General features: G+C 66.8%; 59 protein-coding genes (2 of these 59 only partly in view). 39 read left to right on the top strand and 20 right to left on the bottom strand.

Annotated elements, in window-relative coordinates; translation table 11 throughout:
- Positions 1–177, bottom strand: partial view of a DUF1579 family protein gene (locus ACXJJ9_RS15540; RefSeq protein ID WP_457098028.1) — the start only. Its footprint begins 306 nt before the window's first position; only the first 177 of its 483 coding nucleotides appear in the window; the start codon lies at positions 175–177; the stop codon falls past the left edge of the window.
- Between the two features lie 138 nt (positions 178–315).
- Here ACXJJ9_RS15540 and ACXJJ9_RS15535 point away from each other — a divergent pair, with 138 nt between their 5' ends.
- Positions 316–690, top strand: a complete 375-nt coding sequence (locus ACXJJ9_RS15535; protein WP_457098027.1) for a PadR family transcriptional regulator — start codon at positions 316–318, stop codon at positions 688–690.
- Positions 687–1,610, top strand: a complete 924-nt coding sequence (locus ACXJJ9_RS15530; RefSeq protein WP_457098026.1) for a sensor domain-containing protein — start codon at positions 687–689, stop codon at positions 1,608–1,610. Before ACXJJ9_RS15535 ends, ACXJJ9_RS15530 begins: the two co-directional genes overlap by 4 nt.
- A 70-nt stretch (positions 1,611–1,680) precedes the next feature.
- Here ACXJJ9_RS15530 and ACXJJ9_RS15525 read toward each other — a convergent pair whose 3' ends face one another.
- The 3 genes from ACXJJ9_RS15525 to ACXJJ9_RS15515 all read right to left on the bottom strand — a co-directional run bounded on the left by ACXJJ9_RS15525 (position 1,681) and on the right by ACXJJ9_RS15515 (position 5,896).
- On the bottom strand, positions 1,681–3,747 hold the full coding sequence (locus ACXJJ9_RS15525; RefSeq protein ID WP_457098025.1) for a prolyl oligopeptidase family serine peptidase: 2,067 nt from the start codon (positions 3,745–3,747) through the stop codon (positions 1,681–1,683).
- Positions 3,748–3,927: 180 nt separating this feature from the next.
- The gene (locus ACXJJ9_RS15520) at positions 3,928–5,175 is read right to left on the bottom strand and encodes a polyhydroxyalkanoate depolymerase (RefSeq protein WP_457098093.1); all 1,248 of its coding nucleotides are present in this window, start codon (positions 5,173–5,175) and stop codon (positions 3,928–3,930) included.
- 130 nt (positions 5,176–5,305) lie between these two features.
- Entirely contained in the window at positions 5,306–5,896 is a 591-nt protein-coding gene (locus ACXJJ9_RS15515; RefSeq protein ID WP_457098024.1) for a class I SAM-dependent DNA methyltransferase, read from the bottom strand.
- 108 nt (positions 5,897–6,004) lie between these two features.
- Here ACXJJ9_RS15515 and ACXJJ9_RS15510 point away from each other — a divergent pair, with 108 nt between their 5' ends.
- Positions 6,005–6,457, top strand: coding sequence for a CopD family protein (locus ACXJJ9_RS15510; protein ID WP_457098023.1), 453 nt, complete (start codon positions 6,005–6,007; stop codon positions 6,455–6,457).
- 30 nt (positions 6,458–6,487) lie between these two features.
- On the opposite strand, the gene ACXJJ9_RS15505 is transcribed toward ACXJJ9_RS15510, so the two are convergent.
- The gene (locus tag ACXJJ9_RS15505; protein ID WP_457098022.1) at positions 6,488–8,182 is read right to left on the bottom strand and encodes an alkaline phosphatase; all 1,695 of its coding nucleotides are present in this window, start codon (positions 8,180–8,182) and stop codon (positions 6,488–6,490) included.
- 248 nt (positions 8,183–8,430) lie between these two features.
- Between ACXJJ9_RS15505 and ACXJJ9_RS15500 the strand changes: the two genes are divergently transcribed.
- Both ACXJJ9_RS15500 and ACXJJ9_RS15495 read left to right on the top strand, forming a co-directional pair.
- Positions 8,431–9,783: a dicarboxylate/amino acid:cation symporter gene (locus ACXJJ9_RS15500; protein WP_457098021.1), complete on the top strand. Its 1,353-nt coding sequence runs from the start codon at positions 8,431–8,433 to the stop codon at positions 9,781–9,783.
- Between the two features lie 88 nt (positions 9,784–9,871).
- Positions 9,872–10,303, top strand: coding sequence for a GNAT family N-acetyltransferase (locus tag ACXJJ9_RS15495; RefSeq protein WP_457098020.1), 432 nt, complete (start codon positions 9,872–9,874; stop codon positions 10,301–10,303).
- Positions 10,304–10,316: 13 nt separating this feature from the next.
- On the opposite strand, the gene ACXJJ9_RS15490 is transcribed toward ACXJJ9_RS15495, so the two are convergent.
- From ACXJJ9_RS15490 to ACXJJ9_RS15480, 3 genes are all read right to left on the bottom strand, one after another.
- Positions 10,317–10,805, bottom strand: a complete 489-nt coding sequence (locus tag ACXJJ9_RS15490) for an NUDIX hydrolase (RefSeq protein WP_457098019.1) — start codon at positions 10,803–10,805, stop codon at positions 10,317–10,319.
- Positions 10,805–11,671, bottom strand: coding sequence for a subclass B3 metallo-beta-lactamase (gene bla / locus ACXJJ9_RS15485; RefSeq protein WP_457098018.1), 867 nt, complete (start codon positions 11,669–11,671; stop codon positions 10,805–10,807). The genes ACXJJ9_RS15490 and bla overlap by 1 nt, the downstream gene beginning before the upstream one ends.
- An 82-nt stretch (positions 11,672–11,753) precedes the next feature.
- Positions 11,754–12,158: a hypothetical protein gene (locus tag ACXJJ9_RS15480; RefSeq protein ID WP_457098017.1), complete on the bottom strand. Its 405-nt coding sequence runs from the start codon at positions 12,156–12,158 to the stop codon at positions 11,754–11,756.
- 93 nt (positions 12,159–12,251) lie between these two features.
- On the opposite strand from ACXJJ9_RS15480, the gene ACXJJ9_RS15475 reads away from it, so the two are divergent.
- Complete coding sequence (locus ACXJJ9_RS15475) at positions 12,252–12,734, top strand: acyl-CoA thioesterase (protein ID WP_310053672.1); 483 nt, start codon at positions 12,252–12,254, stop codon at positions 12,732–12,734.
- 69 nt (positions 12,735–12,803) lie between these two features.
- On the opposite strand, the gene ACXJJ9_RS15470 is transcribed toward ACXJJ9_RS15475, so the two are convergent.
- Positions 12,804–13,364: a C40 family peptidase gene (locus ACXJJ9_RS15470; protein WP_430537973.1), complete on the bottom strand. Its 561-nt coding sequence runs from the start codon at positions 13,362–13,364 to the stop codon at positions 12,804–12,806.
- Positions 13,365–13,602: 238 nt separating this feature from the next.
- Entirely contained in the window at positions 13,603–14,112 is a 510-nt protein-coding gene (locus tag ACXJJ9_RS15465) for a C40 family peptidase (RefSeq protein WP_457098092.1), read from the bottom strand.
- Between the two features lie 147 nt (positions 14,113–14,259).
- Here ACXJJ9_RS15465 and ACXJJ9_RS15460 point away from each other — a divergent pair, with 147 nt between their 5' ends.
- Together ACXJJ9_RS15460 and ACXJJ9_RS15455 are read left to right on the top strand one after the other, a co-directional pair.
- On the top strand, positions 14,260–14,739 hold the full coding sequence (locus ACXJJ9_RS15460; RefSeq protein WP_457098016.1) for an FKBP-type peptidyl-prolyl cis-trans isomerase: 480 nt from the start codon (positions 14,260–14,262) through the stop codon (positions 14,737–14,739).
- Between the two features lie 138 nt (positions 14,740–14,877).
- Entirely contained in the window at positions 14,878–16,629 is a 1,752-nt protein-coding gene (locus ACXJJ9_RS15455; protein WP_457098015.1) for an N-acyl-D-amino-acid deacylase family protein, read from the top strand.
- Positions 16,630–16,710: 81 nt separating this feature from the next.
- Here ACXJJ9_RS15455 and ACXJJ9_RS15450 read toward each other — a convergent pair whose 3' ends face one another.
- A complete protein-coding gene (locus tag ACXJJ9_RS15450; protein ID WP_457098014.1) occupies positions 16,711–17,811 on the bottom strand; it encodes a M35 family metallo-endopeptidase in 1,101 nt (366 codons plus the stop codon).
- 77 nt (positions 17,812–17,888) lie between these two features.
- Positions 17,889–19,475 (bottom strand): M4 family metallopeptidase, encoded by a 1,587-nt coding sequence (locus ACXJJ9_RS15445; protein ID WP_457098013.1) that lies wholly within the window; start codon positions 19,473–19,475, stop codon positions 17,889–17,891.
- Positions 19,476–19,725: 250 nt separating this feature from the next.
- On the opposite strand from ACXJJ9_RS15445, the gene ACXJJ9_RS15440 reads away from it, so the two are divergent.
- The gene (locus ACXJJ9_RS15440; protein ID WP_457098012.1) at positions 19,726–20,985 is read left to right on the top strand and encodes an NAD(P)/FAD-dependent oxidoreductase; all 1,260 of its coding nucleotides are present in this window, start codon (positions 19,726–19,728) and stop codon (positions 20,983–20,985) included.
- A gap of 31 nt (positions 20,986–21,016) precedes the next feature.
- Positions 21,017–21,796 (top strand): N-formylglutamate deformylase, encoded by a 780-nt coding sequence (gene hutG, locus ACXJJ9_RS15435; protein ID WP_457098011.1) that lies wholly within the window; start codon positions 21,017–21,019, stop codon positions 21,794–21,796.
- A 91-nt stretch (positions 21,797–21,887) separates the two neighbouring features.
- On the opposite strand, the gene parE is transcribed toward hutG, so the two are convergent.
- On the bottom strand, positions 21,888–23,777 hold the full coding sequence (parE, locus tag ACXJJ9_RS15430) for a DNA topoisomerase IV subunit B (RefSeq protein WP_457098010.1): 1,890 nt from the start codon (positions 23,775–23,777) through the stop codon (positions 21,888–21,890).
- A gap of 132 nt (positions 23,778–23,909) precedes the next feature.
- Here parE and ACXJJ9_RS15425 point away from each other — a divergent pair, with 132 nt between their 5' ends.
- The 10 genes from ACXJJ9_RS15425 (at position 23,910) to ACXJJ9_RS15380 (ending at position 32,137) form a co-directional block, all read left to right on the top strand.
- Positions 23,910–24,683 (top strand): hypothetical protein, encoded by a 774-nt coding sequence (locus ACXJJ9_RS15425; protein ID WP_457098009.1) that lies wholly within the window; start codon positions 23,910–23,912, stop codon positions 24,681–24,683.
- Positions 24,684–24,825: 142 nt separating this feature from the next.
- Positions 24,826–25,104 carry a hypothetical protein gene (locus ACXJJ9_RS15420; protein ID WP_457098008.1) on the top strand — a complete coding sequence of 93 codons (279 nt, stop codon included), beginning with the start codon at positions 24,826–24,828 and terminating at the stop codon, positions 25,102–25,104.
- Between the two features lie 173 nt (positions 25,105–25,277).
- On the top strand, positions 25,278–26,945 hold the full coding sequence (locus ACXJJ9_RS15415) for a CTP synthase (RefSeq protein ID WP_457098091.1): 1,668 nt from the start codon (positions 25,278–25,280) through the stop codon (positions 26,943–26,945).
- Complete coding sequence (kdsA, locus tag ACXJJ9_RS15410) at positions 26,942–27,775, top strand: 3-deoxy-8-phosphooctulonate synthase (protein ID WP_457098007.1); 834 nt, start codon at positions 26,942–26,944, stop codon at positions 27,773–27,775. The genes ACXJJ9_RS15415 and kdsA overlap by 4 nt, the downstream gene beginning before the upstream one ends.
- Before the next feature lie 34 nt (positions 27,776–27,809).
- Positions 27,810–29,096 carry a phosphopyruvate hydratase gene (gene eno, locus ACXJJ9_RS15405; protein ID WP_457098006.1) on the top strand — a complete coding sequence of 429 codons (1,287 nt, stop codon included), beginning with the start codon at positions 27,810–27,812 and terminating at the stop codon, positions 29,094–29,096.
- 16 nt (positions 29,097–29,112) lie between these two features.
- Entirely contained in the window at positions 29,113–29,460 is a 348-nt protein-coding gene (gene ftsB / locus ACXJJ9_RS15400; RefSeq protein WP_457098005.1) for a cell division protein FtsB, read from the top strand.
- A complete protein-coding gene (gene ispD, locus ACXJJ9_RS15395) occupies positions 29,457–30,182 on the top strand; it encodes a 2-C-methyl-D-erythritol 4-phosphate cytidylyltransferase (protein ID WP_457098004.1) in 726 nt (241 codons plus the stop codon). Before ftsB ends, ispD begins: the two co-directional genes overlap by 4 nt.
- A 31-nt stretch (positions 30,183–30,213) precedes the next feature.
- The gene (ispF, locus tag ACXJJ9_RS15390; RefSeq protein ID WP_457098003.1) at positions 30,214–30,705 is read left to right on the top strand and encodes a 2-C-methyl-D-erythritol 2,4-cyclodiphosphate synthase; all 492 of its coding nucleotides are present in this window, start codon (positions 30,214–30,216) and stop codon (positions 30,703–30,705) included.
- Positions 30,706–30,737: 32 nt separating this feature from the next.
- Positions 30,738–31,778 carry a tRNA pseudouridine(13) synthase TruD gene (gene truD / locus ACXJJ9_RS15385; RefSeq protein ID WP_457098002.1) on the top strand — a complete coding sequence of 347 codons (1,041 nt, stop codon included), beginning with the start codon at positions 30,738–30,740 and terminating at the stop codon, positions 31,776–31,778.
- A 128-nt stretch (positions 31,779–31,906) separates the two neighbouring features.
- A complete protein-coding gene (locus ACXJJ9_RS15380) occupies positions 31,907–32,137 on the top strand; it encodes a hypothetical protein (RefSeq protein WP_457098001.1) in 231 nt (76 codons plus the stop codon).
- A gap of 45 nt (positions 32,138–32,182) precedes the next feature.
- Here the strand turns inward: ACXJJ9_RS15380 and ACXJJ9_RS15375 are convergent, their stop codons facing one another.
- Positions 32,183–32,752, bottom strand: coding sequence for a Smr/MutS family protein (locus tag ACXJJ9_RS15375; RefSeq protein ID WP_457098000.1), 570 nt, complete (start codon positions 32,750–32,752; stop codon positions 32,183–32,185).
- Between the two features lie 184 nt (positions 32,753–32,936).
- Between ACXJJ9_RS15375 and surE the strand changes: the two genes are divergently transcribed.
- Genes surE through ACXJJ9_RS15355 form a run of 4 tightly spaced genes read left to right on the top strand, consistent with a single transcriptional unit; the run spans position 32,937 to position 35,813 of the window.
- Complete coding sequence (surE, locus tag ACXJJ9_RS15370) at positions 32,937–33,716, top strand: 5'/3'-nucleotidase SurE (protein WP_457097999.1); 780 nt, start codon at positions 32,937–32,939, stop codon at positions 33,714–33,716.
- Positions 33,713–34,390, top strand: coding sequence for a protein-L-isoaspartate(D-aspartate) O-methyltransferase (locus ACXJJ9_RS15365; RefSeq protein ID WP_457097998.1), 678 nt, complete (start codon positions 33,713–33,715; stop codon positions 34,388–34,390). Before surE ends, ACXJJ9_RS15365 begins: the two co-directional genes overlap by 4 nt.
- Positions 34,387–35,004 (top strand): YqaA family protein, encoded by a 618-nt coding sequence (locus ACXJJ9_RS15360; RefSeq protein WP_457097997.1) that lies wholly within the window; start codon positions 34,387–34,389, stop codon positions 35,002–35,004. Before ACXJJ9_RS15365 ends, ACXJJ9_RS15360 begins: the two co-directional genes overlap by 4 nt.
- On the top strand, positions 35,001–35,813 hold the full coding sequence (locus tag ACXJJ9_RS15355; RefSeq protein WP_457097996.1) for a peptidoglycan DD-metalloendopeptidase family protein: 813 nt from the start codon (positions 35,001–35,003) through the stop codon (positions 35,811–35,813). Before ACXJJ9_RS15360 ends, ACXJJ9_RS15355 begins: the two co-directional genes overlap by 4 nt.
- Before the next feature lie 39 nt (positions 35,814–35,852).
- Here the strand turns inward: ACXJJ9_RS15355 and ACXJJ9_RS15350 are convergent, their stop codons facing one another.
- The 3 genes from ACXJJ9_RS15350 to yhbY form a co-directional block, all read right to left on the bottom strand.
- Positions 35,853–36,419, bottom strand: a complete 567-nt coding sequence (locus ACXJJ9_RS15350) for a hypothetical protein (protein ID WP_457097995.1) — start codon at positions 36,417–36,419, stop codon at positions 35,853–35,855.
- Between the two features lie 111 nt (positions 36,420–36,530).
- Complete coding sequence (locus ACXJJ9_RS15345) at positions 36,531–36,911, bottom strand: Mth938-like domain-containing protein (RefSeq protein ID WP_457097994.1); 381 nt, start codon at positions 36,909–36,911, stop codon at positions 36,531–36,533.
- 25 nt (positions 36,912–36,936) lie between these two features.
- Positions 36,937–37,242: a ribosome assembly RNA-binding protein YhbY gene (yhbY, locus tag ACXJJ9_RS15340; RefSeq protein WP_457097993.1), complete on the bottom strand. Its 306-nt coding sequence runs from the start codon at positions 37,240–37,242 to the stop codon at positions 36,937–36,939.
- Positions 37,243–37,316: 74 nt separating this feature from the next.
- Between yhbY and rlmE the strand changes: the two genes are divergently transcribed.
- The 3 genes from rlmE (at position 37,317) to folP (ending at position 40,948) form a co-directional block, all read left to right on the top strand.
- Positions 37,317–37,949, top strand: coding sequence for a 23S rRNA (uridine(2552)-2'-O)-methyltransferase RlmE (gene rlmE / locus ACXJJ9_RS15335; RefSeq protein ID WP_457098090.1), 633 nt, complete (start codon positions 37,317–37,319; stop codon positions 37,947–37,949).
- Between the two features lie 52 nt (positions 37,950–38,001).
- A complete protein-coding gene (ftsH, locus tag ACXJJ9_RS15330) occupies positions 38,002–39,921 on the top strand; it encodes an ATP-dependent zinc metalloprotease FtsH (RefSeq protein WP_457097992.1) in 1,920 nt (639 codons plus the stop codon).
- A gap of 127 nt (positions 39,922–40,048) precedes the next feature.
- Positions 40,049–40,948, top strand: a complete 900-nt coding sequence (gene folP, locus ACXJJ9_RS15325; protein WP_457097991.1) for a dihydropteroate synthase — start codon at positions 40,049–40,051, stop codon at positions 40,946–40,948.
- Between the two features lie 303 nt (positions 40,949–41,251).
- Here folP and ACXJJ9_RS15320 read toward each other — a convergent pair whose 3' ends face one another.
- Positions 41,252–41,698: a GFA family protein gene (locus ACXJJ9_RS15320; protein ID WP_457097990.1), complete on the bottom strand. Its 447-nt coding sequence runs from the start codon at positions 41,696–41,698 to the stop codon at positions 41,252–41,254.
- The gene (locus ACXJJ9_RS15315) at positions 41,688–41,939 is read right to left on the bottom strand and encodes a hypothetical protein (RefSeq protein ID WP_457097989.1); all 252 of its coding nucleotides are present in this window, start codon (positions 41,937–41,939) and stop codon (positions 41,688–41,690) included. The genes ACXJJ9_RS15320 and ACXJJ9_RS15315 overlap by 11 nt, the downstream gene beginning before the upstream one ends.
- A 186-nt stretch (positions 41,940–42,125) precedes the next feature.
- Here ACXJJ9_RS15315 and ACXJJ9_RS15310 point away from each other — a divergent pair, with 186 nt between their 5' ends.
- The 8 genes from ACXJJ9_RS15310 (at position 42,126) to ACXJJ9_RS15275 (ending at position 50,359) form a co-directional block, all read left to right on the top strand.
- Positions 42,126–43,547, top strand: a complete 1,422-nt coding sequence (locus tag ACXJJ9_RS15310; RefSeq protein WP_457097988.1) for an amino acid permease — start codon at positions 42,126–42,128, stop codon at positions 43,545–43,547.
- Positions 43,548–43,635: 88 nt separating this feature from the next.
- The gene (gene miaA, locus ACXJJ9_RS15305; RefSeq protein ID WP_457097987.1) at positions 43,636–44,595 is read left to right on the top strand and encodes a tRNA (adenosine(37)-N6)-dimethylallyltransferase MiaA; all 960 of its coding nucleotides are present in this window, start codon (positions 43,636–43,638) and stop codon (positions 44,593–44,595) included.
- Positions 44,596–44,831: 236 nt separating this feature from the next.
- Positions 44,832–45,104 carry an RNA chaperone Hfq gene (hfq, locus tag ACXJJ9_RS15300; protein WP_457097986.1) on the top strand — a complete coding sequence of 91 codons (273 nt, stop codon included), beginning with the start codon at positions 44,832–44,834 and terminating at the stop codon, positions 45,102–45,104.
- Positions 45,105–45,214: 110 nt separating this feature from the next.
- Positions 45,215–46,546 (top strand): ribosome rescue GTPase HflX, encoded by a 1,332-nt coding sequence (gene hflX, locus ACXJJ9_RS15295; protein ID WP_457097985.1) that lies wholly within the window; start codon positions 45,215–45,217, stop codon positions 46,544–46,546.
- A gap of 98 nt (positions 46,547–46,644) precedes the next feature.
- A complete protein-coding gene (gene hflK / locus ACXJJ9_RS15290; protein ID WP_457097984.1) occupies positions 46,645–47,760 on the top strand; it encodes an FtsH protease activity modulator HflK in 1,116 nt (371 codons plus the stop codon).
- Positions 47,757–48,620 carry a protease modulator HflC gene (hflC, locus tag ACXJJ9_RS15285; RefSeq protein ID WP_457097983.1) on the top strand — a complete coding sequence of 288 codons (864 nt, stop codon included), beginning with the start codon at positions 47,757–47,759 and terminating at the stop codon, positions 48,618–48,620. Before hflK ends, hflC begins: the two co-directional genes overlap by 4 nt.
- 14 nt (positions 48,621–48,634) lie before the next feature.
- Positions 48,635–48,841, top strand: coding sequence for a DUF2065 domain-containing protein (locus ACXJJ9_RS15280; RefSeq protein WP_457097982.1), 207 nt, complete (start codon positions 48,635–48,637; stop codon positions 48,839–48,841).
- Between the two features lie 225 nt (positions 48,842–49,066).
- Positions 49,067–50,359 carry an adenylosuccinate synthase gene (locus ACXJJ9_RS15275; protein WP_310053637.1) on the top strand — a complete coding sequence of 431 codons (1,293 nt, stop codon included), beginning with the start codon at positions 49,067–49,069 and terminating at the stop codon, positions 50,357–50,359.
- Between the two features lie 84 nt (positions 50,360–50,443).
- On the opposite strand, the gene ACXJJ9_RS15270 is transcribed toward ACXJJ9_RS15275, so the two are convergent.
- Entirely contained in the window at positions 50,444–50,839 is a 396-nt protein-coding gene (locus ACXJJ9_RS15270) for a hypothetical protein (RefSeq protein ID WP_457097981.1), read from the bottom strand.
- Positions 50,840–51,091: 252 nt separating this feature from the next.
- Between ACXJJ9_RS15270 and ACXJJ9_RS15265 the strand changes: the two genes are divergently transcribed.
- From ACXJJ9_RS15265 to ACXJJ9_RS15250, 4 genes are all read left to right on the top strand, one after another.
- Complete coding sequence (locus ACXJJ9_RS15265) at positions 51,092–52,201, top strand: S-(hydroxymethyl)glutathione dehydrogenase/class III alcohol dehydrogenase (protein ID WP_457097980.1); 1,110 nt, start codon at positions 51,092–51,094, stop codon at positions 52,199–52,201.
- A gap of 106 nt (positions 52,202–52,307) precedes the next feature.
- A complete protein-coding gene (gene gfa / locus ACXJJ9_RS15260; RefSeq protein WP_457097979.1) occupies positions 52,308–52,886 on the top strand; it encodes an S-(hydroxymethyl)glutathione synthase in 579 nt (192 codons plus the stop codon).
- A gap of 35 nt (positions 52,887–52,921) precedes the next feature.
- Positions 52,922–53,764, top strand: a complete 843-nt coding sequence (fghA, locus tag ACXJJ9_RS15255) for an S-formylglutathione hydrolase (RefSeq protein WP_457097978.1) — start codon at positions 52,922–52,924, stop codon at positions 53,762–53,764.
- A 278-nt stretch (positions 53,765–54,042) separates the two neighbouring features.
- Positions 54,043–54,888: the 5' portion of a vanadium-dependent haloperoxidase gene (locus ACXJJ9_RS15250; protein ID WP_457097977.1), read on the top strand. 462 nt of this gene lie beyond the right edge of the window; 846 of the gene's 1,308 nt are visible here — the first part of the coding sequence; the start codon lies at positions 54,043–54,045; the stop codon falls past the right edge of the window.

Raw genomic sequence — 54,888 nt, 5'->3', positions numbered from 1 at the left:
GACCAGCGTCATGCCATCGAGGGCGACGCGGCAATGCGTGCGGCCGATCGCGGCGCCGCCTTCGCCCCAGGGCGAGGGTGCCAGTTGTTCGGGCCCTGACCAGCGGCCTTGCAGGCGGGAGAACAGGCGCTCGTGTTCGGCGCCAGGGCGCGGCATGTCCATCGTGGTGTTCTCCATCGTGGCGTTCTGGTGGGGACGGAGCGGCGAGGATACGGCGCCAGTCCCGCACATGACCAACGGCACCCCGTGACTAATGGCAGAGACGGTATAGCGAAGTTAGCAGTAGTGTTTGCTTCAAGTTACCGGACACACGCCATGACCCCGGATTCCCCCACGTTCGACAGCCACCTGCGCAAGTTCCAGAAGGAGCTCAGCGCCGGCACCGTGTCGCTGGCCCTGCTCGCCGTACTGGGCACGGCCGACGAACCCATGTACGGCTACCAGATCGCCAAGCGCCTGGAGCAGGAGGGCGAGGGCGTCCTCAGCGGCAAGCAGAGCGCGCTGTACCCCGTACTGCGCAACCTGGAGGGAAGCGGGCTGCTCGACAGCTTCGTCGAACCTTCCGTCTCCGGCCCGCCGCGCCGCTACTACCGCATTACCGAAGCCGGGCGCGAAGCCCTGCGCGGCTGGTCCGCCGCCTGGCGCGCCACCCGTGATTCCGTCGACGCAGTCCTTGGGGAAGCCAAATGAACGCCACCGCCTTGCCGACCACCATTCCCGACTACCTCGAGCAGCTGCGCCGCTCGCTGGCCGGCGCCGACCCGGCGCTGGTGCAGGACGCGCTGTACGACGCCGAGGAATACCTGCGTTCTGAGCTGACCGAGAACCCCGGCAAGTCCGAGGCCGAGGTGATCGCCGCCGTGGCCAGCAGCTATGGCGCGCCGGACGAAGTCGCCGACATCTATCGCGACACCGAAGTGAAGGTGCAGAGCGCGCTGCGCACGCCGACCACGCGGCCGGCCGTCGCCAACCGCTCGTGGATCAGCCGCTTCTTCGGCGTGATCGCCGAGCCGCGCACATATGCGGCGCTGTTCTACATGCTGCTGGCGCTGGCCACGGGCATCTTCTATTTCACCTGGGTCGTTACCGGCATCTCGCTGTCGGGCGGCCTCGCGGTGCTGATCATCGGCATTCCGTTCGTGATCCTGTACTTCGGTTCGATCCGCGTGTTGTCGCTGGTGGAAGGACGCATCGTCGAGGTGATGCTCGGCGAACGCATGCCGCGCCGGCCGCTGTACTCCACCCGCGGCAGGCCGTGGCTGGAACGCATCAAGGACCTGTTCACCGATCCGCGCACCTGGGCCACGCAGCTGTACTTCCTGCTGATGCTGCCGCTGGGCATCGCCTACTTCACGGTGGCGGTCACCGGGCTGGCGACGTCGCTGGGCCTGATCGCGGCACCAGTCGCCGCGCTGTTCGGCGGATTCAACGGCGGTCTGTGGATGGACGACGTCAACGTGATCGGCGTCGACGGCTGGTGGGCGCTGCCGCTGTGCTTCATCGTCGGTGTGGTGCTGCTGTTCGCCACGCTGCACCTGGCCCGCGCGATCGGCCACCTGCACGGGCAGCTGGCCAAGCACATGCTGGTGAAGACCTCGCAGTACGACTGAGCCGCGCCATCGCGGTAAACAAAAAGAGCCGGCAGCGATGCCGGCTCTTTTGCCTTGCGGAAGCGTGGGATCATTTCGCCGCGGTGCTCGTTCCGTCCTTGCCGCGATAACGTTCGAACCAGGCCAGGATCGCCGATGCCTTCGCCGCCGACTGCGACGGCCGCGCCGCGATGCCACCATGGCTCGCGCCCGGTACCTTGACCAGCGCAGTGGGAACGCCGCGCAGCTGCAACGCAGTGTAGTACTGCTCGGCTTCGCTCACCGGCGTGCGGTAATCCTCGGAGCCCACGACCACCAGCGTCGGCGTCTTCACGTTGCCGACCAGCGACAGTGGCGAACGCGCCCAGTAACCCTGCGGGTCTTCCCAGGGCAGCTTGTCGAACCAGTAGCTGTGGTAGTAGATCGCGCCGTCCGAAGTAAGCGCGAAGCTGGTCCAGTCGATCACCGGCTTCTGTGTCGCCGCCGCGCGGAAGCGGTCGTTCTTGCCGACGATCCAGGCGGTCAGCACGCCGCCGCCGGAACCACCGGTGACGAACAGGTTGTCGCTGTCCACGAAACCCTTGGCGATCGCCGCATCGACCGCGCTCATCAGATCGTCGTAGTCGTGGCCCGGATACGCCTTGTCGATCTGGTTGGCGAAATCCTCGCCGTATGACGTCGAGCCGCGCGGGTTCACGTACACCACGACATAGCCGGCCGCGGCGTAGAGCTGGTCGTCGGTCGAGAACGCCGGGCCGTAGGCCGCGAACGGACCGCCATGGATCTCCAGGACCAGCGGATACCTGCGCGACGCATCGAAGTTGGGCGGCGTCACCATCCACGCATCGACTTCGCGACCGTCGAAGGCCTTCACCGGCAACGGCTGCACGTCGCCGAGCGTCTTCGCCGCCAGCAGGCTCTCGTTGAGGTGGGTGAGGCGCCGCGCCTTGCCGCCGCGCACCACCGCCACGTCGGAGGGGCGCAGCGGGGTGCCGCTGGTGATGGCCAGCGTGCCGTCGCGCGCCACGCTGTATTCGCCACCGCTGTAGGGCCGGTCGAGTCCGCTGCCGGTCAATCCTTCCGCGACCGTGCGCACCGAACCGTCCAGGCCGACGCGTGCCACGCGCACGCTGCCATGGTCGTCGTAGTCGACGAAGACCGAACGCCCGTCGCCGGACCACACCGGATCGCCGACGCTGCGGTCAAGGTTGCCGGTCAGCACGCGCGCGTTGCGGCCATCGCTGTCCATCACGTACAGGCGCGTGTTCTGGTAACCCAGGCGGCGGTCGTCGAAGCCGAGGTAGGCGATGCGCTTGCCATCGGGCGACACCACCGGCGATCCATCCGGCCCGTTGCGGTCGGTGAGCGTGCGGATGCTGTTGTCGGCGAGCGTCACGACGTGCACGTCGGTGTCGACCGCCTGCCGCTCCCAATCCTTCGAAAGGTTGCCGCTGAACACGATCGCCTTGCCATCGGGTGTCCACGACAGCGGACCCGCGGCGTTGTGCTGGCCGAAGGTGACCTGCGTCGGTGCGCCACCCTCCGCCGGTACCCAGAAGATGTGCTCGAAGCCGGGCTTGGCGTAACCGTCGCCGTCGTTGCGATACGTGACGGCGTCGATCACCTGCAGCGGTTCGGCCCATTGCGCGCCCTCGGGCTTCGCCGGCGCCTTGCCCAGCGAGGCGCCTTCGGCGGGAACGAACATCGAATAGGCGATGCGGTTGCCATCGGGCGACCACTCGATGCCCGACGGCGTCTCCGGCAGGCCGGTGACGCGCGCCGCTGCGCCCGTCTTCATCCAGCGCACGTAGAGCTGCGCGCCGCCGCCATCGGAGGTGGACACGTAGGCCAGCCGCGAGCCGTCGCGCGACCAGCGCGGCTGCATGTGCGATCCCGTGCCCGCGATCAGGGGCGCCTGCGTGCCGCTGGCCACGTCGATCAGCCAGATCGCCGAACGCGCGCGGTCGGTCATGACGTCGTTGGAACGGCGCACATAGGCGATGGTGCGTCCGTCGGGACTGATCTGTGGATCGGTGGCGACTTCCAGCGAGAACAGGTCCTGGCCGGTCAGCAGGCGCGATGGCCCCTCGGCGGTGGCGGCGAAAGCGGGTGCATGGGCGAAAAGGGCGAGGGTCAGCAGCGCGGCTGATGGCTTCATGATGGGCTCCGGGACAAGGAGCCCATGGTTCAACCTTTACGCGGCGCGGACAACATGACCGTTGGGCTCTCCCCCGCAAGCGGGGGAGGGAGTAGCCAGCAGGGCGCGAACGAAACAACCTATTGAAACTGCTAGGCCCGGTGGGCCAGCCCCGCTTACGTGGCGTGGATGCCTGTTGCTTCAGCTCGCCGCGTACTGCGCGATGAAGTCGCGCACCTGCGGATACACTTGCGTGCGCCAGCGGCGGCCGCTGAAGATGCCGTAGTGGCCGGCGCCTTCGACGGTCAGGTGGCGATGGTCTTCCGGCGCGATGCCCGTGCACAGCGCATGCGCGGCGCGGGTCTGGCCCTGGCCGGAGATGTCGTCGAGCTCGCCCTCGATCGTCATGATCGCCGTGCCATGGATCGCACCGGGATCCACGCGCTCGCCACGCACCACCCATTCGCCCTTCGGCAGCAGGTGGCGCTGGAACACGACGTCGACGGTCTCCAGGTAGTACTCGGCCGGCATGTCGAGCACGGCGTTGTACTCGTCGTAGAAGCGGCGGTGCGAATCGGCGTCCTCGAGGTCGCCCTTCACCAGGTCCTGGTAGAAATCCCAGTGCGACTGGAAATGGCGTTCCGGATTCATCGCCATGAAGCCGCCGTGCTGCAGGAAGCCGGGATATACGCGGCGGTTGTGGCCGGGGTAGTTCGGCGGCACGGCGTGGACGAGGTTGGCCTCGAACCACCACAGCGGCTTGTGCGTGGCGAGGTCGTTGACCTTGGTCGGATTCTCGCGCGTGTCGATAGGCCCGCCGAACATCACCAGCGAACGTGGCGTCTTCTCGCCACGCGAAGCCATCAGCGACACCGCCGCCATCGTCGGCACGGTCGGCTGGCACACGCTGATCACGTGCAGGTTGTCGGCGCCGATCGTGCGGATGAATTCCTCGATGTAGGCGACGTAGTCGTCGAGGTGGAAGGCGCCTTCCTCGAGCGGCACCATGCGCGCGTCGACCCAGTCGGTGATGTAGACCTTGTGGTCGCGCAGCAGCGTCTTGACCGTGTCGCGCAGCAGCGTGGCGTGGTGGCCCGACAGCGGCGCGACGACCAGCACGGACGGATCGTCCTTGAAGTCGGCGATGTTGCCGGCGTCGTCGGCGAAGCGCTTGAAGCGGAGCAGGCGGCAGAACGGCTTCTTCAGCACCTCGCGCTCGACCACCGGATGGTTCTTGCCGTCCTTCTCGATCGAATGGATGCCGAACTCGGGCTTCTCGTAGTCCTTGCCGATGCGATACATCAGCTCGTAGCCGGCGGACAGGCGCGAAGCGCCCGGCAACGACGACAACCAGCTGCCCGACGCGCCGAACATGCGCGAATTGGCCTCGGCCCAGTAGTTCCACGGCTGCATCCAGGCGCGGCCGAGTTCGTGCAGGTGGTAAAGCAGCATTCGCGGAAGGGCCCCTGACCCTGGGAACGGCGCGTTCGAAACGCCATGACGCGCCGCAGCATAGCCGATGGTGGCGACTGGTTTGTGAAGCGTGTCGCGGTTTCCGGGTTGCGCCGCCGGTGGTGGCTTATTGGGTTTCCAGCGCGGTCGCATGGTCGCGCAGCGCGGGCGACAGCCACAGGTGCGAGCCGACCTGGGTGAAGCCGAGTTTGCCGAAGCGCTGGCGATAGAACTTCGCCGGACGGTTGCGGAAGTCGTGCTCGTCGCCCTCGGCGCCGTCTTCGCGCGCGAAGGTTTCGAGGAAGGCGACGCCGCCGCACAACTCGGCCAGGCCCGGCAGGCCGCGGTCGAGTTCGCGCGTGTCGAGGTAGTGCATGACGTCGCTGCACACCAGCAGGTCCACCGGCGGGCACGGGCGCAGCAGGGCGAAGTCGCCGAAGCCCGCCAGGTGCAGGTTGCGGCGCGCGCCGAAGCGGCGGATCGCGTACTCGCTGCTGTCGAAGCCGAGATACCGGGCCTTCGGTCGCAGCTTGAGCAAGGGCGCGCGCCACACGCCTTCGCCACAACCGATGTCGAGCACGGTGCGCAGCGGGCGCTCGAGGAAGTATTCGGCGCTCGTCACCGCCATCGCCACCTTGCGGGCGAGCCGCGCGCTGTCGCCGATGCCGCGCTGCCGGTACCAGTTATCGAAGTAGCGTTGGTCGTAGACCTTGGACATGGGCGGGGTCGAGTGATGGATTCGAGTGATGGGAAGTGGTGAGGGGATCACAGGGCGGTTTGCGCGCGCCGCATGTCATCCTATCGCCATCGTCAGCGGAGCCTGCCAATGCAAGCCTATCTCTGGATCAAGACCGCCCACGTCGTGTTCGTCATGGCGTGGATGGGGGGAGTGTTCTATCTGCCGCGCATCCTGGTGAACCTCGCCGAGGCCGGGAACGAGCCGGGGGTGCGCGCGCGCCTGCTGCTGATGGGGCGGCGACTGTACCGCTTCGGCCACATCATGTTCGGGCTGGCGCTCCTCTTCGGCCTGCTGATGTGGCAGGGATACCGCGTGTTCGGCGATGCCTTGCCGCAGATGTTCGCGACCGGCGGCTGGCTGCACGCGAAGCTGACGCTGGTGGCGGCAATGCTGGCGTACTACATCGTTGCCGGCCGCTGGTTGAAGGGTGTCGAGGCCGGCCGGCCCTTGCCGTCGTCGCGCGCGCTGCGCTGGTTCAATGAACTGCCCGTGCTGCTGCTCGTGGCGATCGTCTATCTCGTGATCGCCAAGCCGTTCTGATTTCCCGAGTGCTCCCCGCGGGCGCGGGGATCAACGGGACTTGAACGCCTCCGGCTTCGGCAACACCACCGGCACGCCGTTGCCGTCGCAATCACCGGCCGTGCACAGCCTCGCGCGCAAGGCCGGCATCGCCTGCAGCATGAAGTGGAAGATCGTGTTCTGCTCCACGCTGCCGCGCACGGCATCGCTGCCCGGGCCGCGTGCCCAGATGCCGACATCCTCGCCGCCGTGCGATTCCTGGGTGAACGGCGCGATCGCTTCCTGCAGGTAATCGGGGTCGGTGGTGTCGACGTTGGTCAGGTCGGGACGGCCGATCGCCGGCTTGATCCTGCGCGGCTCGTGCGGATTGCGCTTTGCGCCCGCGGGCTGCACGTCGCTTTCGCCGGTGTAGCCGGGGCCATTGGCGTAGTTGAGCGTGGTGTAGGGGAGGCCAAGCAGATCGCGTGCATACGCGTCCTTGCCTTCCTCCTCGCCAGTGCTGCCACGGACCTTGCCGAGGATCGGGTTGCCGCGTTCGGGATAGCCGGAAAAGCTCAGCGTGTGGGCGTGGTCGGCGGTGACCAGGATCAGCGTGTCATTGGCAGACGTCAGTTCCGTGGCGGTGCGCACCGCATCGCTCAGCGCGATCGTCTCGTCGAGCGCGCGGTAGGCGTTGCCGTTGTGGTGGGCATGGTCGATGCGCCCGCCTTCGACCAGCAGCACGAAACCCTTGTCGTTGCGTTGCAGGCGGGTGATCGCGGCGCGCGTCATCTCGGCCAGCGAAGGCTCGCCGCCACGGTCCTGCGGCCGATCGTGTTCGTAACGCATGTGGCTGGGCTCGAACAGGCCAAGCACCGGCTGGTCGCCCGGCGCCGCCGCGAGCTGCTGTGCGTTCCACACGTAGGCGCCCTGCGGATGGCGCTGGCGCCAGAGCGCGATGAGGTCGCGCCCGTCCTTGCGCAGGCCGCGCGTATCGGGATATTCGGGATCGGCCTGCGTGTCCGGCATGAAGTTGGCGCGGCCGCCGCCCATCAGCACGTCCGGACCGCTGCCGTATGGCGATTCGATCAGCTGTCGCGCGATGTCCGTGCAGCCACCCGTGGGATCGCCATAGCGCGTCATCGCCGCGTCGCTCTCCCAGTTGCGGTGCGCGGAATGGGTGAAGGTCGCGCCCGGCGTCGCATGGGTGACTCGCGTGGTGGTGACCACACCCGTCGCCAGGCCGCTGCTGGCGGCGAGTTCCCACAGCGTCAGCACCGGTGTCTTCAATGCCGCCGCACAGTCGCCGAGTTTGGCTTCCTGGCCGATGCTGAGCACGCCGGCACGTGTCTTCACGCCGGTGGCCATCGCCGACATGGTGCCGGCCGAATCCGGCGTCTGCGAGTCGGTGTTGTAGGTCCGGCTCAGGGCCGTGGCGGGGAAGTTCTCCCAGCTCAGGCGGTTCTCCTCGCCCGGTGCGCCTTTGCGCTGGCCTTCGAGGATGCGCGCCGCCGCCACGGTGGTGAGGCTCATGCCGTCGCCGACGAACAGGATCACGTTCTTCGCGTGCCCGCCCATCGCGCCGCGTTGGGCCGCCTGCGCGGCGCCGTCGCGGAACCACCAGGCCGGGGTTTCGCCATCGGGACGCTTGATCGCCGGCACCTCCACCGTGAACGGCCCGCTGGCAGACGCGCGTGGCGCGGTGCTGGCGCAGGCCCCGAGCAGGGTGGAAGCCAGGGCAATGCCGAGGACGCGCGAGGAAAGCATGAAAACCTGCCGTGACCGGGTGAATGGGGAATCGCGGATTATGCCAAGCCGATCGCGCGGGATTTCGTGGCCGGCTTTGCGCAAACGGGTGGGCGGAGAGGGCGCCCACGCACATTCCGGTTTGGAACAACGGTTTGCATTCATGGCTCGCCAGCCCGCGCCGGCCTCGGCTATGTTGCGGGCTTGAGTTGCGGCCTTGGGTCGTGGGCCAACCCGGTCCGGCCGGCGCAATGGAGATTTTCCGGATGATGAAGGTGGTTTCCGGCTGGCTGCGGATTCCGTTCTGGCAGCGCGTGGTGCTCGGCTTCGTCCTGGGCGCGCTGGCGGGCTGGCTGTTGGGCCAGGATGCGGCGACGTGGTTTGGTCCGCTGGGCGACGTCTACGTCAACCTGATCAAGATGATCGCAGTGCCGCTGGTGTTCTTTGCGGTCATCAACGCGGTCAGCGCGCTGCATGGGCAGAAGTCGATCGCCGCACTCGGCGGACGTACCTTCCTGTGGTTTGCGATCACCGCCGTGCTGGCGGTCGGCGTTGGCCTGCTCGCGGGCTGGGTGGTGAAGCCGGGTGTCGGCGTCAATGTCGGCACCCTGAAGATGGCGTCCGACTACGTCCCCAAGAACCCGCCCGGCGTGCTCGACGTGCTGTTCAACATCGTGCCGTCCAATCCCATCGCGGCGATGGCGGGTGCCGATACCGCCAAGACCGCCGACGGCATGAAGGTGCTGGTGCCGCGCAACGGCACGGTGCTGCAGGTGATCTTCTTCGCCGGCCTGATCGGCTTCGCCTTCGTCAAGCTGGGCGAGCGGACCGCACACCTGCGCCGGCTGTGCGGCGAGGCCAGCGAGACGATGATCCAGGTCACCCGCTTCGTGCTGGAATTCACGCCGCTGGGTACGTTCGGGCTGATCGCCGCGCTGGTGGGCGGCTATGGTTTCGAGCAGCTCAAGCCGCTGGCGAGTTTCGTCGTCGCCCTGTACGCGGCCTGCGCGTTCCACATCGTGGTGGTGTACAGCGGCCTGCTGCTGGCGCACGGCTTGAATCCGATCCGCTTCTTCCGTGGCGCCGCGCCCGCGATGCAGGTGGGGTTCGTCGCTTCATCGAGCTTCGCCGCGATGCCGGTGTCGCTGCGCAGCGTGGTCCACAACCACGGCGTCGACAGCGACTACGCCGCTTTCGCCGTCCCGCTCGGCGCCAGCATCAAGATGGACGGTTGCGGCGCGATCTATCCGGCGCTGGCGGCGGTGTTCATCGCGCAATACGCGGGCATCGACCTCACGTTCGACAAGTACCTGATCATCGCGCTGGCATCGGTGCTGGGCAGTTTCGGTACCGCCGGCGTACCCGGCACCGCGGTGATCATGGCGACGGTGGTGCTCAGCGCCGCCGGCCTCCCGCTGGAAGCGATCGGCTACCTGTACGCCATCGACCGCGTCCTCGACATGATGCGCACGATGACCAACGTGACCGGCCAGATGCTGGTGCCAGTGCTGGTGGCGAAGGAAACCGGATTGCTCGACCGCGAACTGTACGCAGCCGCTTCGAGCAACGTCGGCGTGGCCGAGGGCGAAATGGCGGAGATCCGCAGCGACGCCACTGGCTAACCACTCCGCATCGCGAACCTCACACATTCTTTTCATGCCCGCGCAGCAAGATATGCGGGCATGACACCCGGATGGCGGAGCGGTGGCGATGGCCGAAGAAAACATCCAGCTGGTCGAACAGTTTCCCGGCGCCGACGATTACTGCCGGTTGCGCAGCGCCGCCGGCATGTCGCCCAAGACGATCGAGGCCGCGCGCAAGGGGCTTCCCAACACGCTGTATGGCGTGAGCCTGCGCCACGACGATGAGGTGATCGGGATGGGGCGCATCATCGGCGATGGCGGCTGCTTCTACACCGTCGTCGATATCGCGGTGGCACCGCCATTCCAGGGGCGTGGGCTGGGCAAGCGGATCATGACCGCGCTCGACGAGTGGCTGCGCGCGAACGCGGAGCCTTCGGCCTACGTCACCCTCGTCGCCGATGGCGAAGCCCGCCACCTGTATGCCAGGTACGGTTTCGTCGAGACGGCGCCGGCATCGGTCAACATGGAATATCTCGTAGCCTCGAACCCGGCTGACTAGGCCTTCGGCGCGATCACGCGCGCGAGAACCTCCACGACAGCATGCGTCCGTCGCGATACGGCATCACGCCGTGGAACGGGCGCGGATCGTCGTCGAACACCAGCGGCAGGAACTGGCGGTCGCCTTCCCACATCGGCAGGTCGTGCAGGCGCTCGCGTGGCACCCACTCCAGCGTGCCTTCGGCATTGCTTTCGAAAGGGGTGCCGGTGAAGCGGGTGATGAGAAACACGAAGCCGAGCCAGTCCTCGCCCTGCTTGCCGAAACCGGGCCAGCTGATCGTGCCGCGCAGCGACAGGTCGACGCAGTCGATGCCGGCTTCTTCGTGGATCTCGCGACGCATGCCGGCGAGCACGTCCTCGTCCGGTTCGATCTTGCCGCCCAGGCCGTTGTACTTGCCGAGCTGGTGGTCGTCGGGGCGTGCGTTGCGATGGACCATCAGCACTTCGCGTCCATCCGCGGACAGCACGTAGCCGAGCGTGGCGACGATCGGGGTGTAGGGCATTACGGTCGTTCCTTGCGTTGCGTCGCCAGCTGCGCGTCGAACCGCGCTTCGGCCTTGTCGGCATAGTCGCGGCAGGTGACGGGCGCGGGATGCGGCGTGGTGGTATTGGCGGGCGTCCAGCCGCTCGCATCCGGGTGCGGCGTGATCAGCACGTCACAAGGCAGCGCGCGCACCGTCGCGAAGCCGCGGCGGTAGTCGTCGACGATGCGGGGATAGCGCGGATTGTCGACCAGCTGGTAGCCCGGCGCGCTCAGGCTGTCGGCATAGGCGATGTCCAGCGGCTTGCCGTTGCGCGTGTCGCGCCAGGTCCAGCTCAGGCTGCCGGGCGTGTGGCCCGGCGTGTAATGCGCAACGAAGCGCAGGCCGCCCAGCTCGACGGATTCGCCATCCATCACCAGGCGGTCCGCCTGCACCGGCGGATACAGGATGCCGTCGCCGAAATGCAGGTCATTGCTGCCGCCGCGCGCCAGCAGCACGGCGGATTCGGCATTGCTGACCACGCGCGCGCCAGTGGCCCGCTTGATCGCGGCGATCGGCCCGGCGTGGTCGCCGTGCGCGTGGCTGTGCAGGATCAGCTTGAGTTCCTGCGGTTGCACGCGCAGGTCGCGCATCCGTTGCAGCAGCATGTCCGCCGCCTGCGGCAGGCCGCCATCGATCAGCACCGCGCCTTCCGGCGTGCGGATCAGCAGGGCGCTCAGGCCCTGCGTGCCGATGTACCAGGTGTGGTCGGCGAGTTGGAACGGTGCGATCGGCTGGCGCCAGGCATCGTCGGTTTCGTAACGGCTCCATTGCGGCAGCACCGGGTCGGCGGCGTGGGCGATCGATGTGATGGCAAGCAGGGAAGCGACGAGCGCGAATCGATGCATCGTGGGGGCGTGCGAAACCGGGGCGCGACAGTGTCGGCGATCGCGCACGGCCGGGCCAGTGCGCGATCCGGCGCAGGCGGCGTCAGGGCGATGTGCGCGGTGTCGCCAGGCGCGCGGCCAGCCAGACCAGCGACAGTGGCAGCAGGACGCCGGCGACCGTCATCCACAGCGGATAGGCAATCAGCATGCGCTTGGCGAACACGATGACGACGACCAGCGTGCCGATGACCAGCGCGGCCGCCCGGCGATGCCGCGCGATGCGTGCCGCGATCCAGCCGCCGAGGAAGGCGGCCAGCGACCACCCTGCCAGCACGATCAGCATCACCGGCGTCGGAGCGGCGGCGACATGGGCCGCCAGCGCCTGTGGGTCGCGCAGGTCGATGCCCGGCGGCGGGTGGTGCAAGAACATGCTGGCGAATTCGCACAGCGTGATCGTGAGCCACGCGACAACCAGTCCCGCCAGAACGCCGAGGATCGTACGCCCCATGCCTGCTTCCTCCCCAATGTTGGCGGAAGCATCGCCCACGCCCACGGGACGTCGCAAGGTGCACACTTGCACGTCTCATTCCTGGAGTCGGCCATGAGCGGAACCCAGCGCGAACTCACCATGCGTTTCCTGGCCGAGCCCCTCGACGTCAACTACGGTGGCAAGGTCCACGGCGGCGTGGTGATGAAATGGATCGACCAGGCCGGCTATGCCGCGGCGGTGGGCTGGAGCGGCCACTACAGCGTGACGGTCGCCGTCGGCGGGATCCGGTTCGTCGCGCCGATCCTGATCAGCGATCTGGTGGCGGTGCGCGCCAAGCTCATCCATACCGGCACCACCAGCATGCACTTCTCCATCGACGTCAGCGCCCGCGACCCCATGGGCGGAGAGACGCGCCTGTGCACGCATTGCGTGATCGTGTTCGTGGCGATGGACGCCAACGGCAAGGCCACGCCCGTGCCGCCCCTGCAGATGGCCAGCGATGAAGACAAGCGCCTGGCCGAGTACGCACTCAAGGTGATGGAGCTGAGCAAGGGCATCGAAGCCACGATCGAGCACTTCCGCGATCCCGGCTGACGCGGATAAGAAGCCGTGGAAATGAAAAAACCGCCCCGAAGGCGGCCTTGATCTCTTGCGTCGGGCGGATCAGCCGCCGCTGGTATTCACGCGCCGTGCCTGCACGAAACGCCCGCTCCAGTAACCCTCTTCGAGGCTCGAGACCGTGACGTCCTTGCCGGTACGCGGGGCATGGACGAAGCGGCCGTCGCCGAGGTAGATGCCGACGTGGTTCACGCGGCCCTTGCGACCGAAGAAGACCAGGTCGCCGGCGACCAGCTTGGCGCGGTCGGTGACGAGTTCGCCGTTCTTGGCCATGTCGCGGGACACGCGCGGCAGTTCGATGCCCAGCGCATTGCGGAAGACGTAGCCGACCAGGCCGCTGCAGTCGAAACCTTTGTTTGGATCGGTGCCGCCCCAGCGGTACGGCGTGCCGAGCAGGGCGAGCGCCTTCTGCAGCACGCTCTTGACCTTGCTGTCGTCGCCGATGGGCGTGCCGATGGCTTCGGCGGGCAGTTCCAGCGCAGCCGCCGGGTTCAACAGGCGATTGGCGCCTGCCACCAGGTCGAGCGCGCGGCCGGACAGCGAGGAAGCGGTGTCGGTCGCGACCGACGTCTGGTGCTTGACGGGGAACGGCGCAGCATCGTCCACCGGTGCCGCGAAGGCCGACAACGCCGGGGCGGAGAGCGCCAGCGCAAGCGACAAACGCAACAAAACCCGGGCAAGCCGGGAAGGGGTGGTACCAGCAGGGCGGCCGAACTCTGGCGTCACGCAGTCATCGCGATTCACAAACTGGTGGCGATCATGCCTACCCGACCGGGTGATGTTGTTCAGAAGATGTTATAGATTCGTTAAATCTGCCGTCAAAGTTGGCAAAAACGGCCGCTGGTCAGTTGAGGACCCGCTTGGCCCCGCTGTAGTGGTCGCGCCAGTACGGCCCGTCCAGATAGTCCAGCCGCACGGTGCCGCCCGTGCTGGGGGCATGGACGAAACGGCCTTCCCCCACGTAGATGCCGACATGGCTGACGCTGCCGCCGGAGCCAAAAAACACCAGGTCCGCCGCCGCGAGCCGCTCCGGGGCGATCCGTGGCCCCTGCCATGCGGCGAGGTCCCCCGAGGTGCGCGGCAGACGCAGGTCGAGCATGTCCCGGTAGACGTAATTGACGAGCCCGCTGCAGTCGAAGCCGGTGTCGGGGGTATTGCCGCCATAGCGATAGGGCGTGCCCACCAGGCTGATCGCCCGCATCAGCACCGCATTGGCGCGGACCGGATCGGCCGGGGCCACCAATGGCCAGGAACGATGTGCCGGCAGTGGCTGGCGCACCAGCTTGTCGCCGCCACAGCCCGCAAGCATCAACCCCAGCCACATTAATAAGAGAAGCGGTCCATGCGCTGGCATGGCGCCGGGGTTGCCGGGATAATGCGCGACTCCCTTGGCAGGGCTCGGAATATTCGTCTTCACGAACCGAAGCTTGGCCGTTCCCGCCGCAGCCGACAAGGCGCGGCAGCTCTCGGCCACAGCCGTGGCCCACCACCGAGTCAAGCAATGAAGATCGAGAAAGACCGCGTCGTCAGCTTCCACTACACCGTCAGCGAGCAGGGCCAGGAGTCGCTGGAAAGCTCCGAAGGCCGCGATCCGCTGGTGATCCTGGTCGGCCACGGCAACATCATTCCGGGCCTGGAAACCGCGATGGATGGCCGCGAAGCGGGCGACAAGTTCGAGGTCGACGTGGCCGCCGCCGATGCCTATGGCGAGAAGCGCGATGGCCTGAGCCAGCGCATCCCGAAGAAGCACTTCGGCAATCAGCGCCTTGAGCCGGGCATGCAGGTCATCCTGCAGACCAACTTCGGCCCGCGCGCCGTGACCATCCAGAAGGTCGGCATGAGCGTGGTCGACGTCGACCTCAACCACCCGATGGCGGGCAAGAACCTGCATTTCGCCATCGAGATCGTCGACGTGCGCGAAGCCTCGGCCGAGGAAGTCGAGCACGGCCACGTGCATGGCGAAGGCGGTCACCACCACTGAGTGCCGGCGCAATCCGGTTTTCCACGATGGTGTTCTCCACGACGGCCCGCGCATGCGGGCCGTTGTCGTTTCTGCCGCCGCGACACCGCTCAGTCGCGTCCATGGTGTAATCGCCCGCACTTCAATGCGGGGACCCCGATGAGCCGGATTGTCCAGATCGTGTCTTCCATCGGCGTGTTCTCCGTTGGCGTGCTAACCGCTGGCGCGCTGACCCTTGCAGGTTGCGGCACATCGCCGCCGCAGCCCGCGGCGCTGGCGCACTACGACCTGCTGATTCGCAACGGGCTGGTCTACGACGGCAGCGGGACCCCGCCGCGACGCGTCGACATCGGGGTGCGCGGCGATCGGGTCGCGGCGCTGCTGCCTGCGGGAAGTCCTGCCGAGGCGGCGCAGGTGCTCGATGCCAAGGGCCAGGCGGTCGCGCCGGGTTTCATCAACGTGCTGAGCTGGGCGAACGAATCGCTTATCGCCGACGGGCGCGGCGTGAGCGATACCAAACAAGGCGTGACGCTGGAGATCTTCGGCGAGGGCTGGTCGATGGGGCCGCTCAATCCGGAGATGAAAGCCGAGATGCTGCGCCAACAGGGCGACATCCGGTATCCGATCGAGTGGACCACGCTGGGCAATTACCTGGATTACCTGCAGCGGCGCGGCATCACGCCCAACATCGCCTCGTTCGTCGGTGCGACCACGGTGCGGATACATGAACTGGGCGAAGGCGACATACAGCCCACGCCCGTGCAGCTGGCTCGCATGCAGGACCAGGTGCGCGCCGCGATGCATGAAGGCGCGCTCGGGATCGGCGCCTCGATCATCTATGCACCGGCTTCCTACGCGAAGACCACGGAGCTCACCGCGCTGGCCAACGCTGCCGCCGAGTCCGGCGGTGGTTACGTCGCCCACATGCGCAGCGAAGCCAACGGCTTGCAGGACGCGCTCGACGAGACCATTGGCATCGCCCGCGCGACGAAGCAGCACACCGAGGTCTACCACCTCAAGGCCGCAGGCGAGCGGAACTGGCCGAAGATGGCGCAGGCCATTGCCAGCATCGACGGCGCGCGTGCGCAGGGGCTCGATGTCGCGGCCGACATGTATGCCTACACCGCGGGTGCGACCGGACTGGATGCGAGCATTCCGCCGTGGGTGCAGGCCGGTGGCCGCGAGGCGATGAACCAGCGGCTGCGCGATCCGAAGACGCGCGCCCGTGTCATCGCCGACATGAAGGACCCCAACGCCGGGTGGGAAAACCTGCGCCTGCAGGCCGGCTCACCCGAGCGCGTGCTGTTCATCGGCTTCAAGTCGGAAAAGCTCAAGCCGTTGATCGGCCGCACGCTGGCCCAGGTCGCGGCGCAGCGTGGCACCCCGGTCGAGGACACCGTGCTGGACCTGATGCTCGAGGACGACTCGCGCGTCGACACCGCCTATTTCCTGATGAGCGAGGACAACGTCGAACTCGGCCTGCGCCAGCCCTGGGTCAGCCTGGGGTCGGATGCGGAGTCGTCGGCTCCGGAGGGCGTCTTCCTCAAGTCCAGCACGCATCCGCGTGCCTACGGCAACTTCGCCCGCTTCCTCGGCCATTACGTGCGCGAGCGCAGGTTGATGCCGGTGGAGGAAGCCATCCGCCGCCTCACCCGCCTACCTGCCAGCAACTGGAAGTTGCGCGATCGTGGCTGCCTGGATCCGGGTTGCCACGCCGACCTGGTGGTGTTCGATCCGGCCACGATCAGCGACCACTCGACGTTCGAAAAGCCAATGGTATTTGCGACCGGAGTGAGCGATGTCTTCGTCAACGGCGTGCAGGTCTTGCGCGCTGGCGAACACACCGGCGCCACGCCCGGGCAGGTCGTGCGCGGGCCGGGATGGACGGGCTGGGCCGGCGCGACGAAGTAGCCCTGGCTGCCCAAAGCTCTGGACACCCCAAAAGAAAACGGCCCGCATGCGCGGGCCGTTTTGTGTTGCGCGATGCTTCGCTCAGTTCTGGAACGGGTTGTTCTCGGCGAAGTATTCGTGGTTGTCGGCGTTGTCCAGCGCGTTGGTCGGGTTGGTGATGGCGAGGTTCTTGGCCCCGGCCTGCCCATAGACCCAGTCGTTGGTGCCAGCCACGACGGTGAAGTGGCTCATTTCGTGGATCAGCGTACCGGCCTTGGAGTCGGTGCCCACCGCCGGTGCCGGCCAGAAGGCGCGGCAGACGAAGATCTCGTACGCCGAGTTCGGGAACACATGGGCGTACTCGCTGCCGTTGCAACCGCAGTTGATCTTGATCTGGCCGCCGCTCTGGTCCATCGCGCCATCGATCGAGACGTAGTGCTGGTTCGCGGTGGAGTAGCGCGCCGACGTGTAGGCGCCGAACCAGGTGGTGTAGCGCGCGCCGACCGTGCCGCCGTTCAGATAGCCCTTGGCGTTTTCGGTATAGGTGCGGGCGTCGACCACGGCCTGGCCGGCCTGGCTGATCTGCGTGGTCGAGCAACCGACGAAGGTGACGCCGTTGACGACCGTGCCACCGCCAGACGGCGGCTTCTTCATGATCTGGCTGCCGCCCTTGGCGAGCATGTCGGTACCGTCGACCCACAGGCGCAGCGGCGCTGACTGGATGGTCATCGGCAGGCCGTTGTCGTGCTTGAGCATTTCGCCGTTCGACAGCGAGGCGTGCTGCAGGGGCGACAGCAGGGTGACGACGTAGTCGCCGCTCTTGGACATGTCATAGCTGCCCGAGAGGTCGATGGTGGTGCGCAGGGTTTCGCCTGCACGCAGGATCGCGAAGTCCTCGGCCTTGGGCAGGCCGCGCTTGGCCATCGAGCCTTCGTACTGCACCGGCTCGCCGTTACGGCTGACCTGGAACAGCTTGGCTTCCATCGCATCGGATGGCAGTTCCCACTTCGGCACGCGCACGGTGTGGTTGCTGGTATTGGTAACAGTGACTTCGACCGCGCCCAGGAAGCCGCCACTGGACGCCTGCGCGGCGACGAGGCTGACGCGCAGCGGATTGGCCTTCGCCGATGGCTGGGCGGATGCCGCAGCGGCAATGGTGCCCACGAGTACGGCGGAGCAGGAAACGACGCTGATCAGTTTCATTCCGGTTTTCCTCTGGTTACGGGGGCTGCAGTTGCTCGGAAATGGCCCGCAACCGCGGGCCATCCGTGACGCCTGGATCAGTTGACCGCCGTCGCACTCCATGCGCGGGCCACGGTCTGGTATTCGACGGACGTCGCGCCATACAGGTCGGCCGCCGCCTGCAGGGTCGCGGCACGCGCCTGCGGGTAGGTCGTGCCCGAGGTGAAGTACAGGTCCATCGCGCGGTACCAGATCGCCGCGGTCTTGGCGCGGCCGATGCCGGCGATGGTGGTGTCGCCATTGCATACCAGCGACGACGCGGTCAGGTTGTAGCTCGTGCCCGAACCGAAGCCCGCCGGCACCACCGCACCTTCCGACAGCAGGTAGGCGAAGCGGTTCGCCACGCCCGAGGTGTAGTGCGGGTCGTTGCGGCGGCTGAAGCCCTTGGACGGATAGCAGACGAATGAACCGCCATCGAGGTCCTGCTTGAACATCTGGCGCAGCGCCTTGGTGCCGTTCGGGTTGTTGATGTAGATCTTTTCGCCGATCAGCCAGTCGCCCGGGTCGTTGGCGTTGTTGACCGAGAACTCGACCATCGTGCCCATGATGTCGGACGAAGCCTCGTTGAGGCCGCCCGCGTCGGCGGAGTAGGCCAGGCCGTTCACCGCCGAGGTCACGCCGTGGGTCATTTCATGGCCGGCCACGTCGAGCGCGACGAGCGGACGATAGGTCGTGCCGTCGCCATCGCCGTAGCGCATGCAGAAGCAGCCATCGCTCCACGACGCGTTGACCCAGTTGCTGCCGACATGGACGAGGCTCAGGGCGCCCTTGCCATCGTTCTTGATGCCGTTGCGGCCGAAGGTGTTCTTGTAGAAATCCCAGGTCGCGGCGACGCCGAACTGGGCGTCGGCGGCGGCGGAGGCGCGATCGGTGTTGCTGCCGTTACCCCACACATTGTCGGCGTCCGTGAAGGTGGTGCCGGTGGTCGAGGACGTCGAACCGTTGTTGTTGTCCTTGGTGATGCCGTTGCCACGGGTGGTGTCGACCATCTGGTAGCCGGTGCCGGTCGAGTCGGTGTTGAGCGACACCTGGCCCAGGGTCAGCGTGTTGCCAGTGCCGATCGCGGCGGCGGTTTCGACCGTGTCCCAGCCATCGAGGATCTTGCCGTTCTTCGCATCGACGAAGTAGCGCATCTCGGTCGGGGTCTGGTCGGCCTTGGTACCGTTCATGCGCACTTCGTACGCCAGCACGGGCTGGGCGCCGCGGGCATACACCACCAGGCTGGCGGTCGGGACGCCGTGGAAACCGGTGCCGAATTCCGTGCCGGCTTCGACGATCGCCTGGTCGGCGCTGATCTGCGGCACCACATCCGGACGGCCGTTGGTCTTCAGGGTCAGGCTGGCCGACTTGAACTGGCCGTTCTTCGAATGGACGACGAAGTCGCCGCCAATGACCGGCAGGCCGCGGTACTGGCGTTCGAAACGGACGTGTTCGGCGCCGGCTTCGACCACGACGTTCTTGACGGTGAAGCTGTCCTCGGCCGCGCGCTGGACGGCAGTGGCGTTGCCGTCGATCAGGCCGCGGGCGCGCTGGGCGGCCGGAGAATCGGCCTTGCCGACAGCGAAAGCGGGAGAGGAAACGGCGAGCGCGGCGAGAACCGCCGCGCTGAGGAGACGAAGTTGCATCGTTGATTACCCTGGAGTGATGTCTAAGGACCGGAGAACCGGGATTGCGCACGCTCGCGTTGAGCACGCCCCGCAACGGCGGCGTCCAAAACGTTGAGTGACCAATCCGTCTGCGGCCCATGCAGCACGGAGGGAACCCGCGCATCTTTGGCGAGCGGGTGGGGTTCTGTCATGCTGCAATGCGGCAAAGGCGAAGCGCCGGCCGCGGGTTTCTTTTCTTTTTGCCGGCTTCCAACGACCCTATCGCGCAATGCACAAGGATTCCAACGACATCATCGTGGTGGGGGCCGGCGTGATCGGCCTGGCGTCGGCGCTGGCATTGCTCGAAGCCGGGCGCGGCGTCCGCGTCATCGATTCCGGCGTTGTCGGCGGCGGCGCATCGCACGGCAACTGCGGCACCATCACCCCGAGCCACGCACCGCCGCTGGCCGCGCCGGGCATGGTCGCTGTGGCGCTGCGCTGGATGCTCACGCCGGACGCACCGCTCTACATCAAGCCGCGCATCGATCCCGCGCTGTGGCGCTGGCTGCTCGGTTTCGCCGCGCGCTGCAATCCGCGCGATTGGCAGCGCAGCGCGCAGGCGAAATCGATCCTGCTCAACGATTCGCGCGTGCGGCTGGCGCAATGGGTGCGCGACTACGGCATCGAGTGCGAGTTCGCCGAGGCTGGCGTCGATTATGTCTTCCGCGACGCGAGTGCCTTTGCCGAAGAGCAGAAGGAAATGTCCGCGCTGCGCGAGTTCGGGGTTTCCGTCGAGGCCATCGACGGCCGCCACTACGAAGCGATGGAACCGGCGCTCAAGCGTGGTGTCGCCGGTGCACTGCGTTTCGACGGCGATGCGGTGTTGCGTCCGGATCGTTATGTCGATGAGCTGGCGCGGCTGGTGCGCGAGCGTGGCGGCGAGATCGTGGAGCAATGCGCGTTCGAATCGGTCGATGCGGTACGCGATGGCGTGACGCTGCGTACATCGCATGGCACGTGGAAGTCGCGCGAGGCGGTCTTCGCGCTGGGGGCCTGGTCGCCGCGGCTGGCATCGGCGATCGGCTTCCCCGGGTTGCGGCGCGCGATGCAGCCGGGCAAGGGCTACTCGATCACGTATTCGGCGCCCTCGCTGGTCCCACGCCGCCCGATCGTGCTGCGTGAGCGCTCCGTCTGCGTCACGGCCTGGGGCAGCGGTTTCCGCCTGGGCAGCACGATGGAGTTTTCCGGCTACGACGAAACGCTCAACGAGCGCCGCCTCGCCGCACTGGAGCGCGGCGCGGCGGAGTACCTGCGACGCCCCGCCGGTCCCGAGGTGCGCGAGAAGTGGTACGGGTGGCGGCCGATGTGCATCGATGACGTGCCGTTGATCGGCCGCGTGCCGGGACGCGACGGCCTGTGGATCGCCACCGGGCACGGCATGATGGGCGTGAGCATGAGCGCTGCCACGGGCCAGCTTGTCGCCGATCTCGTGACCGGCTCGGCAGCAGCCGTTGATCCCGCGCCGTATGCGCCGGCGCGCTTTGTCTGATGGAAGCGATTTGTTTGATGGAAGCGATCAGATGAACGATGTCTTCGAACTCCATCGCGGCACCGCGCCGCTGCTGGTAAGCGTCCCGCACAACGGCAGCGAGATTCCAACCGCGCTGAAGGAGCGGATGGTCGATCGCGCGCGACTCGCGCCAGACACGGACTGGCACATCGCGCGCCTGTACGCATTCGCGCGCGAACTCGGTGCCTCGATGCTGGTGCCGCGCTATTCGCGTTACGTCATCGACCTCAACCGGCCGCCGGACGACACCTCGTTGTATCCCGGCCAGAACACCACCGGCCTGTGCCCCGCGGTGCAGTTCACCGGCGCGCCCGTGTACCTCGACGGACAGGCGCCGTCCGCGGACGAGATCGCGGCCCGCACGGAAACATACTGGCGGCCGTACCACGAGGCGTTGCAGGGCGAACTGGCGCGCCTGCGCGCAGCCCATGGCCGGGTGTTGCTGTGGGAAGGCCACTCCATCAAGGGCAGCGACCTCGACTTCCTGTTCCCCGGGCGCCTGCCCGACCTCAACCTCGGCACGTCCGGCGGCGCGAGTTGTTCGCCACCGCGGCAGGCGCGAGTGGAAGCGGCGCTCGCGGCGCAATCGCGTTACGACTTCGTGGTCAACGGCCGCTTCAAGGGCGGCTACATCACCCGTCATTACGCCGATCCCGCCAACGGCATCGATGCCATCCAGCTCGAGATCGGCCAGCGCATCTACATGGACGAGACCACGTTCGCGTATGACGAAGGCAAGGCCGCCGATGCGCAGGCGGTGATCCGTTCGCTGCTGGAGGCCGCGTTGTAAGGTCTCGAAGCGCTGAGCAGGTAACCGCAGGCGGGTCTCGACCCGCCATGCTTCAAGAGAACGGGAGGCGGTAGAGATCCGCCCGCCAGCGTCAAACCTCGAGCGTTGCCAGGTCGCCCTTGGTTTCCAGCCAGGCCTTGCGATCGCCGGAGCGCTTCTTCGCCAGCAGCATGTCCATCAGTGCATGCGTCTCGACGTTGTCGTCGACGGTGAGCTGCACCAGGCGACGGGTGTCGGGATGGACCGTGGATTCGCGCAGCTGCGAGGGATTCATCTCGCCCAGGCCCTTGAAGCGGGTGACGTTGACCTGGCCGCGGATTTTCTCGCGCTCGATCTTGTCCAGCAGGATGCGCTTCTCTTCCTCGTCCAGCGCATAGAACACCTGCTTGCCCACGTCGACGCGGAACAGCGGCGGCATCGCCACGAACACATGGCCGGAATCGACCAGCGCCGGGAAATGCTTGACGAACAGCGCGCTGAGCAGCGTGGCGATGTGCAGGCCGTCGGAGTCGGCGTCGGCGAGGATGATCACCTTGCCGTAGCGCAGGCCGGAGATGTCGTCCTTGCCCGGGTCACAGCCGATCGCGACGGCGAGGTCGTGCACTTCCTGCGATGCCAGCACGCTGCCCGAAGCGACTTCCCACGTGTTGAGGATCTTGCCGCGCAGCGGCAGGATCGCCTGGAAGTCCTTGTCGCGTGCCTGCTTGGCGCTGCCGCCGGCCGAATCGCCTTCCACCAGGAACAGCTCGGTGCGCGAGAGGTCCTGCGAAGTGCAGTCGGCGAGCTTGCCGGGCAGGGCAGGGCCCTGGGTGATCTTCTTGCGGACGATCTGCTTCTCGGTCTTCAAGCGTGCCGCGGCGCGCTCGATCGCAAGCTGGGCGATCTTCTCGCCCAGGTCGGTGTGCTGGTTGAGCCACAACGAGAACGCATCGTGTGCCGCACTTTCGACGAAGCCCGCGGCCTGGCGCGACGACAGGCGCTCCTTGGTCTGCCCGCTGAACTGCGGGTCGGTCATCTTGATGCTGAGCACGTAGGCGACGCGGTCCCACACGTCTTCCGGCGCCAGCTTCACGCCGCGCGGCAGCAGGTTGCGGAAGTCGCAGAACTCGCGCAGCGCATCGGTGAAGCCGGTGCGCAGGCCGTTGACGTGGGTGCCGTGCTGGGCGGTGGGGATCAGGTTGACGTAGCTCTCCTGCACCAGTTCGCCGTCCGGCAGCCAGGCCACGGCCCAGTCGACGACTTCGGTGTCCTTCTTCAGCGAGCCGACGAACAGGTCGGGCGGCAATGCCTCCAGGCCGCTGAGCTCGCCCTTGAGGTAATCGCGCAGGCCGTCCTCGTACATCCATTCGTGCTTCTCGCCGGTGCTTTCGTCGAACAGCTTCACCGTGAGGCCCGGGCACAGCACCGCCTTCGCGCGCAGCAGGTGCTTGAGCGCGCGCAGGTTGAATTTGGGCGTGTCGAAATACTTCGGATCCGGCCAGAAGCGCAGCCGCGTGCCGGTGTTCTTCTTGCCGACGCTGCCGACGATATCGAGCTTGGAGGCACGGTCGCCGTCCTTGAAGCTCATCTTGTATTCGTTGCCTTCGCGCTTGATGAAGACATCGACGTGCTTCGACAGCGCGTTGACCACGCTCACGCCGACGCCATGCAGGCCGCCGGAGAAGGTGTAGTTCTTGTTGCTGAACTTGCCGCCCGCGTGCAGCCGCGTGAGGATCAGTTCGACGCCCGGAATCTTCTCTTCCGGATGGATGTCCACCGGCATGCCGCGACCGTCGTCGGACACTTCGCAACTGCCGTCGTTGTACAGCATCACCTCGATCGAGCGCGCATGGCCGGCCAGGGCTTCGTCGACGGCGTTGTCGACGACCTCCTGTGCGAGGTGGTTCGGTCTCGCGGTATCCGTGTACATGCCGGGGCGGCGCTTGACGGGGTCAAGGCCAGAGAGGACTTCGATATCGGCGGCGTCGTAACGGGAGCTCATTCGGCTGTTTTCACGTGGTGCTTGCAAGGGTTGTGGCTGGGCGTGGAGCGGCGGAATACGCGCAAATAATGCATGTAACGCGCAACGAGCTGCGCAGCAGCCGGGAAAGAGTGACGGAATGCGCAGGATAGCGTGAACGCGAACCCGGCCGGCGATGTTCGGGATGAAATCCGCGGCATGCGAATTCAGGAAGGAGACGGGCAGCCCTTCCTAGGGTGGATCGCGTCGCGAAAGCAGCGACTCCGCATGGGTACGCGGACATCCCCCGAAGACTGCAAGGAGAAGGATATGCGCAAGACTCTGTTGACTGCGATGGTTGCTGGCGTCCTGTGCGCGCCCGCCGCGTACGCCCAGGTGAGCCTTGGCGGTGGTGGCGGCATCGGCGTGAACACCGGCCCGGTCGGGCTGGGTGCCAATGGCCGCGGCGACGCCGGCATCGATGCGCGCAACTCGCGCATCGATAGCCATGCCAGCCACGGCGCCGATGGTCGCGCTACCGGTAATGTCGTGGGCGATGCCGCTCGGACGGTGGCAGGTTCCGCCCAAGAAGGCACCGGCAGGGCGAAGCAAGCGGGCGCGACCGCACGCGATACGGCGCGCGCGGGTGCGCAGGCGGGTGCCAATGCCAGTGCGCAGGCGGTCGAATCGGTGACGGGCAACGCGAATGCCGCCACCCATTCCGTTCTCGGCGCCGCTGACGCCACCACCACTTCGGCCGATGTGACCGGCCAGGGACAGGTGGCGGGCGGACTGGAAGGCAACGCCAACGCCGCGGCCAATGCGGCCGTCCACGCGGGTGCGAATGCGGGTGGCAACAAGGAGGAGGCCATCGACGACAAGGGCAAGCAGCCAGCCAAGGGCAAGGACGCGCGCGACCAGCAGCGGAAAAACGCGCCACGCCGCTGATCGATCGCGCGGGCCTCGCCGCATGCAAACGCCCGGGAATCCGGGCGTCTGCATGATGGGGATGCTGTTCAGTCCCAGGCATGGCCCCATGGCGTAAGGTGACGCCGCTGTCGATGTCCTGGCAGCAAACGAGGAGAAATCAATGACGATCCGCAAGCTGCTGCTCCCGACCTTGATTGCCGCCGCGCTGGCGGCGCCCACCGCCTTCGCGCAGAACGCGGGCGCCAAGGACCAGGAACACGCCCAGGACCAGGCTGCCGCCGCAGCCAAGGCCGACGCGGCGAAAGCCAAGGCCGATGCCGCCAAGGCCGATGCCCGCAAGGACGGTAAGCAGGATGCCAAGCCGAAGTCCGCGAAGAAGGACGCCAAGTCCGGTGCGGACCAGGAACAGCCCGACGAACCCGAGGAAGACGGCCGCTAATTCCTGCCGCAATTCCCAGGCAGAACGCCCCGCATGTCGGGGCGTTCTGCTTTTTGGCCACGGCGAAGAGGCGGAACGAACCGTCCCGCCGCCGTCAAGCTCGCCGCGGCCGCAACCAGTCTGTAAACTATGGCTTTCCGGGAGCCCGCTTCCCCATGACCCCCCCAAATTCCATAACGCCGCTCGTCTTCGTCACCGGCGGCGTGGTGTCTTCGCTTGGCAAGGGCATCGCGGCCGCCTCGCTGGCCGCCATCCTCGAAGCACGCGGCCTGCGCGTGACGATGATGAAGCTCGACCCCTACATCAACGTCGATCCGGGCACGATGAGCCCGTTCCAGCACGGCGAGGTCTACGTCACCGACGACGGGGCCGAGACCGACCTGGATCTGGGCCACTACGAGCGCTTCCTGCGCGTGCGCCTCTCCGGCAAGAACTCCATCACCACCGGCAAGATCTACGAATCCGTGATCCGCAAGGAGCGCCGCGGCGACTACCTCGGCGGTACCGTGCAGGTCATTCCGCACATCACCGACGAGATCAAGCGCCGCATCGACGAGGCCACGGCCGGCTACGACGTCGGCCTGGTCGAGATCGGCGGCACGGTGGGCGACATCGAGTCGCTGCCGTTCCTCGAGGCCATCCKCCAGATCCGCACCGAACGCGGCCAGGACAAGGCGCTGTTCATGCACCTGACACTGGTGCCGTACATCGCCGCTGCGGGCGAGCTGAAGACCAAGCCGACCCAGCACTCGGTGAAGGAACTGCGTTCGATCGGTATCCAGCCCGACGTGCTGCTGTGCCGCAGCGAGCAGGAACTGCCCGACGGAGAGCGCCGCAAGATCGCGCTGTTCACCAACGTGCCGGAAAAGGCTGTCATCTCCGCGGTCGACCTGGACAACATCTACAAGATTCCGATGTGGCTGCACCAGCAGCAGCTCGACCAGATCGTGGTCGAACGCCTGCGCCTGGAAGGCAAGGCCAAGCCCGATGCCGACCTCTCGGAATGGAACGCCGTGGTCGATGCCGCCGAGCATCCGGTCGACGAGGTCACCATCGCCGTCGTCGGCAAGTACATCGACCACCAGGACGCCTACAAGTCGCTGGCCGAGGCGCTCAAGCACGGTGGCCTGCGCCAGCGCACCAAGGTCAAGCTGAAGTGGCTGGAGTCGACCGAGGTCGAGCAGAGCGGCGCGAAGGCGCTGGAAGGCGTCGACGGCATCCTGGTGCCGGGCGGATTCGGTGATCGCGGCTTCGAGGGCAAGGTGCTCACCGCGCAGTACGCGCGCGAACACGGCCTGCCTTACTTCGGCATCTGCTACGGCATGCAGGCCGCGGTGGTCGACTACGCGCGCAACGTCCTCGGTTTCGCCGATGCCAACAGCACCGAGAACGACAAGCAGTCCAATCATCCGGTCATTGGCCTGATCACCGAATGGCGCACCGCCAGCGGCGACATCGAGCGCCGCAGCGAGGAATCCGACCTGGGCGGCACGATGCGCCTGGGCCTGCAGGACCAGCGGATCAAGCCCGGCACGCTGGCCCGTGAGGTCTACGGCAAGGACGTCGTGGGCGAGCGCCATCGCCACCGCTACGAGTTCAACAATCGCTACCTCAACCAGCTCGAGAACGCGGGCCTGGTGATCAGCGCCAAGTCGATGGACGAGACGCTGGTGGAAATGGTGGAGCTGCCGCGGTCCAGGCATCCATGGTTCCTGGCCTGCCAGGCGCACCCGGAATTCCTGTCCACGCCGCGCGATGGCCATCCGTTGTTCATCGGATTCGTCCGCGCTGCGCGCGAGCACAAGGCGGGCGGCCGCCTCCTCAAGGAAGCCACGGCATGAAGCTTTGCGGATTCGAGATCGGTCTCGACAAGCCCTTTTTCCTCATCGCCGGTCCCTGCGTGATCGAGTCGATGCAGTTGCAGCTCGACACCGCAGGTACGCTCAAGGAAATCACCAGCGAGCTCGGCATCCCCTTCATCTTCAAGTCCAGCTTCGACAAGGCCAACCGCACTTCGGTGTCGGGCTTCCGCGGCCCAGGCATGGAAGAGGGCCTGAAGGTGCTGGCGGAAGTGAAGCGCCAGCTCGACCTGCCGGTGCTCACCGACGTGCACGAATACACGCCCATGAACGAGGTCGCGAGCGTCGTCGACGTGCTGCAGACGCCGGCGTTCCTGTGCCGGCAGACCGACTTCATCCAGAACGTCGCCCGCGCCGGCAAGCCGGTGAACATCAAGAAGGGCCAGTTCCTGTCGCCGTGGGAAATGAAGCACGTCGCCGACAAGGCGCTGGCCACGGGCAACAAGGACATCATGGTCTGCGAGCGCGGCGCCAGCTTCGGCTACAACAACCTCGTCAGCGACATGCGTTCGCTGGCGGTGATGCGCGACACCAGCTGCCCGGTGGTGTTCGACGCGACGCACTCGGTGCAGCTGCCCGGCGGCGCTAGCGGCAAGAGCGGCGGCCAGCGCGAGTTCGTGCCGGTGCTGTCGCGCGCGGCGATGGCGGTCGGCATCAGCGGCATCTTCATGGAGACGCATCCCAGGCCGGAAGAGGCGCTGAGCGACGGCCCCAATGCGTGGCCGCTGCCGAAGATGCGCGCCCTGCTGGAGACGCTGCTCGAGATCGACCGCATCACCAAGAAGAACGGCTTCCTCGAAGCCGGCGTCTGATCCAAATTCCCTTCAAACAAAAAAACCACTGACGATGACCACGATCGCCAAAGTCCACGCCCGCGAAATCCTCGACAGCCGTGGCAACCCGACCCTCGAAGCCGACGTCACCCTCAGCGACGGCAGCTTCGGCCGCGCGATGGTGCCCTCGGGCGCCTCGACCGGCACCAAGGAGGCTGTCGAACTGCGCGACGGCGACAAGACGCGTTACCTCGGCAAGGGCGTGCGCAAGGCGGTCGAGAACGTCAACACGACGATCGCCTCCGCGCTTACCGGCCTCGACGCCGCCGACCAGGCCGCGCTGGACAAGCGCCTGATCGACCTCGACGGCACCGAGAACAAGGGTCGCCTGGGTGCGAACGCGCTGCTGGCCGTGTCGATGGCAAACGCGCACGCGGTGGCCGCGTCGAAGAAGATGCCGCTGTGGCAACACCTCGCCAACGGCCGCGAAGTCGTGCTGCCGGTGCCGATGATGAACATCATCAACGGCGGCGCGCATGCCGACAACAACGTCGACATGCAGGAATTCATGGTCCTGCCGGTGGGCATGGGCAGCTTCGCCGAATCGCTGCGCGCCGGCACCGAGGTGTTCCACGCGCTGAAGTCGGTGCTCAAGGGCCGCGGCCTGAGCACGGCCGTGGGCGACGAAGGCGGCTTCGCGCCGGACCTGCGTTCGAACGAGGAAGCGCTGGAGACCATCCTCGAAGCGATCGGCAAGGCCGGCTACAAGGCCGGCGAGGACATCCTGCTCGGTCTCGACGTCGCCTCCAGCGAATTCTTCGAGAACGGCAAGTACAACCTCACTGGCGAAGGCAAGCGCCTGACCTCGGAGCAGTTCGTCGACTTCCTCGCCAACTGGTGCACGCAGTACCCGATCATCACGATCGAGGACGGCATGTCCGAGCACGACTGGGCAGGCTGGAAGCTGCTCACCGACCGCATCGGCAACAAGGTGCAGCTGGTCGGCGACGACCTGTTCGTCACCAACCCGAAGATCTTCAAGGAAGGCATCGACCAGGGCGTGGCCAACGCCATCCTGATCAAGGTCAACCAGATCGGCACGCTGACCGAGACGCTGGAAGCCATCGCCATGGCCGACGCCAACCGCTATGCGGCGATCGTCTCGCACCGTTCCGGCGAAACCGAGGACACGACCATCGCGGACATCGCGGTCGCCACCACGGCGACGCAGATCAAGACCGGCTCGCTGTGCCGCAGCGACCGCGTGGCCAAGTACAACCAGCTGCTGCGCATCGAGGAAGCCCTCGGCGCCGCCGCGAAGTACGCCGGCCGCGACGCCTTCGTCTCGTTGAAGCGCTGAGGCAACGCGCTTGGGAATGCGCTGGCTGCCGAACCAGGTTGTCGGGCTCCTGCTGGTGGCGCTCGTGGCGCTGCTCGCATTCCTGCAGTACCGCCTGTGGTGGGGCGAGGGCGGCCGCCGTTCGGTGGCCGACCTGCGCCAGCAGGTCGAACAGCAGGCGCACGAGAACGAAGGCCTCAAGCAACGCAACGCCGCGCTCGGGGCCGAAGTCGAGGACCTCAAGTCCGGCGAGGCGGCCGTCGAAGAACGCGCACGCAGTGAGCTCGGCATGATCAAGCCCGGCGAAACCTTCTACCGCGTGGTGGAGCCGGAAGGGTCCACGGCGACGGACGAGGACGCGACGCCTTCCGAGCCGAAGCAGTGACCACGACGCACGCCGCGGATCCAGTCTGGGTGGTCATCCCCGCGGCCGGACGCGGCAGCCGCTTTGGCGGCGATATCCCCAAGCAGTACCTGGAAGTCGCGGGCCGGCCGCTGATCGCGCACGCGCTGGAAGTCCTGCTGTCCCATCCGCGCGTCGCCGGTGCGGTGGTGGCGCTGGCGGCCGACGATACGCGCTGGCCGAATTGGGAATCCTTGTGGGGCAAGCCGGTGCTGCGCTGCCACGGGGGCTGCGAACGCGCGGATTCCGTGCTCGCCGCATTGCAGGCCTTGCCCGCCGGTGTCGCCGACACCGCATTGGTGCTGGTACACGATGCGGCGCGGCCGAACCTGCGCCTGGGCGATATCGATCGCCTGATCGCGGCCGCCGACGCGCATGCGGATGGCGCCATCCTGGCCGCGCCGGTACGCGACACGCTCAAGCGCGCCGATGCGCAGCGCGACATATCCGCCACCGAGCCGCGAGAGGGACTGTGGCGCGCGCTCACGCCGCAGGCATTCCGGCGTGGTGCCCTGGCGGCGGCGCTGGAACGCGCACGCGCCGACGGCGTCGTCGTGACCGACGAGGCGATGGCGATGGAGCGGAGCGGCCTCCGGCCCCGCCTGGTGGAAGGGCGCGAGGACAACATCAAGGTCACCACGCCGGCGGACCTCGCGTTGGTAGAGTTCCTGCTGGGCAAGGCGAGTCAGGGGGAATGCGAATGAAGTTGTCCATTGCCACTGCCCGGTTGTCGAAATGAACATCCGCATCGGCCAGGGCTTCGATGTCCATGCCTTCGGTGAGGGCGACCACGTCATGCTGGGCGGCGTCCGTGTCCCGCACGACCGGGGCGTAGTCGCCCATTCCGACGGCGACGTGGCCATCCATGCGCTGTGCGACGCCATGCTCGGGGCGCTGGCGCTGGGCGATATCGGCCAGCACTTTCCGCCGAGCGACGCTCGATGGAAGGGCGCGGACAGCCGCGCCTTCCTGCGTCGGTGCAATGAATTGATTGGTGAACGTGGCTGGCGCGTCGGCAACGCCGACATCACGGTGGTCTGCGAGCGGCCCAAGGTGGGCCCGCACGCACCGGCGATGCGCGAGCGGCTGGCGGCGGACCTGGGGATCGATCTGGATGCGGTGAGCGTCAAGGCCACCACCAGCGAAAAGCTCGGCTTCACCGGGCGTGGCGAGGGGATCGCCGCGCAGGCGGCGGTATTGCTCGTGCGTGCCGAGCGCGCGGCGTAAGAATCAGCGCGCACAGCGCGGACGAAGCGAACGTGGACGAACAACAGACTTTGCCCCATGCCCATGGCGAGGCCGTCCTTGCAGCGAGGATGCGCAGCACGCCTGATGACTTCCTTGTCGAAGAGCTGCCCGGTTTCGAACCCAGCGGCAGCGGCGAACACCTGCTGCTGACGATCGAAAAGCGCGGCATGAATACCGCGTTCGCAGCCAAGCGCATCGCGGCGTGGGCGCGGGTGCCGGAAATGGCGGTGAGCTATGCCGGGCTCAAGGACCGGCATGCCGTCACCCGCCAGCGTTTCAGCGTGCACCTGCCGAAGAAAATCGCGCCGGATATCGCCGCGCTCGACTGCGAAGAACTGCGCGTGCTCGAACACACGTGGCATTCGCGCAAGCTGCCGCGCGGGGCCCTGGCGGGTAACCGCTTCGTGCTGGTCCTGCGCGCGGTCAGTGGCGATCGCGATGCCATCGAGCAGCGCCTGCAGGCAATCGCCGCACGCGGCGTGCCCAACTATTTCGGCGAGCAGCGCTTTGGCCGCGCCGGCGACAACGTCGCGCAGGCGTTGGCGATGTTCGCCGGACGCCGCGTTCGCCGCGAGGAGCGCACGTTGCTGCTGTCGGCGGCCCGCTCGGAACTGTTCAACCGCGTGCTCGCCGCACGCGTCGAGGCCGGCAATTGGGACAGCGCGCTCGAGGGCGAAGTCTGGTCGCTGGATGGCAGTCGCAGCGTGTTCGGTCCGGAACCTTTCACCGAGGCGTTGGCGGCGCGCCTGGCCGCATTCGATATCCACCCGAGCGGTCCGCTTTGGGGACGTGGCGAACTGCGCAGCCGTGCGGACGCCGCTGAACTGGAAACCCGGGCCCTCGACGGGGAAGAGGCAATCGCGCTGCGCAGGGGCCTGGAGGCCGCCGGCCTCGAACAGGAGCGCCGATCCTTGCGACTGCGTCCGCTGGACATCGCATGGGAGTGGCGCGATGGCGCCTCGCTGGAGCTTTCGTTCGCACTACCGCCCGGGACTTACGCCACGGTCGTACTGGCAGAACTTGGCGCGGTCAGCTCGGCAGTTCCCGCCTGACGACCGCTCGTCGGAAAGCCATTGACGACACTGGCCCGTTAATTGGCCCGGCGTATAAGCAGGAAGTGCACCCGGCTTGGCGCCGGTGCCGTCCGTACGAACGGACGCAGTGCCTTCGGAGTGCCGTCATGAAAATGTCAGTGCGCATGGCTGTATTGACCGTGTCGATGCTCGGCCTGGCCGCTTGCGCCAGCTCGGGTGGCACGACCAGTTACAGCGCGAAACCGCAATCACATCCGCAGACCCGCATGTCCAACAATGAGGCCTATATGGCGCGGATCGAAGCCTACGACCGCCGTCGTGGCATCGATCTGACCTGGGTGAACCCGCCTCGCGAAATCGTCGCAAAAGACGAGTAATGCAGCTCCCGCGCTGCCCCGGATTGGCTCCGCCTGGCTGACCGCTCAGGCTGAGCCGGAACGACGCGGCGCCAGCAGCACGAGCACCGCTCCGGTGCCGCCCTGCGCGGGCGGCGCGGAGTGGAAACCGAGGACGTCTGCGCGCTGGCGCAGCAGGCGGTCCACCAGGTTTTTCAGTACCGGCACGTCGCGGCTCGAGAAGGGGCCTGGGCCGCCACCGTGCAATCCCTTTCCATGAATGATGCGCACGCAGGCAGCGTCGTGGTCGCGTGCATGCGCGAGGAAGGCGCGCAGCAGCGCTTCGGCTTCGCGCACATCGGCGCCGTGCAGGTCCACCTCGTCCTGCACGGCGATCTCGCCACGGCGCAGCCGCTGCAGCACCCGCGGCGGCAACACATCGCGACGGTAAGAGAGCACGTCGCCGGACTCCACCAGCGTCACGTCGAGGGCGTGGCGGAACTCGTCGCGTGCGGCCGCTTCATCCCGCTCGGCCATGCGCGCGCGCGGCTTCGGCTTCGGCCGGGATGCCGGAGGCGGCGTCACATCGCGCAGCCTGCGCACCGGACCGACCGCGGAGCGGAACAGATCGGCATCGTCGTCTTGGTCTGACGTCATGGCGGCAGACTACCGCGATGGGGATGCCGATGGCGCCTTGCGCGCTCATCCGCGCACACGGGGGAACGGCCGCTCGGCGCGGACGGGCGCCCATGCGTCGTTTCCGGGCTGCCGTGGCCGGCCTGCGGTGAGGCCATCGGCTATCATGGCTACTCCGCTCCAATCCCCCAGATTTTCTGAATTGATGCGCGTTCTTGTAAGCAACGACGACGGTGTCGACGCCCCGGGTATCCAGATCCTTGCCGCGGGCCTGCGCGCGGCCGGCCACGAGGTGCTGGTGGTGGCGCCCGACCGTGACCGTTCCGGCGCCAGCAACTCGCTCACGCTCGACATGCCAGTGCGGGTGATCCAGCAGGACGCCGCCACCTGGCGCGTCTTCGGCACCCCGACCGACTGCGTCCACGTCGCCATCACGGGCATGCTCGAAGCCGAACCGGACATCGTCGTCTCCGGCATCAACAACACCGCGAACCTGGGCGACGACGTGATCTATTCCGGCACCGTTGCCGCCGCCATGGAAGGGCGTTTCCTCGGCTTGCCGGCCGTGGCCGTTTCGCTGGTCACCACCGACCACAAGGGACGGCACTACGAAAGCGCCGCCCGCGCCGCGGTCGAGATCATCGCCAGGCTGGTCGCCGAACCCCTGCCGGCCGACACGATCCTCAACGTCAATGTCCCCGACCTGCCGTGGGACGACCTGGCCGGGTTTGAAGTCACGCGCCTGGGCAACCGCCATCGCGCCGAACCCTGCATCCCGCAGCGCGATCCGCGTGGCCGGCAATGGTGGTGGATCGGCCCGGCGGGACCCGAAGCCGACTCCGGCGTCGGCACCGATTTCCACGCGGTGCGCAGCGGCCATATCTCGATCACCCCGATCCACGTCGACCTGACGCGCTACACCGCGCTCGAGCAGGTCTCCAGTTGGGTAGGCGGCCTCGCCGCCGCGACCGGAAAGGCCGCATGATGATGCGCATGCGACTGCAACCCGAAGCGATTGGACAAGGCATGACGTCGCAGCGCGTGCGCGACCGCCTGGTCGATCGCCTGCGCGAAAACGGCATCCGCGATGAGCGCGTGCTCAACGCGATCCGCACCGTGCCGCGCCATTTGTTCGTCGATGAGGCACTGGCGACCCGGGCGTACGAAGACACCGCATTGCCGATCGGCCAGGGCCAGACCATCTCGCAACCCTGGGTCGTGGCGAAGATGACCGAGGCCGTGCTCGAAGGCGCGCCCAAGAAGGTGCTCGAAATCGGTACCGGCTCCGGTTACCAGGCGGCGGTGCTCGCCGCGCTGGGACTGGAAGTGCATACCGTCGAGCGCATCGGCGAGCTGCTGCGCACGGCGCGCAAGCGTTTCCGCACGCTGGGCATGAACATCCGCAGCAAGCACGACGATGGCCGCATCGGCTGGGCGGAAAACGCCCCGTTCGACGCCATCATCGTCACCGCCGCCGCACCGGCCCTGGTCGATGCCCTGACCGCGCAGCTCGCCCCGGGCGGCAACCTGGTCGCACCGGTGGGCGGAGCGTCGTCGCAGTCGCTGTTGAAGCTGCACAAGGACGCCGACGGCCAGATCACCCAGGAGGTGATGGCGCCGGTGGTATTCGTGCCCCTGCTTTCCGGGATGGTTGATTGAAGATCTTTGGTCCCCTCTACGAACGTGCCCTGAGCTGGGCGCGCCATCGCCACGCACCGGTCTATCTGACCGGCCTGAGTTTCGTCGAAGCGATCATCTTCCCGGTGATGCCCGAGGTCATGCTCGCGCCGATGTGCGTGGCCAAGCCCAAGAGCGGGTTCTGGTTTGCGACCCTCAGCCTGGCCGGTTCCATGGCCGGCGCGATGGTCGGTTACGCGCTGGGGCATTACGCATTCGAAGCGCTCAAGCCGGTGTTCGCGGCATTGGGCATGCTGCATGGCATCGAGTCCGGCATACAGATCGTGCAGRCAAAGATGGCCGAGTCGCCGTGGGCGGTGTTCCTGTTCCTCGTGCTGGGCGGCTTCATGCCCATTCCGATGAAGGTGTTCACGTGGGCATCGGGCATCGTCGGCGTGCCCCTCCTGCAGTACTTCCTGAGCATGCTCATCGGGCGGGGCAAACGGGTCTTTCTTCTCGCCGCGGCAATCCGCATCGGCGGCCCGCGCGCGGAACAGATGTTGCGACGCTACATCGAGCCGATCGGCTGGTTTGCGACGGTGTTGCTGGCTGCGCTGGTGGCCTGGGTGATCTGGAGGGCACGACAGGGCGTATGACCAACATCACCCGGATTGCCTTCCTCGCCATCGCGACTGTCGCGATGGCCGCCTGCACCAGCACCGTGGTGCGCAAGACCTCGACCAGCCCGGTGGCTCCGCGCGTCTCGACGCCGAAATACGGTGCGTCCGCGCAGGTGCAACGCGGCGACACGCTCTACGGCATCGCGTTCCGCAACGGCATCGACGTGCGCGACCTCGCCGCATGGAACGGCATCAGTGCGCCGTACACGATCTATCCCGGCCAGAGCCTGCGCCTGTACCCACGGAACGGTTCTGCGGCGGCGGCAAACCGGCCTGGTCCGACCGCGACGCGGCCGCCGGCCACGGCTGCGCCATCACGGCCCACGGCAGGCACGGCAAAGCCGCCGCGTCCCGTAGCGACGTCACCGGTTGCCACCACGCCGGTGCCGCCACCTCCCGCTGCGCCAGTGAGCGACATCAGCTGGCGCTGGCCCGCCGATGGCGCGCTGCTCAACCGTTTCGTCGCTGGCGAACCGACCAAGCAGGGCATCGACATCACCGGCGAAGGCGGCGCACCGGTCACGGCAGCGGCCGATGGCGTCGTGGTGTACTCCGGCTCCGGCCTGGTCGGCTATGGCGAACTGATCATCATCAAGCACAACGATGCCTGGCTCTCGGCCTACGGCCACAACCGTTCGCGCATGGTCAACGAAGGCGCGATCGTCAAGGCGGGCCAGCAGGTCGCGGTAATGGGCCGCACCGGCGCACCGCGCGACATGCTGCATTTCGAGATCCGCTACAACGGCAAGCCGGTGGATCCGCTTACGTACCTGCCCAAGCGCTGATACGGCGGCCGCAGTCGTTCTTGTGTTGCTGGCGGCGCGTCAGTCCATTCCGGTCAGGTCGAGCCACCGGCCCTGGTGCCAATAGCGGATGCTCGACGCCTTGGCGGCGTCGCCCTCTTCAATGCCGTCATGATCGAGTGGTGAGGGCAGTTCGGCCGGATCGCCGAAGGCATCGGCCAGGTCGCGGATGACCTTGGGTGTCGCGGTCGCGATGTAGCGGGTGTAGTGCCACTCTTCCGGGCCCGCTCCCTGCATCCACTCGATATCGGGCGAAGCGGGTTCCACCAGTACATCCTTGACGTCACCGTGCCAGTAGACGATCAACGCCGAACTCCCGTCACGCGAACACAGCACGGCCCAGTCTTTCTGCGTGGCTGATCGGAAATGGCCACTGACAACGTTGGTGCGCGTGTTCGGACCGGCTTCCTGGTTCTGCGGAACCCGGCATCCGCGCCGCTCAAGGTCCTGGCGGATGTTTACGGGTAGGGCGGGAAACTCTGCTGGATCCCGCATTGGTATGGCGGCTGCATCGGGCTTGCCGGCCGCTTGCGACCGGGCGCTGCCCGCCACCAGCAGCAGCGTCAGTACGATGAAGATGCTTCGCATGGTCGCCCCGTGCTGATTCCATTCGCGGTCACGTCGCCTGCGCGCGCTTTTTATCGCGCCGGCGCCCCTGTTCTAGCCACGCATTTCGACGCGCCAGGCGGTCGCTGGATTCTAAGGAGCGGGTTGCAGGATGAAGCCGGCCACTACCCGCCGGCTTTCGCTGGCCAGCACATTGAATGTACGTGCCGCGGCCGCATTGGCCATGACTTCGATGCCGATGCCGCGCCCCATGCAGAACGCCATGACCGAGGGCGGCGGAAAGACCTGGGTGGCTCCGGTGCCAAGCAGGACCACTTCGGGCTCGAGTTCGAGCAGGGCCTCGAGATCGCCGGCGGCGAGGGCACGCGGATCCTGGACAGGCCACGCTTCGACCAGCCGGTCCGGGGCGATGATGAAGCTGGAATTCAGCTGGCGGTCGTTGACCACCGCGATCCGGCCGTCGGCGCCGCGCAGCAGGAATTCATGGTCGGGGTGTTCGAGGTTCAGTTGCATGGAGCCGCCACGACGATCTGGCTGTTCAGGCCCGGGGCAACACGATCTGGCGCTTGTCCTTGCTCGGCCGGTACAGCACCGCGGTATGGCCGATGCGCTGCACCAGGGCGGCGCCGACCCGTTCAGCGATCTCGCCGATCATGGTGTCGCGTGCGTCCCGATCCTCGGCGGCGACCTTCACCTTGATCAGCTCGTGATGCTCGAGCGCCTGGTCGATCTCGGCGATCAGGGCGTCGGTGATGCCTTTGCCGCCCACTTGCAGCATCGCCCTCAGATCGTGCGCCTGCCCACGCAGGAAACGGGTCTGGGCGGAGGTCAGGACGGTACTCATGGGCAGTATCACGGGCGGGCGAAACGGGCGTGCAGGGTATCATGGAGGCCCAACTCTCCCGGGCGAGCGCTTTCGTGGCCACCCGCAGTAAAAGCAGTCATCGCTGGCTCCAGGAACACTTTTCCGATCCCTTCGTGAAGAAGGCCCAGGCCGAGGGCCTGCGTTCGCGCGCCGCCTACAAGCTGGAGGAGCTCGTCGAGCGCGACCGGCTGCTCAAGCCCGGCATGGTCGTGGTCGATCTCGGCGCAGCGCCGGGCGGCTGGTCGCAATGGGTGCGGCAGGCGCTGGGTGCGAAGGGCCGAGTGATCGCCCTGGACATCCTCGAGATGCCGTCCCTGGCGGGCGTGGAGTTTCTTCATGGGGATTTCAGGGAGGATGCGGTCCTATCGCATCTGGAGAGCACGCTGGATGGCCAGCTTGTGGACCTTGTGCTCTCCGACATGGCCCCCAATATGAGCGGTGTGGACGCGGTGGACCTGCCGCGGGCGATGCATCTGGCGGAACTGGCAATGGACTTTGCCGACCGTCATCTGCGCGTCGGGGGCACGTTCCTGATCAAGCTGTTCCAGGGCGTAGGCTTCGACGATTACGTGCGCGAGCTGCGCCGTCGCTACGCCAAGGTCGTGATCCGCAAGCCGGCGGCCTCGCGCAAGCGTTCGCCGGAGGTTTATGCGCTGGCGCAGGGAAAGCTGGCGCAGATGAAATGACAGTTTCAACACATTATTTGAAGCCGGCACGGACCGCTGAACGGGCGAACCAATGAACGATCTCGCAAAAAATCTGCTGCTCTGGGTCATCGTCGCCGTCGTATTGATGGTGGTGTTCCAGGCGTTCGGCCCGCGCACCGGACTGGGGGCGACCTCCACGGAGGTCACGTATTCCCAGTTCATGAAGGACGTGAAGGCCGACCGCGTGAAGTCGGTCGAATACACCGATGACACCAACCTGGCGGTCAATGCGCTGCAGTTCGAACGCAAGGACGGCAGCAAGGGCACGGCCTATGGCCCGTCCGACAACTGGCTGGTCACCGACCTGCTCCAGCACCAGGTCGAAATCACCCGCAAGCCGCCCAACACCGGGCCGTCGTTCTGGTCGATCGTATTCAACCTGTTGCCGATCCTCCTGATCGTCGGCTTCTGGATCTTCGTCATGCGGCAGATGCAGCAGGGCGGGAGCAAGGGTGCGATGAGCTTCGGCAAGTCGCGCGCGAAGATGCAGGGCGAGGACCAGGTCAAGGTCACTTTCGCCGACGTCGCCGGCTGCGACGAGGCCAAGGAAGAAGTGCACGAGCTCGTCGAGTTCCTGCGTGACCCGGGCAAGTTCCAGAAGCTCGGCGGCAAGATCCCGCGTGGCGTGCTGATGGTGGGTCCGCCGGGTACCGGCAAGACGCTGCTCGCCCGCGCGATTGCCGGCGAAGCCAAGGTGCCGTTCTTCTCGATCTCCGGTTCGGACTTCGTCGAGATGTTCGTCGGCGTCGGCGCCAGCCGCGTGCGCGACATGTTCGAGCAGGCCAAGAAGCACGCACCGTGCATCATCTTCATCGACGAAATCGACGCGGTCGGCCGCCATCGCGGCGCCGGCCTCGGCGGTGGCCACGACGAGCGCGAGCAGACTCTCAACCAGTTGCTGGTGGAGATGGACGGTTTCGAAGGCGGCGAAGGCGTGATCGTGATCGCCGCGACCAACCGCCCCGACGTGCTCGATCCCGCGCTGCTGCGTCCGGGCCGCTTCGACCGCCAGGTCGTGGTGGGCCTGCCCGACGTCAAGGGCCGCGAGCAGATCCTGCGCGTGCACATGCGCAAGCTGCCGCTGGCGGACGACGTCGTGCCGATGACCATCGCGCGCGGAACCCCGGGCTTCAGCGGCGCCGACCTCGCCAATCTCTGCAACGAGGCCGCGCTGTTCGCCGCGCGCGAGAACGCGAAGGAAGTCCGCATGGACCACTTCGACCGCGCCCGCGACAAGATCCTGATGGGCACCGAGCGCCGCTCGATGGCGATGAGCGAGTCCGAGAAGAAGCTCACCGCCTACCACGAGGCCGGCCACGCCATCGTCGGCCGTGTCGTGCCCGAACACGATCCGGTCTACAAGGTCACGATCATTCCGCGCGGCCGCGCGCTGGGCGTGACCATGTACCTGCCGGAAGGCGACAAGTACAGCTACAACAAGGTCGCGATCGAATCGCAGCTGTGCTCGTTGTACGGCGGCCGCGTCGCCGAGGAACTCATCTTCGGCGCCGACAAGGTCACCACCGGCGCGTCCAACGACATCGAGCGCGCGACCAAGATGGCGCGCAACATGGTCACCAAGTGGGGTTTGTCCGAGCTCGGTCCGATCACCTATGGTGAAGAAGAAGACGAGGTTTTCCTCGGTCGCTCTGTCACCCAGCACAAGAACGTGTCCGATGAAACCGCGCGCAAGATCGATGAAGTCGTGCGTGACATCCTCGATCGTGCGTATGCGCGCAGCACGCAGATTCTGAGCGAGAAACTCGACAGGTTGCATGCGATGGCGGAAGCGCTGCTGCTGTACGAAACCATCGATGCCAAGCAGATCGACGCGATCATGGAAGGCCGCGAGCCGCCGCCGCCGGAAGGCTGGACCAAGAACGGAACAGTCAAAACCGATGACGTCGTTCCGCCGCTGCCGCCGATCGCGGGGCCTGCCGCGCAGACCTGATCGCAGACGGGAATCGACGAATGGAAAGGGCCGGCGAGCAATCCCGGCCCTTTGCTTTTGGCCCGGCACGTCCTGCCCTGGTTGCCGGGATGACAAACTGTGGGCTCCGTCCGCCCCGGCCAGACCCATGTTCGACACCACGCCAACCCTCGACTGCAAGGGCCGCATCCTGGTTCTCGACCGCGTGCGGGTCGTGGGCATCGTCAATGTCACCCCGGATTCGTTCTCCGATGGCGGCGAGCACGCCGGGGCCGACGCTGCCGTCGCCCATGGCCTGAAGTTGGCGGAAGAGGGGGCCGATGTCCTCGACGTCGGGGGCGAATCCACGCGGCCCGGCGCCGATGAGGTAAGTGTCGAGGAAGAACTGCGCCGGGTGATCCCGGTGATCGAGCGCCTCGCCAGCGGATGCCCACTGCCGATCAGCATTGACACCTCCAAGCCCGAGGTGATGCGCGCCGCCGTCGCCGCCGGCGCCGGCCTGATCAACGACGTCTACGCCCTGCGGCGCGAAGGCGCCCTCGACGCCGCTGCCGCGCTGGAAGTCCCGGTCATCCTGATGCACATGCAGGGTGAGCCGCGCTCGATGCAGACGTCGCCGCAATACGACGACGTCGTGTCCGAAGTGCACCGCTTCCTCGCCGAACGCATCTTCGCCGCGGAGATGGCCGGGATCGCCAAGAAGCGGATCGTCGTCGATCCCGGCTTCGGCTTCGGCAAGAACCGCGAGCACAACCTTGCCCTGCTGGCGCAGCTGGACCGGTTCGGCGAGTTGGGCGTGCCGCTGCTCGCCGGCCTGTCGCGCAAGAAGACGATCGGTGAACTCACCGGTCGCGACGACCCCCACGATCGCGTCTTCGGTTCCGTCGCCGCCCACGTGATCGCGGCACAGCGGGGCGCAAAGCTGGTGCGCGTGCATGACGTGGCGGCCACCGTCGATGCGCTCAAGGTCTGGAACGCCGTCGCCGCGCAGCCGATGCCGCGGGCGAAGGCCGCCACGCCGGCCATCCGTTGGCCCGACGACGACTGATCGTTCGTCGTCGACTTGTGCACAAGGCCTGTGGGCAAGTTTCCCGAACATCCTGTGGACAAGTGGCTGCCGCCCAGGCGGGACAAGGCTGTCAAGCGATATGGCTATTTTTTCGCCACTCGTGCGGTAAAAAAATTATCGTCCGATAGTGGTCAATTTTTAGCCAACCCGCTTGACATGCTTGTCCTGCAAGGCGCGCAGAAGGTTGTCCACAGGATGTCCGGGAAAACTATCCACAGGTGTTGTGAACAACTGGCGCTCCATGCGGGGCGGCCATGTTCTCGATGCGACATCGGGCCGGGTCTAGGGCAGCGTGGCCGGGGTCCACAGTTGCGACCAGCGCGCGAGTTTGGCTTCCGGCGCCAGTTGCTGCGGCGATGCAACAACCTCGGCGCCCAGCGAGTGGCGCTCGTCGAAGCTGTTGCGGTTGACCGCGCCGCGTAGCAAGCCGTCGTTGTCCATGCAGGTCACGGCAACCAGCACGCCGCAATTTCCGCAGATCAGGAAGTCGGCCTGCCCGGAGCCCTGGCGATAGCGTCGCAGCTGGCCACCCGGATCACGCACCTGCAACGAACCCGCCGCATCGGATACCCATGCGGCGCGATGGCGCGTGCAGAAATCGCAGTCGCAGGCGCGTGGAGTGAATTCTTCCAGCCGATGCGCGGTCTCGAAAGTCCAGCGCACCGCGCCGCAATGGCAGCCGCCTTCATGGCGGAATCCGTCCATCGAAGTGCGCTCTTCAGTCGCCACCGCCGCCGTCTCCGCCACCATCGCAGCCACCGCCATCGCCACCCGAATCCGCGCAATCGGATCCGCTCGAGGCGTCATCGCCAAAGGATGTACCCGAGCCGGTGTCGCTTCCATCGGCATAGGGCGTACCCGACGCGGCGTCGTTTGTTCCGGAGACGCGACCGGTACGACTGCCGTGCGATGCCCGCCACACGACCGCGACGAGCGCCACCGCAACCGCCAGCATCAACAGGGTCGACATGGGCAAGGCTCCAGTGTCCGGTGATGCGCCTAGGCTAGCCCCCAATGCATCGGAAGGCGACCGCCCCGGACCGGCGCGGTCGGCAACCGGCAACCGGGAGCGGCACCGCGTATCGCGTCGCTTCGCATTGCAGCGGTCGATGGCTCAGTATGTCGGCTCCGTTCACCCGTTCGAGACGAGGGTTGTATGCAGGCATGGCTCCGGCGCAAGGACATCGACAAGGTCACCGTGCACGAGGAGGGCCGCCGACTGGTCCCCACCCTGAGCTGGCCGCACCTGATCGCGCTGGGCATTGGCGCCATCGTCGGCACCGGCATCTACACGCTGATTGGCGTCGGAGCCAACCTTGCGGGTCCCGCCGTCCTGCTGTCGTTCCTGGTGGCGGGCGTGGTCTGTGCCTGCGCGGCGCTGGCGTACGCGGAAATGGCCACGATGATGCCGGCTGCCGGCAGCGCCTACACCTACAGCTACATCGTGCTCGGCGAGACCATCGCCTGGGTCGTCGGCTGGAGTCTGATCCTGGAATATTCACTGGTCGTGAGTGCGGTGGCGGTCGGCTGGTCTGGCTACGCGGTCGGTTTCCTCAAGGGCCTGGGCGTGGACCTGCCGTTGTGGTTGTCCGTCGGGCACCATGCCGGCGGGTTGATCAACCTGCCGGCGGTGGCGATCGTGTTCGTGGTGGCCGGCCTGTTGATGGCAGGCACGCGGGAAAGCGCCACGCTCAACGCTGTGCTGGTGGTGCTGAAGATCGTCGCGCTGGGCATTTTCATCGCCATCGCCCTGCCGCATTTCGATGCCGGCAACACGCAACCCTTCATGCCCTTCGGTTTCGTCAAGTCGATGGGTGCCGACGGCGTCGAGCGCGGGGTGATGGCCGCGGCGGCGATCATCTTCTTCGCCTTCTACGGCTTCGACGCAATTTCCACGGCGGCCGAAGAAACCAAGAACCCGGGGCGCGATCTGTCGATCGGCATCGTCGGCTCGATGATCGGCTGCACCCTGATCTACATGATCGTCGCCCTGGCCGCGGTGGGTGCGTTGAGCTACACCGTCTTCGCCAAGAGCCCCGAGCCCCTCGCGCTGATCCTGCGCGAACTGGGGCAGGGCAAGGCCGCCACCATCATCGCGGCCGCCGCGGTGATCGCGTTGCCGACGGTCCTGCTTGCGTTCCTGTACGGACAGAGCCGCATCTTCTTCGTGATGTCGCGCGACGGCCTGCTGCCGCGCGGCCTGTCGAAGGTCAGCCCGCGCACCGGTACGCCCATCGCGACGACCTTGTTCACCGCCACGCTGGTGGCGGCACTGGCGGGCGTGGCACGCCTGGATGAGATCGCGGCGCTCGCCAATGCCGGCACCCTGGCGGCCTTCATCGCCGTCGCGGTGTGTCTGCTGGTGTTGCGCAAGCGCGATCCGGCGCGCGCACGCGTGTTCCGCACTCCGCTTGCATGGGTGGTCGGGCCGATCGCGATCCTGGGCTGCCTGTACCTGTTCTGGAGCCTGCCACGGACCACCCAGGTCTGGTTCCTGGCCTGGAACGTGATCGGCGTGGTGGCCTATCTCGCTTACGGGCGCAGCCGCAGTCTGTTGGCACGCGGACAGGAAGCGTGACCTAGGATCGATCGCTGGCTGCGTGCCTTCGGGCACGCAGAGCGAGGCCCGATGGATGGTCTCGCTCGCCCGCGGAACTGGTGCATCGATGACTGCTGACAAGCGCCCGCTCGCCATCGCCCTGATGGGCCCGACCGCCTCGGGCAAGACCGCACTCGCCCTCGACTGGGCGCAGCGGTTGGGCGGCGAAATCGTCAGCGTCGATTCCGCACTGGTGTACCGCGGTCTCGACATCGGCGCCGCCAAGCCCACGGCGGCCGAGCTGGCCGCGATTCCGCACCACATGCTCGACCTGCGCGAACCCTGGCAGCCGTACTCCGCGGCGGAATTCGCGGCGGATGCCCGTCGGGCGCTCGACGCCGTCATTGCGCGCGGCAAGCTGCCGATCCTCGCGGGCGGCACGGGACTCTATTTCCATGCCCTGCTGCACGGCCTGTCGGACATGCCGGAGGCCGATGCCGCCACGCGCGCGCAACTCGAAGCCGAGGCGGCCGAGCGCGGGTGGGCCGCGTTGCACACAGAACTGCGTGGCATCGATGCCGAAGCCGCCGCACGCATCCATGCCACCGACGCCCAGCGCATCCAGCGCGCATTGGAAGTGTTCCGGCTCTCCGGCCGCAGCATCAGTGACTGGCGTCGTGCCGCCAGGAGTGCGCCGCGATTGGCGGTGCGCGTTCTGAAGCTGGTACTGGCGCCGCAGGATCGGGCGGTATTGCACCAGCGCATCGAGCGGCGTTTCGACGCAATGCTGGCAGGCGGTTTCCTCGATGAGGTGCGCCGCCTGCGCGACCTGCCGGAGCTGCGGCGCCACCCGCGACCGCTCGACCTGCCGGCACTGCGGGCGGTGGGATACCGGCAGGCCTGGGAGCACCTGGATGGCGCCTTCGATGCCGGCGAGTTCCGCGACCGCGGCATTTTCGCCACGCGCAAGCTTGCCAAGCGCCAGCTCACCTGGTTGCGCGGGGAACTGGATGCGCGCTGGTTCGATCCGCAGCAGGATCGGGCGGGACTGGAACGGGCGTTGCGGTTGTTCCTCCCTTCCCGGTAGCGGCGGCCCAAGCGCGGTACGGCCTGCGCGGGTTCACTCCGCCAGGCTGTCCCAGCGCCCGCGCATGCCCGATCCGGCGTGTTCACGGATCGCGGCACCCGTCCCGCTCGCTTTGCGCCGGGCTGGGTTACCATCGCCCCGTCGTCCGTGCGGGGACAGCATTGGCGATGCGATTGCGGAATGGGCCTCCGGCCATCCGCTTCGCCACCTATAACTAGAAATACAGTGGGGAAAACATGTCGAAGGGGCAATCCTTGCAGGACCCGTTCCTGAATGCTTTGCGGCGCGAGCGCGTGCCGGTTTCGGTCTACCTGGTCAACGGCATCAAGCTGCAGGGCACGATCGAATCGTTCGACCAGTTCGTGGTGCTGCTGCGCAATACCGTCAGCCAGATGGTCTACAAGCACGCAATTTCGACCGTGGTGCCGGCGCGCAACGTGCGCGTGGGGCCGGGTGGCGGCCAGGCGCAGGCCGATGATGGCGGCGAAGAAGGCGACGACGCCGAGTAACCCGTCGGTTCGTGGCATTGGGGGCGGTGCAGGGCGCCACTGCTTGAAGCAGGCGGTCCGCGCCCCCATTCCATCCTTCCCCGCTACCGGGGAAGGAGTAAACAGACCGGATGTTTGAACGTTCCCGCAAGGGCGAGCACGCGTTGCTGATCCAGCCCCATGCCGGCGGACCGCCGGACGAGGGGCTGATGGAGGAGTTCGCCGACCTGGCCCGTTCGGCCGGCGCCTCTGTCGCCGCGCTGCTTACGGCGCGCATCGACCGTCCCAATCCCGCCACGCTGGTGGGCAGCGGCAAGCTTGAGGAAATGAAGGCCGCGGCCGATGCCAGCGGCGCCGATCTGGTGCTGGTGAACTTCGCGTTGTCGCCGGGGCAGGAACGCAACCTGGAAAAAGCGTTGCAGCGCCGCGTCGTCGACCGCACCGGCCTGATCCTCGACATCTTCTCCCAGCGGGCGCAGAGCGCCGAGGGCAAGCTGCAGGTCGAACTCGCCCAGCTCAAGCACATGGCGACGCGGCTGGTGCGGGGCTGGACCCACCTTGAACGCCAGCGCGGCGGTGCCATCGGCCTGCGCGGACCGGGTGAAACCCAGCTGGAAACCGACCGCCGCCTGCTGCAGAAGCGACTCGAACAATTACAGAAACGCCTCGACAAGGTCGAAGTGCAGCGCACGCAGATGCGTCGTGCACGCATGCGCAGCGAGCTCCCGCGCATCGCGCTGGTCGGTTACACCAACGCCGGCAAGTCCACGCTGTTCAACGCGCTGACGGGTGCCTCCGCGTATGCCGCGGACCAGTTGTTCGCCACGCTCGATCCCACCGTGCGTCGCATCGCGCTGCCGGGCGGAGGAGCGGTGCTGGCGGATACCGTCGGCTTCGTCCGCGACCTGCCGCACGAGCTGGTCGCGGCCTTCCGCTCCACCTTGTCGGAAGCGCGCGAAGCCGACCTGCTGCTGCATGTCGTCGATGCCGCCGATCCGCTGCGCGACGAACGCATCGCACAGGTGGACGAGGTGTTGGCCGAGATCGGCGCGGGCGACCTCCCGCAACTGCTCGTCTACAACAAGATCGATCGCCTGGAGCGCGAGGACAACACCGCACCCGAGCCACGCCACGACCGCCCCGGCGAAGGCCGCCAGCGCGTCTGGGTTTCGGCGCAACTCGGCCTCGGCCTGGATCTCGTCCGCAAGGCGCTTGCCGACGTACTCGAGTTGCGCCATGTCGTCGGTGAGCTGCGCCTGCCCTCGCAGGCCGCTCGCCTGCATGCGCGCCTGCATGCACTCGGCGTGATTCGCGAGGAGGCGCATGACGAGCAGGGCTGGCGCCTGCAGGTCGACATGGCGATCGCCGATGCGCTCAAGCTGTTCGCGCAGGCGCATGGCGAAGCCCTGCGACCCCTGCTCGAAGCCGCCGGCGCGCTCGAAGACGAAGCCGCGGGATGGTAGTCGCACAGCAAGGCAGGCTTGCCTTGTTTGAGGCCGCACGAGCGCTAACCTAGAATCAACGCACGCCCACTGGCGTGAACGTCCTCATTGGAGCAGGCATGGCCTGGAACACCCCTGGAAGTAGTGGCCCCGGCAGCAACGAGCCCGGCCCGGATGGCCGCCGTCCCCAGCGCCGCAGGTCCGGGGGCGGTGGGCTCGACGGCCTGCTCGACTCGGCGCGCGACCTCTTCGGTGGTGGTGGTTCGATCTGGCGCTGGGTGGCCATCGCCTTCGGCCTGTGGCTGGTCTTCACGACCTTCGTGCTGGTGACCGAACAGGAGCGCGGCGTGGTCCTGCGCTTCGGCCACTTCGCCCGCATCCTCCAGCCGGGCCCGCACTTCAAGGCGCCTTGGCCCATCGAGACGGTGCAGAAGGTCAACGCGACGCAGAGCAACGCGTACAGCGAAACCGTCCCGGTATTCACCCGCGACGGCAACATGGTCAGCGTCGAGATCAACGTGCAGTACCGCATCGGCGATCCGCAGACCTACCTGTTCGGTTCCCGCGATGCCGCCAGCGTGCTGCAGCAGGCCGCGCAGAGCACCGTGCGCGAGCAGGTCGGCCGTTCGGATCTCGACACCGTGCTCAATGCGCGCAGCGAACTCACCGTTGCCGTGCGCGAGCATCTGCAGAAGGCATTGCAGGCCTATCACACCGGCCTGGTCGTCACCGAGGTCAACCTCCCCAACGCCCGCCCGCCGGACGAGGTGAAGGACGCGTTCGACGAAGTGCAGCGCGCCCGTGCCGACAAGAACACGGCCATCAACCAGGCCGAGGCCTATGCCAAGAAGATCGTGCCCGAGGCCCGCGGTGAGGCCGCGCGCACGCGCACGACCGCCGAAGGCTACAAGACGGCCTCGATCGCGCACGCCGATGGCGACGCGCAACGCTTCTCGTTGCTGGTCGACCAGTACAAGAACGCACCGGATGTCACCCGCAAGCGCCTGTGGCTGGAAACCCTGCAGGACGTGCTGGCGGAAAACCGCAAGATCATCGGTGGTGATTCGCGCCAGTTGATCTATGTGCCGATGGAAGACAAGCGCGGTGGCGCCAGCAACGCGGCTTCGAATCCGCCGCTGCTGACGCCCGAGGTGTTGTCGCCGCCAAGTGAATCCACCGATTCCGCGCGTCCGTCGCGCAGCCCGCGCCCGACCCGCGAGGAGGACCGCCGATGAGATTTTCCCTCTGGATCGCCATTGCCGTCAGCGCACTGCTGGCGCTGCTTGGTTCCGTATTTGTCGTGAACGAAGGCCACAGCGCGATCGTGTTCCGCCTGGGCACCATCGTTCGCACCGATATCGATCCCGGCCTGCATTTCAAGGTGCCGCTGGTGGAAAGCGCGCGCGTTTTCGATCGTCGTCTGCAGGTGCTCGATTCCGAACCCGAGCGTTACCTCACCGACGACAAGCAGGACGTCAGCATCGACTTCTTCGCGCTTGGACGCATCGAGAACCTGCAGGCGTTCTACCGCGCCACCGGTGGCGACGAGGAGGTCGCGGTGCAGCGTCTCGCGCCGATCATCCGCGACTCGCTGCGCAACGAGATCAATGGGCGCACGCTCCAGGAAGTGGTGTCCGGCGAACGTAACGCGTTCATCGGCAAGCAGCTCGCGACGATCAACAAGGGTGCGCAGACGCTGGGCGTGAAGATCATGGATATCCGCATCAAGCGCATCGAGTTGCCGACGGACAGCAACGTGGTGGGCTCGGTGTACGACCAGATGCGCTCCCAGCGCCTCCAGGTCGCCAGCCAGCTGCGCGCCGAAGGCGTGGAGCAGGCACAGACCATCCGGGCGAAGGCCGAACGTGACCGTGCGGTGCTGCTGGCCGAAGCCGAGCGCGACGCGCAGAAGCTGCGCGGCGAAGGCGATGCCGAAGCCACGCGCCTGTACGCGCAGGCAGCGAACAAGGATCCGAGCTTCTACGCGTTCCAGCGCAGCCTCGATGCCTACCGCGCCTCGTTCGCGGATGGCCAAAGCGTGATCGTGCTCGACCGCGACGATCCGTTCCTGCAGTACATGAAGTCGGATCGCTGATCGCGGGCATTGGCATGACCGTCGAGTTGCTCTCCGCCTTGTGCCTGGTTGCCGTGCTCGAGGGCCTGTTCCTGTTCGTCGCCCCGCGCGGCTGGAGGCAGGCCATCGAGCAGCTGCACCAGGTTTCGGACCTTGGCCTGCGCCTGCTGGGCGGCGTGTTCATCGTCATCGGCCTGATTTCGCTGTTCCTAGTCAGGGACATCCTGGTCAGGCATGTCTAGGGCGTCGTTCGGTTCCAGAGCCCTGAGCACAGCGGAAACGGAAGGCGGGAAGGGTAGCCCCGCCCCCCTAAAACCCGGATAATGCACAAAAGCCGGACGGGGCCCGCCCCTCCGGCTTTTTCCGTGTGTGGACCCCCGCATCGTCCCGCCCGAAGGCGAGGACAGGCTGTCCAGACATGCCACTACCAGCTCCGGGACCGATCCGGGGCGACAGGAGATTTCCAGATGGGTCAGTCAGTTGTGGTGTTGGGCGCCCAGTGGGGCGACGAAGGCAAGGGCAAGATCGTCGACCTGCTCACGCAGGACATCGGCGCGGTCGTGCGCTTCCAGGGCGGCCACAACGCCGGCCACACCCTCGTCATCGGCGGCAAGAAGACCGTCCTGCACCTGATTCCCTCCGGCATCCTGCGCGACGACGCGCTGTGCCTGATCGGTAATGGTGTCGTGCTGCATCCGGGCGCGCTGCAGAAGGAAATCGGCGAACTCGAAGCCAATGGCGTCGACGTGCGTTCGCGCCTCAAGATCAGCCCGGCCACGCCGCTGATCATGCCGTACCACATCGCCCTGGATCAGGCGCGCGAGAAGGCCCTCGGCAAGAGCGCCATCGGTACCACCGGGCGCGGCATCGGTCCCGCCTACGAGGACAAGGTTGCGCGTCGCGGCATCCGCGTCGCCGACCTGCGCTATCCCAACGAGCTCGCCGAGAAGCTGCGCGGCACGATGGATTACCACAACTTCGTGCTCACCAAGTACCTCGGCGTCGAAGCCGTCGACTTCCAGAAAACGCTCGACGACGCGCTCGCCTTTGGCGAATACGTAGAGCCGATGAAGTCCGACGTTGCCGGCATCCTTCACGAGCTGCGCAAGCAGGGCAAGCGCGTGCTGTTCGAAGGCGCGCAGGGTTCGCTGCTGGACATCGACCACGGCACCTATCCGTATGTCACCTCGTCGAACACGACGGTGGGTGGTGCGTATGCCGGCACCGGCGTCGGCGCCGATGCGATCGACTACGTACTCGGCATCGCCAAGGCCTATGCCACGCGCGTGGGCGGCGGACCGTTCCCGACCGAGCTCGACGACGAAATCGGCCAGGGCATCCGCGACCGCGGACAGGAATACGGCGCCACCACCGGCCGCCCGCGCCGCTGCGGCTGGATGGACATCGTCGCGCTCAAGCGCGCCGTCGCCATCAACGGCATCACCGGCCTGTGCATCACCAAGCTCGACATCCTCGATGGCATGAAGACGCTCAAGGTCTGCATCGCATACGAGTACCACGGCAAGCGCAGCGAATATGCCCCGCTTGATGCAGCGGGCTGGGAAGAGTGCACGCCCGTGTACCTCGAGTTCCCGGGCTGGGAGGAATCCACCGCCGGCATCACCGAGTGGGACAAGCTCCCGCCCGCCGCCCGCGCCTACCTGCGCGCACTGGAAGAACTCTCGGGTTGCCAGCTGGCGATCGTTTCCACCGGCCCGGATCGCGATGCCAATATCGTGTTGCGGGATCCTTGGGCGTAAGCCCTCGGCCTGTCAGGCAAGATCAAAAAAAGCCCCGCATTGCGGGGCTTTTTGTTTCCCCGCAGGGTTGATTGCGTCTGAGGCCTATTGCCGGGCCGCCATCGCGCGCTCGATGAAATCCAGCACTTCCGCCACGCTGACGCCGAACGAACCTGCGTTGCCGGCGTCGAACTCGCGCTTCCATTGGGCGTACCCGGTCAGGAAGGCAGGATCTGGTACCTCATTCCGCAGGAACTCCGCCTTGCTGCGTTCGAAGGTCTGGCGGATGACCGGTACGTGCGGGAGTCTGGTCGTGAAGCCCGAAGGGTCCGCCGGATTCCTTACGCGGACGCCCGAAATCGAGACGTGGAAGATCTCGCCGCCTAGTGGATGCGCATCCACGCGGTTGATCAGCAACAGCGGCGCCTCGTCGGCACTGCGGCCGGCGCAGCGCCACAATTGACCCGCGGCGAAGTCGGGGCTGGGCGATGGCGAGGTCATATCGGTCTCCTGATTCGATCCGTCTGATTCGATCCATCCAATCATGCCGCGACCGAGCGGTAGGGACCGTGCCGATTCCGGCCTCTTCCCCAGCTTCCCTTGGGATTGCGATCGATGCCGCTGCGGTGGATCGGTGCGCCTCCGCCTGGAGCAGGGGATTCGGCTTTACTTCCCGATAACCGCCGCAACCGCAACAATCGCTTCCTGCGCGCGGTCAGTCCCGCGCCCCGTCCATTCCCACAGAGGATCGCCATGAAATCCCGCGCCGCCGTCGCCTTCGCTCCGGGCCAACCCTTGCAGATCGTGGAGATCGACGTCGCGCCGCCGCGCGCAGGCGAAGTGCTGGTCCGCATCACCCATACGGGTGTCTGCCATACCGACGCGTTCACCCTGAGCGGCGACGATCCCGAGGGCCTGTTCCCCGCGGTCCTGGGCCACGAGGGCGCAGGCGTGGTGGTGGAGGTGGGCGAGGGCGTGACTACCCTGCAAGCGGGCGACCACGTCATCCCGCTGTACACGGCCGAATGCCGCGAATGCAAGTTCTGCAAGTCCGGCAAGACCAACCTGTGCCAGAAAGTGCGCGCCACGCAGGGCAAGGGCCTGATGCCCGATGGCACCTCGCGCTTCTCGTACAACGGCCAGCCCATCCACCACTACATGGGCACCAGCACCTTCAGCGAGTACACGGTAGTGGCGGAAATATCCCTGGCGAAGATCAACCCGGAAGCTCCGCACGAAAAAGTATGTCTATTGGGATGCGGCGTCACCACCGGCATCGGGGCCGTGCACAACACAGCGAAGGTGAAGGCAGGCGACACCGTGGCGGTGTTCGGCCTGGGCGGCATCGGCCTGGCCGTGATCCAGGGCGCGCGCCAGGCGAAGGCGGGCCGCATCATCGGCATCGATACCAATCCCGGCAAGTTCGACCTCGCGCGGCAGATGGGCGCCACCGACGTCGTCAATCCGAAGGAGCATGACAAGCCGATCCAGGACGTGATCGTCGAGATGACCGACGGTGGCGTGGATTTCTCTTTCGAGTGCATCGGCAATGTCGACGTGATGCGAGCCGCGCTGGAGTGTTGCCACAAGGGCTGGGGCGAGAGCGTCATCATCGGTGTCGCCGGTGCCGGCCAGGAAATCCGCACGCGCCCGTTCCAGCTGGTGACCGGCCGGGTCTGGCGCGGTTCGGCGTTCGGCGGGGTCAAGGGACGCACGCAGCTTCCCGGCATGGTGGAGGACGCAATGCGGGGCGACATCCAGCTCGATCCCTTCATCACCCACACCCTGCCGCTGGAACGCATCAACGAGGCGTTCGAGCTGATGCACGCAGGCAAGTCGATCCGCACGGTGATCCACTACTGAGGATCCCGCAGCCACGCCCCAGGCAACGCGAAGGCATGCGCACGACGGTGCCACGCCCGGCTTCGATGTTGGAAAGAACCATCCCCGGCCACGAAGGAGGTGAACAATGAACGCAGTCTCCATTCATCCGTCCGTCGACAACGGCGTCAGGAAGGGCGACGCCGGTTTCAAGGGCGGCACGCTGCAGTGCCAGTGCGCGACCGACAAGGTGGAAGTGAAAATCGACGCCCAGGTCGCGCACAACCACGTCTGCGGCTGCACCAAATGCTGGAAGCCCAAGGGCGCCGCGTTCGCGGTCATCGCCGTGGTGCCGCGCGACAAGGTCAGCGTCACCGCTCACGAAGAGAAGCTCGGCATCGTCGATGACACGGCCACCATCCAGCGCCACGCCTGCAAGGGCTGTGGCGTACACATGTTCGGCCGCATCGAAAACAAGGACCACGCGTTCCATGGCCTCGACTTCGTCCACACCGAACTGTCGCCACAAAGCGGCTGGGAAGAACCGCGTTTCGCCGCGTTCGTTTCCTCGATCATCGAGGGCGGCGGCGCGCGTCCGGAGCAGATGGACGGCGTGCGCGCACGCCTCAACGAACTGGGACTCACGCCCTACGACAGCCTCAACCCCCCGCTGATGGACGCGATCTCGACGCACCTGGCGAAGAGATCGGGCGTGCTGAAGGACTGACTGCAAGTGGGCCACCCGCCACGACAGGATCGAGCATGAAGAAGGTGCAAGAGCACGCCAGCCACGGCGGCGTGCAGGAAGTCTGGCAACACCATTCGCACACGCTGGGCTGCGACATGCGTTTCGGCATCTACCTGCCGCCGCATGCCGTGCATGCGCAGTGTCCGGTGCTGTACTGGCTCAGCGGCCTCACCTGCACCGAGCAAAACTTCATCACCAAGGCGGGCGCGCAGCGCTACGCCGCCGAGCATGGCGTGATAGTGGTTGCGCCCGATACCAGCCCGCGTGGCGTGGCCGTGGCGGATGCCGACGGCTACGACCTCGGCCAGGGCGCAGGTTTCTACCTCGATGCCACGCAGGCGCCGTGGGCTGAGAACTACCGCATGCACGACTACGTCGAGCGCGAACTGCCGGACCTGGTCGAAGCACACTTCAGCGCCAGCAACCGGAGGTCGATCAGCGGGCATTCGATGGGCGGCCACGGTGCACTGGTGCTCGCGCTGCGCAACCACGGTCGCTACCACAGCGTCTCGGCGTTCTCGCCTATCGTCGCGCCCATGCAGGTGCCCTGGGGCGAGAAGGCGTTTACCACCTACCTGGGCGACGACCGCGACGCCTGGCGACAGTGGGATGCCTGCGAGCTTGTTCGCGCGGCTGCGGGCAGCGCCAACAAGGTGCCCTTGCTGGTCGACCAGGGCGAAGCCGACGAATTCCTCGACACGCAACTGCGGCCGGAACTGCTGGAAGCCGCTTGCCGGGAGTCCGCGCATCCGCTCACCCTGCGTCGCCGCGCAGGTTACGACCACAGCTACTACTTCATCGCCAGTTTCATCGGCGAGCACATCGCCTACCACGCCGCCGCGCTGGCTGATCGCTGAGCCCGCACGCGTCTTCCATGCCTGACCCCGATGGGTGGTGCTGGCCGTCCCGCGCATGGGCCCAGCAGGCGCCGGGCTTCAAAAAAAGCGCTGCCAGGTAGCGTTCCGGCCAACGCTGCACTGCAACGCGCCAGGCCGACGGCCCGAGTGGGCCCGTAATTTCCCCGGCCGCCTTCCGTAACCACCAGCGTTTTTCCCCGAGTACCGCGATCGCGTCGGCTGGACCGCATGCGCGCTCGCGTTGGTCCGCCCCGCTGTATCTCCCGAAGGAGTCCCTGATGAAACTCTCGTCCGTTCGCGCACGCGCCTCCAGTTTCCCGATGCCGCGCCGTTGGCTGCTGGCTGCTGCCGTGGCTTTCGCCTTGCCTGGAGCCGCCATTGCCGACCCGGTCATCGACTGGAATGCCAATGCCAACGCAGTCGTCGGCTCGGCGGGAGGCCCGCCGCAGCAGACCCGCGTCTTCACGATGGTGCAGATCGCCGTGCATGACGCGCTCAACGCCATCGATCCGCGCTATGAGTCCTACACCCGCATCGGCGGCGGCAATCCCAATGCATCCGCGGATGCCGCGGTGGCGCGCGCCGCGAGCGACGTGCTGCTCGCGACACTGCCGGCCAGCCAGGCCACCGCGATCAATACGACCTACGCCAATTACATCGCCGCCCTGCCGGCGTGTCCGGCCGCGCACGCCACGTGCATCAGCGATGGAGAAGCGATCGGCGCCGCCGCCGCGCATGCCATCGTGATGATGCGCAATCTGGATGGGTCGGAAACGCCGCACGTGCCGTATACGCTCGCGCCGGGCATCGGTGTCTATCAGCCGACGCTGCCGACGCCGCCGGCGCCGCAGCCGTTCCCGCAATTTGGTGGCTGGGGCGAGGTCACGCCGTTCGCGCTCGCAAACGCGGCGCAGTTCAATCCGGGGCGCACCGATTTCCTGCGGGTGCACGGCAAGGCCTACGCCGTCGACTACAACGAAGTGAAGGCGGTTGGCTCCGCCGCTGTGCGCGGCGCCGCGCCGGATTCGGAAGAAAGCCGGATCGCGCGCTTCTGGCCCGGGGGTGGCGCCAATCTCAACGGTGTGCTGCGCGTGATCGTCGCCGGCCAGAACCTGGACTCCTGG

The sequence above is a fragment of the Lysobacter sp. P5_B9 genome (assembly GCF_054049835.1).
The sequence above is the reverse complement of the archived record's forward strand: the minus strand, read 5'-3'. Positions and strand labels throughout refer to the sequence as shown.

Coding starts and splice junctions, on each gene's coding strand:
- bla (WP_457098018.1), bottom strand. CDS start 11,671: ATGCATCGATTCGCGCTCGTCGCTTCCCTGCTTGCCATCACATCGATC.
- ACXJJ9_RS15480 (WP_457098017.1), bottom strand. CDS start 12,158: ATGGGGCGTACGATCCTCGGCGTTCTGGCGGGACTGGTTGTCGCGTGG.
- ACXJJ9_RS15380 (WP_457098001.1), top strand. CDS start 31,907: ATGAAAATGTCAGTGCGCATGGCTGTATTGACCGTGTCGATGCTCGGC.
- ACXJJ9_RS15440 (WP_457098012.1), top strand. CDS start 19,726: ATGCACAAGGATTCCAACGACATCATCGTGGTGGGGGCCGGCGTGATC.
- ACXJJ9_RS15450 (WP_457098014.1), bottom strand. CDS start 17,811: ATGAAACTGATCAGCGTCGTTTCCTGCTCCGCCGTACTCGTGGGCACC.
- kdsA (WP_457098007.1), top strand. CDS start 26,942: ATGAAGCTTTGCGGATTCGAGATCGGTCTCGACAAGCCCTTTTTCCTC.
- ACXJJ9_RS15490 (WP_457098019.1), bottom strand. CDS start 10,805: ATGCCCTACACCCCGATCGTCGCCACGCTCGGCTACGTGCTGTCCGCG.
- ACXJJ9_RS15495 (WP_457098020.1), top strand. CDS start 9,872: ATGGCCGAAGAAAACATCCAGCTGGTCGAACAGTTTCCCGGCGCCGAC.
- ACXJJ9_RS15265 (WP_457097980.1), top strand. CDS start 51,092: ATGAAATCCCGCGCCGCCGTCGCCTTCGCTCCGGGCCAACCCTTGCAG.
- ACXJJ9_RS15275 (WP_310053637.1), top strand. CDS start 49,067: ATGGGTCAGTCAGTTGTGGTGTTGGGCGCCCAGTGGGGCGACGAAGGC.
- ACXJJ9_RS15280 (WP_457097982.1), top strand. CDS start 48,635: ATGACCGTCGAGTTGCTCTCCGCCTTGTGCCTGGTTGCCGTGCTCGAG.
- ACXJJ9_RS15525 (WP_457098025.1), bottom strand. CDS start 3,747: ATGAAGCCATCAGCCGCGCTGCTGACCCTCGCCCTTTTCGCCCATGCA.
- hflC (WP_457097983.1), top strand. CDS start 47,757: ATGAGATTTTCCCTCTGGATCGCCATTGCCGTCAGCGCACTGCTGGCG.
- ACXJJ9_RS15510 (WP_457098023.1), top strand. CDS start 6,005: ATGCAAGCCTATCTCTGGATCAAGACCGCCCACGTCGTGTTCGTCATG.
- ACXJJ9_RS15535 (WP_457098027.1), top strand. CDS start 316: ATGACCCCGGATTCCCCCACGTTCGACAGCCACCTGCGCAAGTTCCAG.
- fghA (WP_457097978.1), top strand. CDS start 52,922: ATGAAGAAGGTGCAAGAGCACGCCAGCCACGGCGGCGTGCAGGAAGTC.
- ACXJJ9_RS15530 (WP_457098026.1), top strand. CDS start 687: ATGAACGCCACCGCCTTGCCGACCACCATTCCCGACTACCTCGAGCAG.
- ACXJJ9_RS15500 (WP_457098021.1), top strand. CDS start 8,431: ATGAAGGTGGTTTCCGGCTGGCTGCGGATTCCGTTCTGGCAGCGCGTG.
- ACXJJ9_RS15310 (WP_457097988.1), top strand. CDS start 42,126: ATGCAGGCATGGCTCCGGCGCAAGGACATCGACAAGGTCACCGTGCAC.
- surE (WP_457097999.1), top strand. CDS start 32,937: ATGCGCGTTCTTGTAAGCAACGACGACGGTGTCGACGCCCCGGGTATC.
- hutG (WP_457098011.1), top strand. CDS start 21,017: ATGAACGATGTCTTCGAACTCCATCGCGGCACCGCGCCGCTGCTGGTA.
- ACXJJ9_RS15270 (WP_457097981.1), bottom strand. CDS start 50,839: ATGACCTCGCCATCGCCCAGCCCCGACTTCGCCGCGGGTCAATTGTGG.
- ispF (WP_457098003.1), top strand. CDS start 30,214: ATGAACATCCGCATCGGCCAGGGCTTCGATGTCCATGCCTTCGGTGAG.
- ACXJJ9_RS15465 (WP_457098092.1), bottom strand. CDS start 14,112: ATGCCAGCGCATGGACCGCTTCTCTTATTAATGTGGCTGGGGTTGATG.
- ACXJJ9_RS15505 (WP_457098022.1), bottom strand. CDS start 8,182: ATGCTTTCCTCGCGCGTCCTCGGCATTGCCCTGGCTTCCACCCTGCTC.
- ACXJJ9_RS15475 (WP_310053672.1), top strand. CDS start 12,252: ATGAGCGGAACCCAGCGCGAACTCACCATGCGTTTCCTGGCCGAGCCC.
- ACXJJ9_RS15455 (WP_457098015.1), top strand. CDS start 14,878: ATGAGCCGGATTGTCCAGATCGTGTCTTCCATCGGCGTGTTCTCCGTT.
- ACXJJ9_RS15345 (WP_457097994.1), bottom strand. CDS start 36,911: ATGCAACTGAACCTCGAACACCCCGACCATGAATTCCTGCTGCGCGGC.
- ACXJJ9_RS15515 (WP_457098024.1), bottom strand. CDS start 5,896: ATGTCCAAGGTCTACGACCAACGCTACTTCGATAACTGGTACCGGCAG.
- hflK (WP_457097984.1), top strand. CDS start 46,645: ATGGCCTGGAACACCCCTGGAAGTAGTGGCCCCGGCAGCAACGAGCCC.
- hfq (WP_457097986.1), top strand. CDS start 44,832: ATGTCGAAGGGGCAATCCTTGCAGGACCCGTTCCTGAATGCTTTGCGG.
- folP (WP_457097991.1), top strand. CDS start 40,049: ATGTTCGACACCACGCCAACCCTCGACTGCAAGGGCCGCATCCTGGTT.
- ftsB (WP_457098005.1), top strand. CDS start 29,113: ATGCGCTGGCTGCCGAACCAGGTTGTCGGGCTCCTGCTGGTGGCGCTC.
- ACXJJ9_RS15365 (WP_457097998.1), top strand. CDS start 33,713: ATGATGATGCGCATGCGACTGCAACCCGAAGCGATTGGACAAGGCATG.
- parE (WP_457098010.1), bottom strand. CDS start 23,777: ATGAGCTCCCGTTACGACGCCGCCGATATCGAAGTCCTCTCTGGCCTT.
- gfa (WP_457097979.1), top strand. CDS start 52,308: ATGAACGCAGTCTCCATTCATCCGTCCGTCGACAACGGCGTCAGGAAG.
- ACXJJ9_RS15315 (WP_457097989.1), bottom strand. CDS start 41,939: ATGTCGACCCTGTTGATGCTGGCGGTTGCGGTGGCGCTCGTCGCGGTC.
- ACXJJ9_RS15350 (WP_457097995.1), bottom strand. CDS start 36,419: ATGCGAAGCATCTTCATCGTACTGACGCTGCTGCTGGTGGCGGGCAGC.
- miaA (WP_457097987.1), top strand. CDS start 43,636: ATGACTGCTGACAAGCGCCCGCTCGCCATCGCCCTGATGGGCCCGACC.
- eno (WP_457098006.1), top strand. CDS start 27,810: ATGACCACGATCGCCAAAGTCCACGCCCGCGAAATCCTCGACAGCCGT.
- ACXJJ9_RS15420 (WP_457098008.1), top strand. CDS start 24,826: ATGACGATCCGCAAGCTGCTGCTCCCGACCTTGATTGCCGCCGCGCTG.
- hflX (WP_457097985.1), top strand. CDS start 45,215: ATGTTTGAACGTTCCCGCAAGGGCGAGCACGCGTTGCTGATCCAGCCC.
- yhbY (WP_457097993.1), bottom strand. CDS start 37,242: ATGAGTACCGTCCTGACCTCCGCCCAGACCCGTTTCCTGCGTGGGCAG.
- ACXJJ9_RS15355 (WP_457097996.1), top strand. CDS start 35,001: ATGACCAACATCACCCGGATTGCCTTCCTCGCCATCGCGACTGTCGCG.
- ACXJJ9_RS15460 (WP_457098016.1), top strand. CDS start 14,260: ATGAAGATCGAGAAAGACCGCGTCGTCAGCTTCCACTACACCGTCAGC.
- ACXJJ9_RS15375 (WP_457098000.1), bottom strand. CDS start 32,752: ATGACGTCAGACCAAGACGACGATGCCGATCTGTTCCGCTCCGCGGTC.
- ftsH (WP_457097992.1), top strand. CDS start 38,002: ATGAACGATCTCGCAAAAAATCTGCTGCTCTGGGTCATCGTCGCCGTC.
- ACXJJ9_RS15445 (WP_457098013.1), bottom strand. CDS start 19,475: ATGCAACTTCGTCTCCTCAGCGCGGCGGTTCTCGCCGCGCTCGCCGTT.